We start from the raw sequence: 57671 nt of genomic DNA on the forward strand, positions 1-57671 counted from the left end.
GCTGGCGGCGCACCTGCCGGAGGCGCTGCCGGTGCTGCTGCTGGACAGCGACGCGCAGTTGCCGAACGTCCGCAGCCTGCGGATCGACAACTACGGCGCCGCCCGCACGCTGCTGCGGCACCTGCTGGATCGCGGCTACCGGCGGATCGCCTTCATCGCCGGGCGCGAATCCCATTTCAACGCCGACGAGCGCCTGCGCGGCTACCGCGACGGGCTGGCCGAATGGCTGCCGCAGGCGCAGCCGTGGGTGCTCGCCGGCGATTTCGACGTCGCCTCCGGGCATCGGGCGGGCAAGGCGCTGCTCGCCGCGCCGCAGCTGCCGGACGCGGTTTTCGCCGCCAACGACACGATGGCGCTGGGCTGCATGCTCGCCTTCGGCGCGGCGGGAGTGCGGGTCCCGGGCGACATCGCGCTGGCGGGCTTCAACGACATCCCGCTGGCGCAGTACATGCATCCGGCCCTGACCACCATGCGGGTCGACATCGCCGGTTTCGGCGCGCGCGCCCTGCACCTGCTGCTGGAGGACGCCGACGCCGCAGCCGTGCCGCAGTGCCTGCCGGCCGAACTGGTGGTGCGCGAGTCGACCGTCGGCAACGGCCCGGGACGTCGGGACGATACCCTCACGGACACCAGTGCACTTGCAGGGTCGCTCCCGGGGTGGTGAAGGCGATGCGCACCGGCAGCGGCCGCGGGTCGCTGCCGGCGAGGGCGCGCTCGAACACGCCGCGCTTGTGCTGCCCGCGCAGCAGCAATAGCCGGGTATGCGCCGGAGCCAGGCCCGTGGGCGTCAGGCTGATCCGACGCGGCCACGGGCCGGCGCCCGGGCAGCCGCCGGCATCCACGGCGACATAGGCGTTGTCGCTCGCCAGCGCGGCGTCCAGGCCGCGCATGTACGGAAACAGCGAGGCGACATGGCCGTCCTCGCCCATCCCCAGCAGGACGATCCCGGGCGCACGGCGCGCATGCAGGTTGGCGTCGGCGACGGCCGCCTCGATGCTGCGCCCGGGGCGGGTCAGGGTTTCGAAGCGCGCTGCCGCGGCGTGGCCGCGCAGCAGGTGCTCCCGCACCAGGTACGCGTTGCTGTCCATGTCGTCCGGGCGCAGCCAGCGCTCGTCGACCAGGGCGATGTCGACCCGCTCCCAGTCCAGCGGCGCCTGCGCCAGGGCGCGGAACACCGGTGCGGGAGTGCGGCCGCCGGACACCAGCAGCCGCGCGCGCCCGGGGTCTTGCAGGTCGCGGCGCAGCGCGGCCGCGACCGCGACCGCGATCGCCCAGGCCCACTGGTCGTCGTTGCGGTAGGAGTGGAACTCCACCGGCCACGGGCGTTGCTGCGGCGCGCCCATCAGCCGCTTCCCGCCGCTGCCTGGTCTGCGGCCAGCACCGCGGCGCCGAGCAGGCCCGGGTTCGGGTGCAGCACCGCCAGCGTCGGCACCCGGGCCATCGCCGGGGCGTAGCGGCCCTTGCTCTCGAAGCGCTGGCGGAAGCCCGAGCGCTGCAGCGCCGGCAGCAGCAGCGGCACCATGCCGCCGCTGAGGTAGACGCCGTCCCAGGCGCCGAGCGTGAGCACCAGGTCGCCGGCAATCGCGCCGAACACCGCGCAGAACACGTCGATCGCGCGCAGGCAGCGGCGATCGCCGGCGGCCGCGCGGGCGGTGATGTCCTCGGCTTGCAGCGGGCCCGGGTCGACCCCGGCGATCTCGCTCAGGGCGCGATGGATGTTGACCAGCCCGCCGCCGCTGACCAGGCGTTCGTTGGAGACCCGGCCGTAATAGGTCGACAGCCGCTCCAGGATCGCGATTTCCTCCGGCGTGCCGGGGGCGAAGCTGGCATGCCCGCCTTCGCTGGCCAGCGGGTAATGGCGGCCATCGCGCACGATCAGCGCGCCGATGCCCAGGCCGGTGCCGGGCCCCAGCACGGCGTACGTGCGCGCGCCGCCGCCGGATGCGGCCGGCTCGGGCGCGCCGATCGCGAGCACGTCGCCTGCGCCGAGCGAGCGCAGCGCCATCGACTGCGCCACGAAGTCGTTGACCAGGGTGACCGTCTCCAGTTCCAGGGCCTGGCGCACCCGCGTGCGCGACACCACCCAGGGATGGTTGGTCATGCGCGCGATGTCGCCGTCCACGCGCCCGGCGACCGCGAACACGCCGCTGCCGGCTTGGGTCCGGGTCGCGTTGAGATAGTGCTGCGCGGCCTCGGCCAGCGATACGAACGCCTCGACCGCGTAACTGCGGATGCTGTCGCCCAGCAGCGGCATGGGTGCGGCGGGATCGGCCAGCGCGAAGCGGGCATTGGTGCCGCCGATATCGGCGAGCAGGACGCGGTTGCCGCTCATGCGCGACTCCGGCGGCGTCGCGGCGCGTCCGGGACGGCGTTCGCTGGTGGGGACAGGCGCTGCACAGGTCCTCGCTCCCGGGTCGGCCGACGCGATTCGTCCAGGCAGCGTCCGTGCGTGGCGATCGCGATCCAGCGGGCGCCGTCCCTGGGCGGGCGCTGGGTCAGGCGCTGCAGGCGGGCCTGCATCGGCCCGCGACCATACCAGTTTCCCGGGCAGCGCCGCGTCGGCGCGGGAGAAACGTCCGGCCCGACGCGGCGGCGACGACGCGGCGGCGACGGCGTGGTGGCGATGTGGCCGTACGCGCGGGCGCTGCGCTTGCGGCCGCAGGCCTGGCGCGCGGCCCGCCCCGGCGCGGACGCTGCCGGGGCAGCCCGCTATACTCGCGAAGGGGGCCGCCGCCGGCGCCGCCATGCCGCAAGCCGGATTCGAAACGGATCAATGGCTTGCCGGTCACAACTCATCCATCTTCACTGACTGCGACGCGGGCCCGGAGCCCCGTTGCCGGGGCCCGACGACCGCCGCATGCGCCTGTCCACGATCAAGCTGTCCGGTTTCAAGTCCTTCGTCGATCCGACCACGCTGCACTTGCCGACCAACATGACCGGCATCGTCGGTCCCAACGGCTGCGGCAAGTCCAACATCATCGACGCGATCCGCTGGGTGATGGGCGAGAGCGCGGCCAGTCGCCTGCGCGGCGATTCGCTCACCGACGTGATCTTTTCCGGCTCGTCGGCGCGCAAGCCGGTGTCGCAGGCGACGGTCGAGCTGATCTTCGACAACTCCGACCACACCATCACCGGCGAGTACGGCGCCTTCGACGAGATCTCGGTCAAGCGCAGCGTCGGCCGCGACGGCCAGTCCAGCTATTCCCTCAACGGCGGCAAATGCCGCCGCCGCGACATCACCGACCTGTTCCTGGGCACCGGCCTGGGCCCGCGCAGCTACTCGATCATCGAGCAGGGCATGATCAGCCAGATCATCGAGGCCCGGCCCGAGGATCTGCGCGTGTACCTGGAGGAAGCCGCCGGCATCTCCAAGTACAAGGAGCGCCGGCGCGAGACCGAGAGCCGGATCCGGCACACCCGCGAGAACCTCGACCGCCTCACCGACCTGCGCGAGGAAGTCGGCAAGCAGCTCGAGCACCTCAAGCGCCAGGCGCGCCAGGCCGAGCAGTACCAGACGATCCAGGCCGAGCGCCGGGTCAAGGACGCGCAGTGGAAGGCGCTGGAGTTCCGCGGCCTCGACGCGCAGTTGCAGACCTTGCGCGAGGCGATGGCACAGGACGAGACCCGGCTGCAGCAACTGGTCGCCGAGCAGCGCGAGGCCGAACGCAGGATCGAGGAGGACCGCGGCCGCCGCGAGCAGGCCAGCGAAGCGCTGAACCGGGCGCAGGCCGAGGTCTACCAGGTTGGCGGCACGCTGGCGCGGATCGAGCAGCAGATCGCGCACCAGCGCGAGCTGGCGCAGCGGCTGCAGCGCGCGCGCGAGGAGGCGCAGGCGCAGCTGGCCGAGATCGGCACCCACATCAGCGGCGACGAGGCGCGGCTGGCCGCATTGCGCGAGGCGGTCGCCCAGGCCGAACCGGAACTGGCCCGACTGCAGGCGCACGACCAGGCCGCCCAGGACGCGTTGCGCGAGGCCGAGATGCGGCTGGCGGACTGGCAGCAACGCTGGGACGCACACACCCGGGCGCAGGCCGAAGCTGCGCGCGCCGGCGACGTCGAGCGCACCCGGGTCGATTATCTCGACCGCCAGGCGCTGGACGCCGAGCGCCGCCGCGAGCAGCTCGCCGGCGAACGCAGCGGCCTGGACCTGGCCGCCCTGGCCGAGGCCTTCGCCGCCATCCAGACGCAGCACGACGCGCAGAAGGCCGCGCTCGACGGCCTGGCCGCCGAGGTCGAGAGCCGCAAGCTCGCGCTGACGGCCTTGCAGGATCAGCAGCGCAGCGCGCAGTCGGAACTGGCCGAAGTGCGCAAACAGGCGCAGGAGAAACGTGGCCGCCTGGCCTCGCTGGAAACCCTGCAGCATGCCGCGCTCGGGCAGGAACAGGGCGCCGCGGTGGCATGGCTGCGCCAGCGTGGGCTGGATTCGGCCGCGCGCGTGGGCGAGACGCTGGTGGTCGAGCCGGGCTGGGAGAACGCGGTCGAGGCCGCGCTCGGACAGCTGATCGAAGGCGTGCTGGTGGAGGCGCCGGAAACGCTGGTCGACGCGCTGGGCGAACTCGGCGAAGGTCGGCTGACGCTGGTCGCGCCGCAGACCGCGGACATCGCGGCCGCTCCGACCTCGCTGGCGGCCAAGGTGCGGGGACCGGCCGCCATCCTCCGCATCCTGGCCCGACTGCACGCCGCCGAAACCCTCGCCGACGCGCGCGCGCTGCTGTCGCGGCTGGGGGAAGGCGAGTCGGTCATCACCCGCCACGGCGAGCGTCTCGGCGCGGGCTGGGTGCGGGTGCTGCGCTCCGGCGCCGCCAAGCAGGGCGCGCTGCTGCGCGAACGCGAGATCCAGGCGCTGCGCGGCGAGATCAAGGACCTGCAGCAGCGCGAGACCGAACTCGAGCGCGGCCTGGCCGCCTGGCGCGACCGCGCGCTGGTCGCCGAACAGCAGCGCGAGGACGCGCAACGTGCGCTGTACCTCGCCCACCGCGGCGTCTCGGAACTCGCCGGCCAGCTGCAGAGCCAGCAGGGCCGGCTGGATTCGGCGCGCGGCCGGATCGAGAAGATCGACGCCGATACCGCGCAACTGCTGGAAACCCTGGACGCCAGCCGCGGCCAGGCGCGCGAAGCGCGCGCCCGGCTGGAACAGGCGGTGGCCAGCATGGCCGAGCTGGAAACCGCGCGGCGCACGCTGGATACCGAACGTGCCAGCCTGCATGCGGCCCGCGATGCCGCCCGTACCGCCGCGCGCGAGGCGGCCGCCGCTACCCACGCGCTGGCGTTGACGGTACAGACCCAGCGCGCGCAACTGGCGGCCCTGACGCAGGCGCTGGAGCGCATGGGTGGCCAGCGCGGCCAGCTCGACGCCCGCCTGGGCGAGCTCGCCGCGCAGCTGGCCGACGGCGATTCGCCGGTGATGGCGCTGGAAGCCGAACGCCAGGCGGCGCTGGAAGAACGCGTCCGCGCCGAGAAGGCGCTGGCCGCCGCGCGCGCGGCGCTGGAAGGTGTCGACGACGCGCTGCGCGGGTACGAACAGACCCGGCATCAGCGCGACGAGCAGGCGCTGGCGCAGCGCGAGAAGATCGGCCAGCGCAAGCTCGACCAGCAGGCGCTGGCGATCAAGGCCGGGCAGCTGTCGGGCGCCGTGGTCGAGGCCGGCTTCGTCCTTGCCGAGGTGCTCGACACGCTGCCGGAAGGCGCCGACGTCGCCGCCTGGGAAAAAGCCGTCGCCGACTTCGACGCCAGGCTGCGACGGCTGGAGCCGGTCAACCTGGCCGCGATCGCCGAGCACGCCGAGGCCGCGCAGCGCAAGGAATACCTCGACGCGCAGGACGCCGACCTGACCGCCGCGCTGGAAACGCTGGAGGACGCGATCCGCAAGATCGACCGCGAGACCCGCGGCCGCTTCAAGGACACCTTCGACCGCGTCAACGCCGGCGTGCAGGAGCTGTACCCGCGCCTGTTCGGCGGCGGCCACGCCTACCTGGAACTCACCGGCGAGGACCTGCTGGATACCGGCGTCGCGATCATGGCGCGGCCGCCCGGCAAGCGCGTGTCCAACATCTCGCTGCTGTCCGGCGGCGAAAAGGCGATGACCGCGGTGGCGCTGGTGTTCGCGATCTTCCGCCTGAACCCGGCGCCGTTCTGCCTGCTGGACGAGGTCGACGCGCCGCTGGACGAAGCCAACGTCGGCCGCTTCACCGCGATGGTCGCCGAGATGAGCGAGCAGGTGCAGTTCCTGTTCGTCACCCACAACAAGTCGACGATGGAAGCCGCGCAGCAGCTGTCCGGCGTTACCATGCGCGAGCCCGGCGTCAGCCGCCTGGTCTCGGTCGACCTCGCCGAGGCCGCACGCCTGGCCGGCGCCGCCTGACGGACCGGACGCAGAGGAGACGTAACGATGACCGACGTGTGGATGCTGCGTACCGGGATCCTGATCGCCGGCCTGTTGCTGATCGCCGCGATCTACTTCTTCGGCCGCCCGCGCAAGGCGGGGCAGGGACGCCGCGTGGAGGGCGGCCGCGGCGACGAGGGGCGGCGGGTCGAGCCGACCCTGGGCGAACAGCTGGAACGCGGCCTCGCCGGCGATGCGGCGCAAGGCGAGGCGGTGCAGGCGGAAATGGAACTGGCGGACGCGGCGCCGGGCAGCGACCTGGGGCGCCGCACCAGCGAGGAATTCGACAAGATCGTCACCCTGTACATCGCCGCGCGCGCGGGCCAGGTGCTGCGTGGTCCCGACATCGTGGTGGCCGCGGAGAAGACCGGCCTGACCTACGGCCACATGAACGTGTTCCACCGCCTGGTCGACGGCCGTCCCGAACGCGGGCCGATCTTCAGCGTCGCCAACATCATGAAGCCGGGCAGTTTCGACATGGCCACGATCCAGGCGCTGGAGACGCCGGCGATCGCCTTCTTCCTGACCCTGCCGGCGCCGGTGCCGGCGCTGGACGCCTGGGAGATGATGCTGCCCACCGCCGAGCGCATGACCGAGTTGCTGGACGGCGTGCTGCTGGACGAGCAGCGCAACGCGATCGGCCGCCAGCGCATCCAGTACCTGCGCGACGAGCTGCGCGCCTACGACCGCCAGCACGAGGCGCCGCCGCTCACCCGCCCGCCGCGCTGGTAGCCCGCGCCTCGGCTTCATTCCCCTTCGACTTCGCTTCGCTACGCTCAGGGCGAACGGAATGTCCACACCCCGTTCGTCCTGAGCGCAGGCGCGCCGCGCCAAGTCGAAGGATGCTTGCGACATGCCGATGCCCGATCCTGCCGCCCGCGTCGCCGAACTGCGCCGCCGCCTCGACGACGCCAACTACCGCTACCACGTGCTCGACGACCCGAACATCCCGGACGTCGAGTACGACCGCCTGCTGCGCGAACTGGAGGCGCTGGAGGCCGCGCATCCGCAGCTGCGCGATCCCAACTCGCCGACCATGCGGGTGGGCGACGCGCCTTCGGGCAAGTTCGCCACGGTCGAGCACGCGGTGCCGATGCTGTCGCTGGGCAACGCCTTCAGCGACGCGGAAGTGCAGGAGTTCGTCGCCCGCATCGAGAAGGAGACCGGCGACGCGCGGCCGCTGTTTTCGGTCGAGCCCAAGCTCGACGGCCTGGCGATCAGCCTGCGCTACGAGCACGGCGCGCTGGTGCGCGCGGCCACCCGCGGCGACGGCAGCAGCGGCGAGGACGTGACCGCCAACGTGCGCACCGTCCGCAGCGTTCCGCTGCGCCTGCGCACGCCGCCCGACGCGGGCGGCCCGCCGCTGCCACGGGCGGCGCCGGAGGTGCTCGAGGTGCGCGGCGAAGTGGTCCTGCCCCGGGCCGCATTCGAGCGCTACAACGCCTGGGCCCGGGAACACGGGCAGAAAACCCTGGCCAACCCGCGCAACGGCGCCGCCGGTTCGCTGCGCCAGCTGGACCCGCGCGTCACCGCGCAGCGGCCGTTGGCCTTTTACGCCTACGCGCTCGGCCAGGTGCGCTTTGCCGCGGGCGCGGGCGGGGCCCTGCCGCCCACCCATTCGCAAACCCTGGCCTGGCTGCGCGAGCTCGGCTTTCCGGTCAGCCCGGAGGTCGACACCGCGCACGGCGTCGACGGGCTGCTCGCCTACTACGCGCGCATCGGCGCCCGCCGCGACGACCTGCCTTACGACATCGACGGCGTGGTCTACAAGCTCGACCGCTACGACCAGCAACGCGCGATGGGATTCGTCTCGCGCGCGCCGCGCTGGGCGCTGGCGCACAAGTTCCCGGCGCAGGAGGAAGCGACCACGGTCGAGTCGATCGAGGTCAACGTCGGCCGCACCGGCGCGGTTACGCCGTGGGTACTGATGGCGCCGGTGCATGTGGGCGGAGTCACCGTCACCCGCGCCACCCTGCACAACGCCGATCAGGTCGCGCGCCTGGACGTGCGCGTGGGCGACACGGTGATCGTGCGCCGCGCCGGCGACGTGATCCCGGAAGTGGTGCGGGTGATCGAGGAGCGGCGGCCGCTCGACAGGCGCGGCCAGCCGCTGCACCCGCCGTACCGGTTGCCGGACGTGTGCCCGGACTGCGGTTCGGCGATCGAGCGCGAGGAGGGCGAGGTGGTCGCGCGCTGCACCGGCGGACTGTTCTGCCCGGCGCAGCGCAAGCAGTCGCTGTTCCACTTCGCCTCGCGCCGGGCGATGGACATCGAGGGCCTGGGCGAGCGCTTCATCGAGGCGCTGGTGGACCTGGGTTACGTGCGCACGGTCGCCGACCTGTACGCGCTCGGCGTGGACGATTTCGTCGAGATGAAGCGTCGTGCGGACGAGCTGGCCGGCACCGTGCCGGAGACGGTGAAGGCCGGCAAGATCGCCACCCGCTGGGCGGAGAACCTGGTCGCGGCGATCGATGCCAGCCGCCGCTCGAGCCTGGAGCGGGTGTTGTTCGCGTTGGGCATCCGCGATGTCGGCGAGAGCACGGCAAAAACGCTGGCCAGGCACTTTGGCGCGCTGGCCCCGCTGATGGCGGCCGACGAGGAGACGCTGCGGGCGGTTCCGGACGTCGGCCCCGTGGTCGCCGCGCGCATCGCCCATTTCTTCGCCCAGCCGCACAACCGCGAAGTGATCGCCGCGTTGCGCGCGGCCGGCGTGAGCTGGCCGGAAGGCCCGCCGCAGCGCGCCAGCGATGGCCCGTTGGCCGGCACCAGCGTGGTGCTGACCGGCGGCCTGGCCTCGATGTCGCGCGAGCAGGCCGGCGCCCGCCTGGAGGCGCTGGGCGCCCGCGTCTCGGGCAGCGTGTCGAAGAAGACCGGTTTCGTGGTCGCCGGCGAGGCCGCCGGCAGCAAGCTGGCCAAGGCGCGGGAACTGGGCATCGAGATCTGGGACGAGGCGCGGCTGCTGGCGTATCTGGCCGAACACGGCGGCGCATGAACGACTGGCGGCCGACGGCGACGGTCGAGGCCCTGCGCCTGCGCGCGGCGTTGTATGCCCGCATCCGCGGCTTTTTCGCCGAGCGCGACGTGCTCGAGGTGGAAACGCCGGTGCTGTCGGTGGCGGGCAACACCGAGCCCAACATCGCCCCGTTCGCGCTGGAGTTCTCCGGCCGCACCGATGGCGCGCCGCGCACGCGCTGGCTGCGGACCTCGCCGGAATACCCGCTCAAGCGCCTGCTGGCGGCCGGGGTCGGCGATTGCTACGAACTCGGCCGCGTGTTCCGCGACGGCGAGGCCGGTGGTCGCCACAATCCGGAGTTCACCATGCTCGAGTGGTACCGGATCGGCTGGGATCACCGCCGCCTGGCGGAGGAGACCGCGGCGCTGGTGCGCATGGCGCTGGCGCTGGTCGGACGCGCCGCGCCGCTGGAGCAGGTGAGTTACCGCGACCTGTATCGCGACCGCCTCGGCCTGGACCCGTTCCTCGCCGGCGAGGACGCGCTGCGTGCCGCCCTCGGCGCAGTCGCCGTCGACCCGCGCGGCCTCACCCGCGACGACTGGCTGGACCTGCTGCTGACCCATCGCCTGCAGCCGGGCTTCGATCCGGCGAGGATGCTGGCGGTGTACGACTGGCCGGCGAGCCAGTGCGCGCTGGCGCGGCTTCGACGCGGTGCCGACGGCATCGCGGTCGCCGAGCGCTTCGAGCTCTACCTCGGCCCGCTGGAGCTGGCCAACGGCTACCACGAGCTGCGCGATCCCGACGAGCAGCGCGCACGCTTCGAGCGCGACCTGGACGTGCGCCACGGGCGCGGCGCCCCGCTGCCGCCGGTCGACGAACGCCTGCTGGCGGCGCTGGCGACCGGCCTGCCGGCGTGCGCCGGCGTGGCGCTGGGGATCGAGCGGCTGCTGATGGCGATGCTCGGCAGCGAGCGCATCGCCGACGTGCTGGCGTTCGCCTTCGAGCGCGCCTGAGCGCTCGCTCACACCGTGGCCGCGACCTCGATCCGGTTGCGCCCGTTGCGCTTGGCCTGGTACAGCGCCGCATCGGCGAGCCGCTCCAGGCCGGCGCTGTCGTGCGCGTGGTGCGGGTACATCGCCAGCCCGATCGACAGGCTGGTCCCGGCCAGCGAGCGGTTGTCGAAGGTGATCGTCATCCGCATCGCCGCGGTGCGGATTTCCTCGGCGCGCTGCAGCGCCGTGTCCTCGTCCACTTCGGGCAGGATCAGGGTGAATTCCTCGCCGCCGTAGCGGCAGGCGATGTCTTCCGGGCGGCAATGCGCCAGCAGCAGCCTGCCGAAAGCCGCGATCAGGGTGTCGCCGCCGGTGTGGCCGTGGGTGTCGTTGAACACCTTGAAATGGTCCAGGTCCAGCATCAGCAGCGCCAGCGGTTTTTCCCGGCGCTGGCAACGGGCCAGCTCCCGCGGCAGGGACTCCTCCAGGTAGCGGCGGTTGTAGAGTCCGCTGAGTGCGTCGCGGATGGATTGCAGGCGCAGTTTTTCCTGCAGCCGCAGGTTGCCCAGCGCCAGCGACAGCTGCTCGGCCACCGCGGCCGCGATCTCGATGCGCGGGATCGGCCCCGGCCCGTCGGCGAACAGCACCAGCACCCCCAGGCTGACCGCCTGCGCGCTGAGCGGCAGGCAAGCGCTGGCGATATGGGCGTCATGCGGGGGCGGCTCGAAATGCTGGCAGGCGGTCTCGCCGTGCAGGTTGTCGACGAAATGCGGTTGCGCGCGCCGCAGCGCCCAGCAGTCGGACGGCATCATCAGGCCGCGGGCTTCGGCCGGGGCCTGTCCCCAGCCGATCGCGAGTTCGGCGTGGTCCTGCGACGGACTCAGCAGGTAGACCGCGCCGGCGGCCCCGGGCAGCAGCTTGAGCAGGGTGTAGCGGGTGACGTCCAGCGCCTCGCCGAGATCCTGGCAGCCCAGCAGCAGGCTGACGTAATGCCCGAGGTCGGCGAGGTCGTTGCCGGCCTGCTCCAGGCGCGCGACGCTCTGCGCCAGTTCGTGGTTGAGCGTATCGGCCCGGGCCTGTGCCGCCTTGCGCTGGCGTACCTCGCGCCGCAGCAGCGCATAGATCGCCCATACGATCGACAGGCTCAGCGGGATGCCCAGGGTCGCCAGTGCCAGCACCACGCCGGTGTTGCGCCTGGAAACGGCGATCCGCTGCAGCAGCAGCGTCTGCTGCTCGTTCTGGATCTGCAGCTGCAGTTGCTCGATCCGCGCCATCAGCGTGCGCAGGTCGGCACTGCGCAACCGCTCCTGGACCGCCGGCAGGCCGTTGCTTTCGTACAGTCGGATGACCTCGCTGGTGGTATCCAGCCGCAATTCGATCAGCGCCGCGAGCTCGCGGATCGACGCCGCCTGGGGGGCGTCCATGGTGAGCGCGGTCAGCGTGGCCAGGTCCTGGCGGATGGCCGGGCGCACGTTGTCGTGCTGGACCCGGAAGCTGCGGTCTCCGGTCAGCAGGTAGCTGCGCTGTGCGGCGATGCCCTCGAGCAGTTCGGCGCGGACCCGGGCCAGGTGCTCGATCACCTCGCGACTGTGCGTGATCCAGCGGTTGTCGGCGCGGATCTGCCGGGTCGCCAGCAGGATCGACAGCCCCACCAGCAGCATGATCGCCGTGGCGACGGCGAACCCGAACGAATAACGCGCATGCGTGCGGATCATGGGACGCCGCCGGCAGCCGGGAGACTGGTGTAACTGGCAAACGCGGATTACGCCCGGCGGCGGACGCCCGGGCGCGCCGCTCGCGCATAATGCCGCGGTGGAACACGCCATCGACTACGCCCGCTATGACCGCATCCGCCCGATCCGCTGGACCGGGGAGGCGCTGCAACTGCTGGACCAGCGCCGGCTGCCGTTCGCGGTCGAGTACCTGGATTGCGCCGACAGCGACGCGGTCGCCGCGGCGATCCGCGCGCTCGCGGTGCGCGGCGCCCCGGCGATCGGCATCGCCGCGGCCTGGGGCGTGGTGCTGGCCGCGCGCGCCATCGAGGCCGCGACTGCGGCCGCGGCGGCCCGCCAGCTCGAGCCGGCGTTGCAGCGGCTCGAGGCGGCCCGGCCCACGGCGGTCAACCTGGCCTGGGCGCTGGCGCGGATGCGCGCGGCGCTGACGCGTGCGGCGGACGGCGACTGGCGCGGGGCGCTGCAGCGCGAGGCCGCGGCGATCGAACGCGAGGACCTGGCTGCCAACCGTCGCATGGGCATGCTCGGCGCGGCGCTGATCGCGCCGGGCAGCGGGGTGCTCACGCATTGCAATACCGGCTCGCTGGCGACCGCCGGGTTCGGCACCGCGCTGGGCGTGATCCGCGCCGGCGTCGCCCAGGGCCGGATCGCCGCGGTCTACGCCGGCGAGACCCGGCCGTGGCTGCAGGGCGCGCGACTGACCGTGTGGGAGCTGCAGCAGGACGGCATCGACGCCACCCTGATCGTCGACGCCGCCGCCGCGCACCTGATGCGGAGCGGCCGCGTGCAGTGGGTGGTGGTCGGCGCCGACCGCATCTGCGCCAACGGCGACGTCGCCAACAAGATCGGCACCTACCAGCTGGCGATCGTGGCGAAACACCATGGGGTGAAGGTCATGGTGGTGGCGCCGTCCTCCACCGTCGACATGGACACGCCCACGGGCGAGACCATCCGCATCGAGGAACGCGACCCCGGCGAACTGCACGCGGTCGGCGGCAGCCGCACCGTCGCCGAGGGCATCGGCGCCTGGAACCCGGTCTTCGACGTGACGCCGCATGCATTGATCGATGCGCTGGTGACCGAGCGCGGCGCGATCGAGCGGCCGGACGCGGACAAGCTGCGCGCGGCGTTCGGGCGCGGGTGAGCGGGCGCGCAAGCCCGGCGGCAAGGCACCCCCTTCCACCAGCGGAAATGGCGCGCGACCGGCGCGGACGGCGACCTTCGGCAGCCGTTCCGCACGAGTGCCGCGGACGCTCGCGAATCCGCAGCTAAGTGCTTGACGCGCGAAGCAAAAACCCCTGCGTAAAAACGCCCGGCGTGCTATGATTTCACGTCTTTTCCAACCGCCCCGAAGACGCCGGCGGAACGGGCTTCCGAGTCCCGCTTCCGGGCGTTCGTTGCCGGGGCCGGTCCACCGCTGAAACGGAATCCCGATGGCAGAACCCGCCAAGGAAATCATCCCCGTCAACCTCGAAGACGAGATGCGCCGCAGCTACCTGGATTACGCCATGAGCGTGATCGTGGGGCGCGCGCTTCCCGACGTCCGCGACGGCCTCAAGCCGGTGCACCGGCGCGTGCTGTACGCGATGAACGAGCTCGGCGCCCACGCCAACAAGCCCTACTACAAGTCCGCGCGCATCGTCGGCGACGTCATCGGCAAATACCACCCGCACGGCGACCAGTCGGTGTACGACACCCTGGTGCGCATGGCGCAGCCGTTCTCGCTGCGCTACCTGCTGGTGGACGGACAGGGCAACTTCGGTTCGGTGGACGGCGACTCGGCCGCGGCGATGCGCTACACCGAGGCGCGCATGGCGCGGCTCACGCACGAACTGCTGGCCGACATCGACAAGGAAACCGTCGATTTCCAGCCCAACTACGACGAGAAGGAACTCGAGCCGACGGTGATGCCGTCGCGGTTCCCGAACCTGCTGGTCAACGGCTCGGCCGGCATCGCGGTCGGCATGGCCACCAACATCCCGCCGCACAACCTGTCGGAAGTGATCGACGCCACCATCGCCCTGATCGACGATCCGGCGATCGACATCGATGGCCTCATGCGGCACATCCCGGGACCGGATTTCCCGACTGGCGGCATCATCAACGGCGTCGGCGGCATCCATCTGGCCTACCGCAGCGGCCGCGGCCGCGTGCGCATCCGCGCCAAGGCCGACATCGAGGTCGCCGACAACGGCCGCGAGGCGATCGTCGTCACCGAGATCCCCTATCAGGTGAATAAAGCCCGACTGATCGAGAAGATCGCCGAGCTGGTGAAGGAGAAAAAGCTCGACGGCATCAGCGAGCTGCGCGACGAGTCCGACAAGGACGGCATGCGCATCTACATCGAGATCAAGCGCGGCGACTCGGCCGAGGTCGTGCTCAACAACCTCTATTTGCAGACGCCGATGGAGTCGGTGTTCGGCATCAACATGGTGGCGCTGGTCGACGGCCGCCCGAAGCTGCTCGACCTCAAGCAGATGCTCGAGGCCTTCGTGCGCCATCGCCGCGAGGTGGTGACCCGGCGTACCGTGTTCGAGTTGCGCAAGGCGCGCCAGCGCGCGCACATCCTGGAAGGCCTCACCGTCGCGCTCGCCAACATCGACGAGATGATCGAGCTGATCAAGACCTCGGCCAATCCCAACGAAGCTCGCGAACGGATGCTGGCGCGGACCTGGGAACCCGGCCTGGTCGGCACCCTGCTCGCCGCCGCCGGCGCCGAGGCATCGCGCCCGGAGGACCTGCCGGCCGGCGTCGGCCTGGTGACTCGGGATGGTCCGGGTTCGCGCTACCAGCTGACCGAGGTCCAGGCGCAGCAGATCCTGGAAATGCGCCTGCATCGCCTGACCGGCCTGGAGCAGGAAAAGCTCACCGAGGAATACCGGCTGTTGCTGGAGACCATCCGCGGCCTGATCGAGATCCTGGAAAACCCCGACGTGCTGCTGGAGGTGATCCGCACCGAGCTGCGCAACCTCAGGGAAGAATTCGGCGACCCGCGCCGCAGCGAGATCCGTGCCAGCGAGGAGGATCTGGACATCCTCGACCTGATCGCGCCGGAGGACGTGGTGGTGACGCTGTCGCACGCCGGCTACGCCAAGCGCCAGCCGGTCACCGCCTACCGCGCGCAGCGCCGCGGCGGCCGCGGCCGCAATGCGGCGGCGACCAAGGACGAGGATTTCATCGAGCAGCTGTGGCTGGTCAACACCCACGACACGCTGCTGACCTTCACCAGCGCCGGTCGCGTGTTCTGGCTGCCGGTGCACCAGTTGCCGGACGCCGGCCCGCATGCGCGCGGCCGCCCGATCGTCAACTGGATCGCGCTGGAAGCGGGCGAGAAGGTGCAGGCGGTGCTGCCGGTGCGCGAGTACAGCGAGGACCTGTTCGTGTTCTTCGCCACCCGCAACGGCACGGTCAAGAAGACTCCGCTGACCGAGTACGCCTATCGCCTGCAGCGCGGCAAGATCGCGATCAACCTGGCCGAAGGCGACGCGCTGGTCAACGCGGAACTGTCCGACGGGCACCGCGACATCATGCTGTTCGCCAGCAACGGCAAGGCCGTGCGCTTCGCCGGCGAGACCGTGCGTCCGATGGGCCGCACCGCCACCGGCGTACGCGGGATGAAGCTGGCCGACGGCGAGGAAGTGCGCAGCCTGATCGTGCTCTCCGGCGAGGGCGACATCCTCACCGCCAGCGAACACGGTTACGGCAAGCGCACGCCGGTGGCAGACTACCCGCGCAAGGGCCGCGGCACCCAGGGCGTGATCGCGCTGCAGACCAGCGCCCGCAACGGCCAATTGGTCGGGGCGATCCAGCTGTCGGACAGCCACGAGGTGCTGCTGATTTCCGACGGCGGCACCCTGGTGCGTACCCGTGCTTCGGAGATCGCCCAGGTCGGCCGCAACACCCAGGGCGTCACCCTGATCCGGCTCGGCGAGGGCGAACGCCTGCAGGCGCTCGAACGCGTGGATGCTTCTCTGGACACGGAGGACACCGACACGGCAGCGGTTCTCCCCGACGCCGTCAGCGAGCCGTCGCCGCCGACCGCCTGACGCCGGTAGTGCGCACGATGCAAGGGCGGCCCCTGGCCGCCCTTGTGTCTTTGTGGCTCCAATTCCCGGTGCGGGCAAGCCTGTAGCCGTCTTTGCGGCAACGCGTGAATACACTCCTCCCGTGTGGATACCCCTGCGATGGAGCCGGCGGTCCTGCCTCTACGGGGTGCGTCGTGAACACCCCCTTCAAGCGTGGAAGCTTCTGCGGGGGAAGCCGGTGGCCCGGCCTGTGCGGGACACGCCGTGAATACGTCCCTGTAGGCTCCTCGGCGGCATCCATGCCGCCGACGGTCCCGCACAGGCCGGGCCACCGGCTTCTGGGCAGTGAGTCGGCGCTTGTAGAGAAAACCAGCCAGAAGCGATGAACTCCAAGCTCGCGCAGTCGCCGCCCGGCGGGCTGGGGGTGCGGAGAGTGGACCATGGAGGGTCCACGACCCGACTTAAAGACAGGAGGTCGTCAGGAGGGCGCAGCACCCCCAGCCCGTCGGGCGGCGACTCCGTCCGAAGCCGATCCCACCGGCGAGCATCCGATTTAAAGACAGGACATCGCCAGGGGGGCGCACCACCCCTGGCCCGCCGGGCGCGGCGACTCCGTCCGAAGCCGATCTCACAAAGTCAGGCCACGCCCCGATTTGAAGACAGGAGGTCGTCAGGAGGGCGCACCACCCCCGGCCCGCCGGGCGGCGATTCTCCCCGAAGCCGATTACGCGAGCTGTCTCGAATGGCCTGCGCCCCGACTACTTAAAGACAGGAGGTCGTCGGGAGGACGCGGCACCCCCCAGCCCGCGGCGACTCCTTCCGAAGCCGATCCGAGCGGGAGGAAGAACCGGTTGTTGGCGTGGCCAGGCCGCCTGTGCGGATCAGGGAATCTGCGACAGCACGTGCTCGGCCGAGGACACCCGGAACTCGCCGGGGGCCTCCACGAAGACCTGCCTGGCGACGCCGTCCTCGGCGTAGATCGCGAAACGCCTGGAGCGCATGCCCATGCCGTAGGCGCTGGCGTCCATCTCGAGCCCCAGTGCCCGGGTGAAGTCGCCGTTGCCGTCGGCCAGCATCAGCAACTCGTCGGGGACGTGCTGGTGCTCGCCCCACGCCCGCATCACGAACGGGTCGTTGACCGCCAGGCAGGCGACGCCGATGCCCTTGTCGCGGAACCGGTCGAAATGCTCGACGAAGCCGGGCAGGTGCTTTTCCGAGCAGGTCGGGGTGAAGGCCCCGGGGACGCCGAAAATCACCATCTTGCGGCCGTCGAACAGATTGCGGGTGTCGACCGTCTCGATGCCTTCGCGGATGCGTTGCAGCGTCGCTTCCGGCAGACGGTCGCCGGCTTGGATGGTCATGGACGGCTCTCCCTGTGGCTTGCCAGTGTAGCCGCCCGCGGCGCTAAGATCGCGTCAACGCGGTGCGCGGGGGCGCTGCGATAATGCCGGCAACGACGCGGCGTTGCGGCCGCGTGCGCAGGAAGACCCATGCAATTCAAGGATTACTACGACGTTCTCGGCGTCGAGCCCAGCGCCGGCGAAGCCGAAATCAAGACCGCCTACCGGCGGCTGGCGCGCAAGTACCATCCCGATGTCAGCAAGGAAGCCGACGCCGAGGAGCGGTTCAAGGCGATCAACGAGGCCTACGAGGCGCTGCGCGACCCGGCCAAGCGCAAGGCCTACGACCAGTTGCGCACGCACGGTTACCGGCCCGGCGACGAGGTGCGGCCGCCGCCGGGGGGCTTCGGCCAGGGCGCGCCGCAGGGAGACTTCGATTTCGATGAGATCTTCGCCGGCGGCGGCAACGGCGGCGGCTTCAGCGATTTCTTCGAGGAATTGTTCGGGCGTCGGCGTGGCGGCGCACGCGGTCCGCAGCCGCGCGGTCCGGCACCCGGCCAGGTCCGGCGCGTACGCCTGGCGGTGCCGCTGGAGGCGGTGTACCGCGGCGACAAGGTGCGCATCGGCGTCAACGGCAGGACCCTGGAGGTGCGGGTGCCCAAGGGCATCCGCCCGGGGCAGGCGATCCGGCTGGCCGGGCAGGGTGCGCAAGGCGGCGATCTGCTGCTGGAGATCGAGTACGCCGCGCATCCGCAGTTCGAGGTCGACGGCCGCAACATCATCCATCTGCTGCCGGTGGCGCCGTGGGAAGCCGCGCTCGGCGCGACGGTCAGCGTGCCGACCCTGGGCGGCCCGGTCGAATTGAAGATCCCGGCGGACTCGGAGGCCGGGCGCAAGCTGCGGTTGCGCGGACGCGGCCTGCCGGGAACGCCGGCGGGCGACCAGATCGTGGAACTGGAAGTGCTGGCGCCGCAGGCCGGGAACCAGGCGCAGCGCGACGCTTACGCGCGTCTACGGGATTCATTCGGCAATGAGTGGCGCAGGGCCTAGGCAACTGTGACACAGGTCAAGTTCTGGGGGTAATTATTCGACCTATGGTCGCGTTGCTGGACGCTGTTTCGGTCTGGCGGGCAAATTCCCCACATTGATTTGAGAAGGAGTCTCTGCAATGAAAAAGCATAATTTGAAGCATTGGGGCCTGGTTTTGGCCATCGCGTTGAGCGTGGTAACCACAGCGGCTTGGGCCGCCCGCGCGACTGGGTACACAATTCACTATTACGACGATGCGGGCAACTATGTCGGCTACTACGACAGTGGTTGCAACCAAGGGCCCGGTTACACATGGGGCACAGAGACTGACAATTACACCATCGAGACTTATCCCTGCTTCTAGGGCGATAACCAGCGAGCGCAGCCCGCATGGTCGCGGGCTGCGCTCGCTTCACGCAACCACGCGAAGGATCAGGCCGCGCTCGGTCCCGGCTCGTCGCTGCCGATGTGGTCCAGGATCACCTGCGCCAGTTCTTCCTCGCTGAAAGGCTTGGTCAGGTAGGCCCTGGCGCCCTGGCGCATGCCCCACATGCGGTCGGTTTCCTGGTCCTTGGTGGTTACCAGGATCACCGGGATGTGCCGGGTAGCCGGCTCGCGCGTGATCGAGCGCGTGGCCTGGAAACCGTTGAGGTTCGGCATCACCACGTCCATCAGGATCAGGTCCGGCAGCTCGCGCTTGGCGACCTCGACCCCGGCGGCGCCGTCTTCGGCGGTCAGCGCCTCGTGGCCGAGTTTCTCGACGATGCGGCGGATGCCCATCAGTTGCGACGGCGAATCGTCGACGATCAGGATGCGGGCCATGCGGTCATTCCCCGGGGGACGGATCGATTGTAGCGGTCGCGCCGGCCGTCGCAAACCGGCCGCTGCCGGACGTTCAGAGCCGGACCAGCGTGCGCCCCAGCGAGCCGCCCGCGAGCATGCCCGCGAACACCTCGGGCAATTGCTCCAGCGTGGCTTCGCGGGTGCAGATGCGCGCCAGGTGCGCGGGTTTCCAGTCGTCGGCCAGGTGCTGCCACACCGCTTCGCGGATGTCGCGCGCGGTGCCGGCCGAAGCCACGCCCAGCAGCGACACGCCGCGGATGATGCAGGGCATCACCGTGGTGTGCAGTTCCGCCGAGGCGGCCAGGCCGGCGCTGGCGACGTTGCCGTAGGGCGCGGTCTGCGCCAGCAGGCTGGCCAGCATCGGCCCGCCGACGTTGTCCAGGCCGCCGCCGAAACGCGCCGATTCCAGCGGCCGCGTGGTCGCCAGCGCGTCGCGGCCGTGCACCTGGCGGGCGCCGATCGCCTTGAGGTAGTCGTGCTGCGCGGTCTTGCCGCTGATGGCGTGCACCTCGAAACCGGCGCGGCTGAAGATGTCCACCGCCAGCGATCCCACGCCGCCGCTGGCGCCGGTGACGCACAGCGGTCCCATCGCCGGGGTCTGGCGGTTGTCCAGCATCCGCAGCAGCGCCAGCGCGGCGGTGAAGCCGGCGGTACCCAGGATCATGCTTTCGCGCAGGGTCAGCCCGGCGGGCAGGGCGATGGTCCAGCGCGATTCCAGGCGCACGAACTTCGAGTAGCCGCCGTCGCGGGTCTCGCTCAGGCCGCAGCCGGTGACCAGCACCGGGTCGCCTTCGCGGAACGCCGGATCGGTGGAAGCGACCACGTGTCCGGCGACATCGATCCCGCCGACCAGCGGAAAGCGGCGCAGGATCTTGCCCTGGCCGGTGCCGGCCAGCGCGTCCTTGAAGTTGACAGACGAGTACGCCGCCTCGATCACGATCTCGCCGGGCGAGAGCTGATCCAGCGCCACTGGCTCGATGCCGCTGCGGTAGCCGGCGGCGTCGTCGTGGATGCGGAAGGCGGCAAAGCTTGCAGGGATGGCGCCCATGTCAGCGCAGCTCCTCGCGGCGTTTTTCGTCCAGCCATTTGTCCGCATGCGCCGGCACGTAGCTGCGCATCCAGGCGAACAGGGCGTCGATGTCCTCGCCGTGCCACAGGTCGTGGCGCTGCTCCGCGTGCAGGAAGCGCTCGCCGACCATGCGGTCCAGCATCGCCCGCAGCGGCGCGTAGAAACCGTCGACGTCGAGGAAGGCGCAAGGCTTGTCGCCGAGACCGAGCTGGCGCCAGGTCAGCATCTCGAACATCTCGTCGAGCGTGCCGAAGCCGCCGGGCAGGGCGACGAAGGCGTCGGACAGGTCGAACATGCGCGCCTTGCGTTCGTGCATGCTGGCGACGACCTCGAGCCGGGTGATGCCGCGGTGCGCGACTTCCCAGTGGACCAGCTGCTCGGGGATCACGCCGATCACCTCGCCGCCGGCGGCGAGCGCGGCGTCGGCGAGCACGCCCATCAGGCCGACATTGCCGCCGCCGTAGACCAGCGCCAGGCCCTCGCGCGCCAGGCGCGCGCCCAGCGCCGCCGCATGTTCGGCGTACGCAGGCCGCGACCCCGCATTCGAGCCGCAATACACACAGACTGATCGCATGTGCGGTCCTCGCTTTTGCCCCAGCCCCCAGGTCAGGGGCGGTTCGCGCCGCAGGCGCGAAGGGGCGGGTGTGGCATGCAACCTTTGCAGGAGTTTGCTTCGGCAAACTCCCGATATCTATCAAGCCGGCTAGTTGGCTTTATGGATCGCGCGCTTGTGCACGGCCATGGCGGCGTCGTGCACGGCCTCCGACAGGCTCGGATGCGCGTGGCAGATCCGCGCCAGATCGTCGGCGGAACCCTTGAATTCCATCGCCAGCACGCCTTCGTGCACCAGCTCGGAGACGTTCGCGCCGACCAGGTGCATGCCCAGCACGCGGTCGCTCTCGGCGTGCGCCAGCACCTTCACGAACCCCGCCGGCTCGGCCATCGCCACCGCGCGGCCGACCGCCGCGAACGGGAAGCTGCCGGCCTTGTACGGCACGCCCTCGGCCTTGAGCTGCTCCTCGGTCTTGCCGACCCAGGCCAGCTCCGGCTCGGTGTAGATCACCCAGGGGATGGTCTCGAAGTCGACATGGCCAGGCAGGCCGGCGATCAGCTCGGCCACCGCGATGCCTTCCTCGAAGCCCTTGTGCGCCAGCATCGGCCCGCGCACGCAGTCGCCGACCGCCCACACGCCGTCGACGCCGGTATGGCAGTGCGCGTCGACCTCGATCATGCCGCGCGCGTCCAGCTTGACGCCGGTGCCCTCGGCCAGCAGGCCCTTGGTGGCGGCGCGGCGGCCGACGCAGACCAGCAGCTTGTCGACCACGATGGTCTGCTCGCCCTTGGCGTCGGTGTAGGTGACGTGCACCCCGTCCTTCTTGATCTCGGTCTTGCCGACCTTGGCGCCCAGGCGGATGTCCAGGCCCTGTTTCTTGAACTCGCGCGCAGCGACCTTGGAGACCTCGGCGTCGGCGGCGGCCAGGAAGGTCGGCAGCGCCTCCAGGATCGTCACCTGAGAACCCAAGCGGTTCCACACGCTGCCCAACTCCAGGCCGATCACGCCGGCACCGATCACGCCCAGGCGCTTGGGCACCTTGTCGAAGTCCAGCGCGCCGACGTTGTCGACGATGTGCTCGCCGAACTTCGCGAACGGCAGCTCGATCGAGTCGGAGCCGGCGGCGAGGATGACGTTGGTGCCCTTGAGCTCGACGGTGCTGCCGTCGTGCTGCTTGACCGTGACCACGTTGCCCGGCTGCAGCTGGCCGAAGCCGTAGTAGGCGGCGACCTTGTTGGCCTTGAACAGCGCCGCGATGCCGCCGGTGAACTGCTTCACGATCTTGTCCTTGCGGCCGATCATGGTGCCGACGTCGATCTTCGGCTTGTCGAAGCCGATGCCGTGCTCGCCGAAGATGTGGTGCATGTTCCAGAACTGGCGGCTGGAGTCGAGCAGCGCCTTGGACGGGATGCAGCCCACCCGCAGGCAGGTACCGCCCAGCGCCGGCTTGCCGTCCTTGCCCAGCGCGGCGTCCACGCAGGCGACCTTCATGCCCAGTTGCGCGGCGCGAATCGCGGCGTGGTAGCCGGCGGGGCCGCCGCCGATCACGACAACATCGAACTGTTCAGCCATTTCCATTTCCTGTGTCTTCCCTTCGCCCCGCGCAGCGGGGAGAAGGTGGCCCGAAGGGCCGGATGAGGGGCGCGTTTACCGGCGTCACATTCCCAGCAGCATGCGATGCGGGTTCTCGAGCTGGTTCTTGATGTCCACCAGGAACAGCACCGCGTCCTTGCCGTCGATGATGCGGTGGTCGTAGCTCAGCGCGATGTACATCATCGGCGCGGCGACGACCTGGCCGTTCTCGACGATCGGGCGCTCCTTGATCGTGTGCATGCCCAGGATCGCCGACTGCGGCGGGTTGACGATCGGGGTGGACAGCAGCGAGCCGAAGGTGCCGCCGTTGGTGATGGTGAAGGTGCCGCCCTGCAGGTCCTCGAGCTTCAGACCGCCCTCGCGCGCGGCGCGGGCGTAGGCGTCGATGCCCTTCTCGACGTCGGCGAAGGTCATCCGCTCGACGTTGCGCAGCACCGGGGTCACCAGGCCGCGGTCGGTGGAGACCGCGATCGAGATGTCGGCGTAGCCGTGGTAGATGATGTCGTTGCCGTCGACCGAGGCGTTGACCACAGGGTACTTCTGCAGCGCGTTGGCGGCGGCCTTGGCGAAGAAGCTCATGAAGCCGAGCTTGATGCCGTGGTCCTTCTGGAACTGCTCGCCCAGTTCCTTGCGCATGGCCATGACCTTGCGCAGGTTGATCTCGTTGAACGAGGTCAGCATGGCGATGGAGTTCTTGGACTGCATCAGGCGCTCGGCGATGCGGGCGCGGATGCGGGTCATCGGCACGCGCTCCTCGGGGCGGGCGCCGCCGCCGACGCCGCCGCTGCGGCCGGCGGCGTAGTTGAGGATGTCTTCCTTGGTCACCGCGCCGCGGCGGCCGGTGCCTTCGACCTGCGCGGCATCCACGCCCGCGGTCTCGGCGGCGAAGCGCGCGCCAGGCGGCAGCTGCTCGTTGGCGGCGGCGGCCCGGGCGGGCGCGGCCGCCTTGGCCGGCGCGGGAGCGGCCGCCTTGGCCGGTGCGGCGGACTTGGCCGGGGCTTCCGCCTTCGGCGTCTCGGCCTTCGGAGCCGCGGCGGCGCCTTCCTCGATCACCGCCAGCACCTGCTGGCTGGTGACCGTGGCGCCGGACTCAAAGCGGATTTCCGCCAGCACGCCATCGACCGGCGAAGGTACTTCCAGCACGACCTTGTCGGTCTCCAGATCGACCAGGTTCTCGTCGCGCGCGACGCTGTCGCCGACCTTCTTGTTCCAGGTGGCGATGGTGGCGTCGGAAACGGATTCCGGCAGCACCGGGACTTTGACTTCAATGGCCATGGCGGGCGTCCTGAGGGGTGGTGTCATTCCGGGCGGAGCGGGGAATCCGTGGCCGCGGGGTCCGGGCCGCAGGGTCCTCGTCGCATCCGGGCGACAGGGGCGACTTCATTCGGCGACATAGTCGCCATCGGGGGGGTTGACCAGCGCATCGGCGACCAGTTGCGCCTGCTCGGCCAGGTGCTCGGCGAAATGACCGACCGCGGGCGAGGGCGAGCGCGCGCGGCCGGCGTAGTCCAGCGACTGTTTCGGCTGCAGGCAGGCGCGCAGGTGGTGCTGGATCTGGTACCACGCGCCCTGGTTCTGCGGCTCTTCCTGGCACCAGACCACTTCGGTCGCGCCGGCATGGCGCTTGAGCTCGGCGGTCAGCTCCGCGCGCGGGAACGGGTACAGCTGCTCCACCCGCACCAGGGCGACGTCCTCGAGCTTCTGCTTGTGCGCTTCCTCCAGCAGGTCGTAGTAGACCTTGCCGGCGCAGACGACGACGCGCCGGACCTTCTTCGCGCTGGCGGTGGTGTCGGGGATCAGCGTGCGGAATTCGCCGGAGGCCAATTCGTCCAGGGTCGACACCGCCAGCTTGTGGCGCAGCAGCGACTTGGGCGTCATCACCACCAGCGGCTTGCGCGTGGCCATGCGCATCTGCCGACGCAGCATGTGGAAATCCTGCGCCGGAGTGGTCGGCGCGCACACGATCATGTTGTCCAGCGCGCACAGCTGCAGGAAGCGTTCCAGCCGCGCGGAACTGTGCTCCGGGCCCTGGCCTTCGTAGCCGTGCGGCAGGTACAGCACCATCCCGCACAGGCGGTTCCACTTGGCCTCGCCGGAGCTGATGAACTGGTCGATCAGCACCTGCGCGCCGTTGGCGAAGTCGCCGAACTGCGCTTCCCAGATGTCCAGCGTCATCGGGTCGGCGGTGGCGTAGCCGTACTCGAAGCCCAGCACCGCTTCCTCGCTGAGCAGCGAGTCGATGATGGTGACCGATTCCGGGTTCCGCACCAGTTGCCGCAGCGGCAGGTAGGACTCGTCGGTGGCCTGGTCGTGCAGGATCGCATGGCGGTGGAAGAAGGTGCCGCGGCCGGAATCCTGCCCCACCAGGCGCAGCTTGTAGCCATCCTCCAGCAGCGTGGCGTAGGCGAGGTTTTCGGCGAAACCCCAGTCGCCGGGCAGCTCGCCGGCGGCCATCTTGCGGCGGTCCTCGTAGATCTTGGCCACGCGCGGGTGCAGCTTGATCTGCGCGGGGATGGCGTTGATCGCGGCGGCGAGCCGGTCGAGCTGCTTGCGCTGCACCCGGGTGTCGACCGGATCGGACAGCTTGCCGTCGAGGAAACCGGACCAGTCGGTGGAGAATTCGTCCGGCTTGACCGTGGCGACTTCGGTCGTCACCTCGCCGGCGTCGAGCTTGTCGCGGTAGGCGGCCATCATCGCCTTGACCGCGCCGGCGTCGAGCACGCCTTCGGCCACGAGCTTGTCGCCGTAGAGCTCGCGTGCGGTCTTGTGCGCGCGGATCGTCTGGTACATCAGCGGCTGGGTCGCGGCCGGCTCGTCGGCCTCGTTGTGGCCGTGGCGGCGGTAGCAGACCAGGTCGATGACCACGTCGCGGCCGAAACGCTGGCGGAAGTCGAACGCCAGCTCGGCGCAGAACGCGACCGCATCGGGATCGTCGCCGTTCACGTGCAGCACCGGCGCGCCGACCATCTTGGCCACGTCGGTGCAGTACAGCGTGGAACGGGCGTCGTCGGCGGCACTGGTGGTGAAGCCGATCTGGTTGTTGACCACCACGTGCACGCTGCCGCCGACGCGGAAGCCGCGCGCCTGCGACATCTGCAGCAGCTCCATCACCACGCCTTGCCCCGCGAACGCGGCGTCGCCGTGCATCAGCACCGGCAGCACCTGGGTGCGTTGCCGGTCGTCGCGGCGGTTCTGGCGCGAGCGCACCGAGCCGGCGACCACCGGATTGACGATCTCCAAGTGCGAGGGGTTGAAGGCCAGCGCCAGGTGCACCGGGCCGCCCGGGGTGGCGATGTCGGCGGAGAAGCCCATGTGGTACTTGACGTCGCCGGTGTGGGCGCGATCGTCGCGGCCGCGGTCGAACTTGCCCTCGAACTCGTCGAACAGCTTGCGCGGCGGCTTGCCCAGGGTATTGACCAGGACGTTGAGGCGACCGCGGTGGGCCATGCCCAGCACCACTTCGCGGACGCCGTCGGCGCCGGCGCGGCGGACCATGATGTCGAGCATCGGGATCAGCGCGTCGCCGCCTTCCAGCGAGAAGCGCTTCTGGCCGACGTACTTGGTGTGCAGGTAGCGCTCCAGGCCTTCGGCCGCGGTCAGGCGCTCGAGGATGCGGATGCGGGCCTGCGGCGACTGGCCGTGGTGGCCGGCCGCGGCCTCCAGCCGCTCGTACATCCAGCGCCGCTGCTCGGCGTCGGCGATGTGCATGAATTCCGCGCCGATGCTGCCGGTGTAGGTGGCCTTGAGCAGGGTCAGCAGGTCGCGCAGCCGCATCCGTTCGCGGCCGGCGACGCCGCCGGTGAAGAATTCCCCGTCCAGGTCGCCCTCGGACAGGCGGTGGAACGCCAGGGTCAGGTCCGGCGCGTCGGCCTTGGCGGCCATGCCCAGCGGGTCCAGGTCCGCGGCCAGGTGTCCGCGCGAGCGGTAGGCGGTGATCAGCTTGCCGACGGCGCGGTCGCGGTCGTCGCCGGTGCCGGTGCCGGTGGCGACCACGCCACGGGCGGCGCGGCGGCCGGCGAGGGCGATCTCGCGCATCACCGCCGAATGCGGCACGTCTCCGGCTTCGCGGCCCTTGAAGTCGTCGAAATAGGCCTTCCACTTCGGCCCGACGCTGTCGGGCGCCACCAGGTACTGCTCGTACAGATCCTCGATGTAGCCGGCATTGGCGCCGAGTTGCGAGGACCGCGCAAACTGCTTCAGGAGACTGTCCACTATGGCGTCGGGAAGCTCGATTGGGGAGAGGTGGACGGGGTTTGCGGCCCCGGCAAGCGCCTGATCCTGCGGGAGTTCCAGCACCCCCGCGGAGACCGATACGCAAGACTTTGAATTATAGCCGCAGCGCTTGCCGCACTGCACCACTCCCGCACCGCCGCGGCGGCTTGCGGCCCGGGGTCACAGCCCGAGTGCGCGGTATTCCACGATCGGGCGCGCGCGTTCCCAGACCCGGTCGAAGGCGGCGCGCAGCTGGCGCGCGCGGCCCGGGGCGTGGAGGTCGGCCTCGCCGTCGAAACGGTGGCCCAGGCCGCGGAAATAGAAACCGCCGGCGTCGTTGGCCAGGAACGCCGAGGGGTAGGCGCGGTCGACCGGGTCGTCGACCTCGCGGAACGCGAACACGCTGGGCAGGCGTTGCGCCAGCGCCAGCAGCGGGGCGTGGGCGCGCTGCGGCGCGGCCGCGTCCTGCAGCAGGATCCGCGCCTGGCCGCCGTGGCCGGCGGTGCCGAAGCGGCGCAGCGCCTCCAGCACTGCGGGCGCATCCAGCAGCCCGGGGTCGAGTTCGCGGCTGTAGAAGCACAGGCCGCGCCGCGCCGCCAGCACCAGCGCGGCGGTGACCGCGACCGCGGCCTCGCGGTCCTCGATCGCGCTGGCGCCGGCGAGCGTGCGCCGCATCGCCTGGTGCTCGATCCCGGCCTCCATGAAACGTTCGCCGCGCGGCTCGAAACCGTGGCGCAGGTAGAACCCGAGCGCCGTCACCTGGGCATTGAGCGTGACCTGGTGCCAGCCGCGCTGCCGGGCCTGCTGCAGCAGCGCCAGCAGCAGCGCGTCGCCGACGCCCTTGCCGCGCCACTGCGGCAGCACCGCCATGCGCCCGACCTGGGCCGGCGCTCCGGGGTGCGCCGGCGGCACCAGGCGGCCGGTGCCGATCGGCTCGCCGTCCAGCGCGCGCGCGAGCACGTGCAGGCAGCGCGGATCCAGGTCGTCGTGCTCCAGCTCGACCGGAACCCGCTGCTCGTGCACGAATACCCGGTCGCGGACCGCATGCAGGTCGGCCAGCGCCGCGGCGTAGTCCACCGGCAGCACACGGAAGGGCTCCGTGGTGTCGTCGCGGTCGCTGGCAGCGTTCATGCGTCCTCGTCCCCTGGTAGCTGGTAGTGGCCCGATTCGTACAGTGCGATCACCGCGTCGCGGCCGGCCTGCGACAGCGCGGCGTAGGCGGCGCCATCGATCGCGGCCGCGGCCGCCAGGCGGCGGGCGTCGCGCAGCGGCAGCACGAACGTCTGGCCGCTGACGTACAGGCGTGCGCCGCGGCCGGCGCGGCGCCAGGCCATGCGCGCGAACGGGTGCCGCAGCAGCCGCGCCCCGTGCTGCAGCTGCCACTCGGTCTGGATCCGCGCCGGCGGCAGCTGCGCGGCGACGATCTCGCCGGGGCTGCGGTAGGTGGTGATGAAGCGGCCGAACCAGTCGCCCAGGCGCTCGGGGTCGTTCATCCGCAGCAGGTTCAGCGCCTGCACCACGCGCTGCATGGCGGCGGCGTCGATCTCGTCGGGGTCGGCCACGGGCGTCAGGTCGGGGTCGCGGTAGCGCAGGGCGTCGTCGGCGTCCGCCGCCAGGGTGTCGACGAAATCGCCCAGCAGCTCCGCCGCCGACGGCGCGCGCATGCCGATCGAGAAGGTCAGGCAGGCGTCCTCGGCGATCCCGTGGTGCGGCACGCCGGGCGGCAGGTACAGCATGTCGCCGGGCGCGAGCAGCCACTCGTGGCTGGGGTTGAAGCGCTGCAGCAGGTCCAGGTCGCTGTCCGGGCGCTGCTGCAGCGGCGGCTCGGGGCTGGCGTCGATGCGCCAGCGGCGATGCCCCTGCGCCTGCAGCAGGAACACGTCGTACTGGTCCACGTGCGCGCCGACCGAACCGCCGGGCGCGGCGAAGGACACCATGACGTCGTCGATCCGCCAGCGCGGCAGGAAGCCGAACGCCGGCAGCAGCGCGGCGACCCCGGCGTCCCACTTGTCCACGTCCTGCACCAGCAGCGTCCAGTCGTGCTGCGGCAGGGTCGGGAACAGCTCCTCCGGGAACGGGCCGTGGCGCACCAGCCAGCGGTCGGCGTCGGCGGAGGCGGGATTGCGCTCGTGGGCGACGATCCGCGCCAGTGCCGCCTCCTCGCAGGCCAGGCCGGCCAGATCCTCGGGGCTGAGCGGGGACACGAAGCCGGGAAAGGCGTTGCGCAGCAGCAGCGGGCGCTTTTGCCAGTAGTCGCGCAGGAACTCCGCTGGCGGCATCCCCAGCGGCGGTCGCACGCCGGCATCGATCTCGATCGGCGGCGCGCCCCTGCCTGCAGCTGTTGACGTGCCGGCGGTTCTTGCCTCGGCGGCTCTCGCGCCGGCCGGCCGACGCTGGCGTGGCGGGTTCATGTGCAGGTGGTCCCGTCGTCGCCGCAGCCCCGGAATTGCAGCAGGCACCGGCCATGGCCGAACGGATCGGCCAGTTGCACGATCCGGCCCCAGGCCGCCCCGCGGGCCGTACCTTCAGTCATCACGCTGGCGAGGTCGGCGACGTCGATGTTGACCGGCAATGGCATCCCGGCTCCGGGGCTCGGTGGGCGCGGCGGCACTCTAGCGGCGCCGGTCTGAAAGCGGGGTCAAGGGCGGCGGCTCAGGCGTCCCGGGCCAGGGGCTCGGCCAGCCCGGTGTAGCTGCCGGGCGTGAGGGCCAGCAAGCGTTGCTTCGCCGCGGCCGGCAGCTCGAGGCCGGCGATGAACGTGCGCATGGCATCGGCGTCGATGCCGTGGCCGCGGGTCAGCGCCTTCAGCTGCTCGTAGGGGTTGGGCAGGCCGTGGCGACGCATCACCGTCTGCACGGCTTCGGCCAGCACTTCCCACGCCGCGTCCAGGTCGGCGGCCAGGCGTTCGGGGTTCACCGACAGCTTGTCCAGCCCGCGCAGCAGCGCGTCGAAGCCGACCAGCGCATGGCCGAAGGCGACGCCCAGCGCGCGCAGCACGGTGGAGTCGGTGAGGTCGCGCTGCCAGCGGCTGACCGGCAGCTTGGCGGCGAAGTGCTCGAACAGCGCGTTGGCGATGCCGAAGTTGCCTTCGGCGTTCTCGAAATCGATCGGGTTGACCTTGTGCGGCATGGTCGAGGAGCCGACTTCGCCGGCCTTGACCGCCTGCCGGAAGTAGCCCAGCGAGATGTAGCCCCAGACGTCGCGGCACAGGTCGATGGCGATGGTGTCGATGCGCTTGCAGGCGTCGCACAGCTCGGCGATGCCGTCGTGCGGCTCGATCTGGGTGGTATAGGGCTGCCAGTCTAGGCCCAGCGACTGCACGAAGGCCTGCGCGAACCCCGGCCAGTCGACCTCCGGGTAGGCGACCACGTGGGCGTTGTAGTTGCCGACCGCACCGTTGATCTTGCCCGGCATCGGCAGTGCCGCCAGCACCGCATGCTGGCGCTGCAGGCGGGCCACCACGTTCGCCAGCTCCTTGCCCACGGTGGTCGGCGAAGCGGTCTGGCCGTGGGTACGCGCGAGCATCGGCAGCGCCGCGTGCGCGTGCGCCAGCGCGCGCAGCTTGTCGATCAGCGCGTCCAGCCGCGGCAGCACCACGGTGTCGCGCGCCTGCTTGAGCATCAGCGCGTAGCTCAGGTTGTTGATGTCCTCGCTGGTGCAGGCGAAGTGCACGAACTCCAGCGCCGGGCCCAGCTCGGCATCGTCCTTGAGCCGCTCCTTGAGCAGGTATTCGACCGCCTTGACGTCGTGGTTGGTGGTGCGCTCGATCTGCTTGACCCGGGCCGCGTCGGCGGGGGAAAACTCCGCGGCCAGCGCCCGCAGCCGGGTGCTCGCGGCGGCGGAAAACGGCGGCAGCTCGACGATTTCCGGCGCGGCCGCCAGCGCCAGCAGCCATTCCACCTCGACCCGGACCCGCGCGCGGATCAGGCCGTACTCGGAGAAGATCGGCCGCAGCGCGTCGACCTTGCCGGTGTAGCGGCCGTCGAGCGGGGACAGGGCGAGCAACTGGGCGTCGGACATGGGGCGGCCGTGCGGCGAAGGAAGCGCAATTCTAGACTGTCGAAGCGTATCCTCGTTGCGGGCCGTCGCCCCTGCGCAGGCGGGAATTCCGCGACTCGGCCGCCATGCCAGCGTGGCCGCCCGGGGCGGGCGCGGCGGGCGAGGGGCCGGCCGCGCCCGGCTGCCGCCGGAATGACGGGTCCTCCGACACCATTCCTCCATCACCATCGGGAGCTGCTGCATGGCCGCACGTCGCGACAAGACCTTCCGCATGGAGCACGACAGCATGGGCGAGCTGCGCGTGCCTGCCGCGGCGCTGTGGGGCGCGCAGACCCAGCGCGCGATCGACAATTTCCCGGTGTCCGGGCGGCCGTTGCCGCGTGGCCTGATCCGCGCGCTGGGGCTGGTGAAGGCGGCCGCGGCGGAGGTCAACGCCGCGCTCGGGCTGCTGCCGAAGACGCGCGCGGCGGCGATCCGCAAGGCGGCGCTGGAGGTGGTCGCGGGCGTGCACGACGCGCAGTTCCCGATCGACGTGTTCCAGACCGGCTCGGGCACGTCCAGCAACATGAACGCCAACGAGGTGGTCGCGACCCTGGCGGCGCGTGCGTCCGGCCGGCCGGTGCACCCCAACGACGACGTCAACCTCGGCCAGAGCTCCAACGACGTGATCCCGACCGCGCTGCGGGTGTCGGCACAGCTGGCGACGGTCGAGGACCTGTTGCCGGCGCTCACGCACCTGCGCCGCAGCATCGAGCGCCGCGCACGCGGCCTGGGCCGGGTCGCCAAGACCGGCCGCACCCACCTGATGGACGCGATGCCGCTGACCTTCGGCCAGGAGTTCGGTGCCTGGGCGGCGCAGCTGGCCTCGGCGCAGGCGCGGATCGAGGATGCGCTCAAGCGCCTGCGGCGGCTGCCGATCGGCGGCACCGCGATCGGCACCGGGATCAATGCCGATCCGCGCTTCGGTCCGGCGATGGCCAAGGCGCTGTCGGCGCTGGCCGGCACCAAGTTCGAATCGGCCGCCAACAAGTTCGAAGGCCTGGCGTCGCAGGACGACGCGGTCGAGCTGTCCGGCCAGCTCAACGCGCTGGCGGTGGCGCTGATGAAGATCGCCAACGACCTGCGCTGGATGAATTCCGGCCCGCTGGCCGGCCTCGGCGAGATCGAGCTGCCGGCGCTGCAGCCCGGCTCCTCGATCATGCCCGGCAAGGTCAACCCGGTGATTCCGGAAGCGACCTGCATGGTCTGCGCGCAGGTGATGGGCCACCACGCCGCGATCACCGTCGCCGGCGCCAGCGGCAACTTCCAGCTCAACGTGATGCTGCCGCTGATTGCCACCAATTTGCTGGATTCGATCGGCCTGCTGGCCAGCGCGATGCGGCTGCTGGCCGACAAGTCGATCGCGGGGCTGAAGGTGCGCGGCGACCATGTCGCGGTCGCGCTCGCGCGCAACCCGATCCTGGTGACCGCGCTCAACCCGATCATCGGCTACGAGAAGGCCGCCGCGATCGCCAAGCGGGCCTACAAGGAAGGCCGGCCGGTGTTCGACGTGGCGCTGGAGGACAGCGGGCTGCCGCCGGCGGAACTGAAGAAACTGCTGGACCCCGCCGCGCTCACGCAAGGCGGGATCCGCGGCTGAGCCCGCGTCACTCGCCCTTGTCGTCCTTCTCGATCTCGTCCATGCAGTCGTCGATGTCGGCCTGTTCGAGGGTCGCGTAGGGGCGGAAGGCCGGCAGCGAGGCCGCGAGCCGCTGCTGGGTGGCCAGCATCGCCGGCAGCTGCCCGCAGATCGCCCTGGCCTCCTGCTTCAACTGCTCGGCCCTGGCCTCCACGCGCCGTTCCATCTCCTTGGTGTCGCCGCTGAAGAGCGCGCCGAGCGCCTGTCCGATCGCTTCGCCGGCAAGATCGGCGCCCTTGCTGCCGATCTCCAGGCCGGTATCGGCCACCTGGATCACCTGCGCGCGGTACCCGAGCAGCAACTTGCGCTGTGCCGGCGTGACCGCCACGGCCTTGCCTTCCACCAGCAGGTCGCCTTGCGGGCTGATCTCGGCGCGGGGGCGGGTCGCATCGGCCTTGCTCGAGGTCTGGACGCTCCAGCCGTCCACCGCGACCTTGACGTCGTGGTCCCCGCTGATCACGAGGTTGCCCTCGTGCAGTTCCTTGCGCGCCTTGGCGATCTCCTTGTCGATGGCGCGGGCGATGTAGCCCCTACTGCCTTCGGTCTCGGCCTCCGCTTTCGCCTGGTCGGCGGCAGGGCGGCTGCACGCCGGAAGCAGCGCAACGGCGACGAGGGCGAGCGTGAACGTGGTGTTGCGCACGAGTCGCATGGGTGGCTCCTGTCAGCGCGAGGCGAATTCCTGGCGGACATCGGCCTCGCAATCGTCGATGTCGCGCGGGGTGAGGGTCGCGTACGGGCGGAATGCCGGCAGGCTGGCGGAAAGCCGCTGCTGGGACGCCATCACCGCCGGCAGCTCGCGGCAGATCGACAACACCATCGGCCGCACCTTCTGCTCCACCGCGCGCTCCACGCGGTGTTCGAGGCGGCCGCTCAGGGCATTGAAGAGAATGCCGATGACGTTGCTGCCGACCGCGTCGAGCGCCGCATCGGCGGCTTCCTGGCCGGCCTGGATGCCCGAGAGCGCGATGGCGACGATCTGCTGGCGATAAGCCAGCAATTGCCGGCGCTGGCTGGCGTCGATCGCCTGCATCTTGCCGTCGACCAGGAAATCGCCCGCGGGGGTGATTTCCGCCTGCGGCAGCGACATATCCGGCCTGCCGCGCCTGCCGAAGCGGAGGCTGTCGCCCAGTGCCAGGTTTTCGGTGAGCAACTCCTGGCGGGCCCTGGCCAGCTCGACGCGCACTTCCTTGCGGGCGTCGGCGAGGTCCTGGCGGACCTCGGCCGCGACGCCCTGGTCGGCGGGCCCGGCCTGCGCAGCGAGGGGCAGGGCGAGAGCGAGGAGGAGAGTGAGGGAGGTGGTGGTGGCTTTCATGCGTGGTTACCCATGGTGTCTGGTCAGGGCCGATGGCCGTCGATGGCGCGACTGCTTCGCTGCGGAGCGTCCGGCCCGGCCTTCCATGGCCGGGCGTACGGCAAATCGCGCGTCGGTGCCGCGCACACGGCCTGCCTCAGCCCTCGTCGCGCCAGCGGCGCAGGCGGATCGCGCCGAGGATCATCGCCACGCCGGCACCCGCGCCGATCCACAGTTGCGGGGTCAGCAGCACCGAATACGTGGTCCGCAGGTCGAGCAGGTTGTGGATCGCCTCGGGGCCGCTTGCCGACGGTCCGATGCGGGCGACATCGATCCAGCTGCCGGGGGCGATGCTGAGCAGGGCGCGGGCGACGATGTTCTTCCAGAACCAGCCCGATTCCAGGTCGAACACCTGCATCAGGTCGAACCAGCTGACGAAGATGCCGGCGAACACCGGGATCATGATCGCCCACAGGAACGGCTTGCTCTTCGCCCAGGCCGAGCACAGCAGCAGCCAGCCGGCGGTCGGCAGCGCCCACAGCGCGTACACGGGGATGCTGGCGGCCAGCTGTGCGGCGAGCTTCAACGGGCTGCCCGGGCCCCACAGCAGCGCGATCGGGTTGCCGCCATGGAACAGCACCACCACGCTGAGCAGCAGCAGGAAACCGAGCATCGTTGCCAGTGCCGCCGCGGTGGCGAGCACCGGCGCCACCAGCAGCGCACTGGCGGCCTTGGACAGCACGGTGTCGCGGTCCGACAGCGGCAACGACTTCCAGAACAGCACGCTGCGGTCCTTGCGGTCGTCGTACAGCGCGCCCAGGCAGTAGAAGAACACGACGAAGGCCAGCACGATGAAGGGCCAGCCGGAGGCCATCAGCAGGCTCAGGTCGATGCCGTTGGCGAGGTCGCGCATTTGTCCGGCGTCGAGCTTGCCGGTCAGCTGGCCCAGGTCCAGGCCGTTGATCATGACTTCGCCGTCGACCTGCAGCTTGCCGTCGGCCAGGGCGCGGCGGGCGGCGAACTCGCCGACTATCACCGCCATCGCCGTGAGCAGCAGCGAAATGCCGCCGGCGACCAGCGGCGCCCACAGGAAGCCGCCCTTGTGCTCCCAGAATTCGCGCCGCAGCAGCAGCCTGAACTTGTGGGTGGCGTGCGCGACCGCGACCGGCGCGCGCGATTGGGTGATTGCGTTCATGCGTAGGTTCCCTTCATCGTGGCGACGAACAGATCGGCCAGGCCGGGGGTGCGGGTTTCGCCGAAGGCGGCGAGCCGCGGCTGCGGCACGCCGTCGAACAGCATCACGGTCTTGCCGAACGGCAGCGCGCGTTCGTCGATCGGCTTCAGCGCGCGCGCGGCCTCGAGGCTGCCGGCGTCGACCAGGACCTCGACGTAGCGCTCGCCGACGGCGTCCATCGGCGCTTCCAGCACCATCCGGCCGTCGCGGATGAACATCACGTCGGTGAGGATGTGCTCGACCTCCTCGACCTGGTGGGTGGTGATCAGGATGGTCTTGTCCTCGTCGAAGTAGTCCTCCAGCAGGCGCTGGTAGAACTGCTTGCGGTAGAGGATGTCCAGGCCCAGCGTGGGCTCGTCGAGCACCAGCAGCCTGGCGTCGATCGCCATCACCAGGGCCAGGTGCAGCTGCACGATCATGCCCTTGGACAGCTCGCGCACCCGCGACTTCGGCTTGAGCTGGGTATGGGCCAGGAAGCGCTCGCAGCGGGCGCGGTCGAAGCGCGGGTGCACCCCGGCGACGAACTCGATCGCCTCGCGCACGCGGATCCAGCGCGGCAGCACGGCGACGTCGGCGATGAAGCAGACGTCGTTCATCAGCTCGTCGCGCTGGGTCCGCGGGTCGCGGCCGAGCACGCTCAGCTCGCCCTCGAACGGGATCAGGCCGAGGATCGCCTTCAGTGCCGTGGTCTTGCCGGCGCCGTTGGGACCGATCAGGCCGACGATGCGGCCGGCCGGGATCTCGAAACTGGCGCCGTCGAGCGCGAGCTTGTCCTTGTAGGCCTTGCGCAGGCCGCGCGCGCTGACGACGCGGTCGCTGTTGCTGGCGGCGTTCATCGCGAGCCTCCCTGGGCGGACTTCAGCAGTTCGTCGGCGCGCAGGCCCAGGCGCTGGATGCGCTCGATCACCTGTGGCCATTCCTCGGTCAGGAAACGCTCGCGTTCGCTGGCCAGCAGCTTCTTCGATGCTTCTTCGGTCACGTACATTCCCAGTCCCCTGCGTTTTTCCACGAGCGCCTCGTCCGCCAGTTCCTGGTAGGCGCGCGAGACGGTGATCGGATTGAGCTGGTACTCGGCCGCCACCTGCCGCACCGAGGGCAGGGCGTCGCCGGGCTTGAGCACGCCATCGAGCATCATCGCGACGACGCGCTCCTTGAGTTGGCGGTAGATCGGAGCGCCGTCGCTCCACTGGATCGCGGTCATGGCTCAGCTCCCGAGGCGGCGCAGGCCCTGCGCGAAAGAGAAGTAGGGCAGCGCCAGCGCGGCGCGGGTACGGCGCAGGTGGCGGCCGGCATCGGTCGCCTCGGCGGCGTCGGGGCGGGGGGCGTCGGTGGCGGTTTCCAGCGCGGTGGCCTCGGCCGGGGAGGCCGCCTCGGCGGTCAGCGCCAGCGACGCTGCGGACGGCGGCGGCGGTTGGGGCGTGCCGGCGAGCAGCAGCAGGGTGAACACCGTGGCCGTCGCCGACAGGGCCGTCACGGTGTGTTGGAGTTTGCGGGTCATGGCAGACGTCCTGCTCTGGGGGACTGGTGTTGTATGCAACTATAACACCTAAACACAACCCGTCAAGCCCGTGCTCCCCAACTGATGGCATAGGCGATGGGCCCTGGGTAAACGGGGCCTGGCCAGGCAGACCCGGCTGTGGGCAGGGCCCCGGCTGGATCGAGCGCACGACGACGTCCAGGCGATGGCCCCGGCCAAAACGGGTTCCGGCCGGTCAGTGCCCGGCAGTGGGCAGGGCCCCGGCTGGACTGGGCGCATGGCGATGTCCGAGCGCCGGCCGCTGGCCGGCCTTCGCCCGTACCTGGCCGGACAGTCGAACTTGTATGCCGGACGCGAATCATCCACGCGTCACGCGGCTGTCCTGTGGCATGGCCCTGCGCTGCGGGACGCATGCTGCATTCGCGTCGTCGGCATTGCCGCCGGCGCGTGCCGCCGCGACAATAGCGCGTGTCGCCGCTGCTTCCGGCGCGCATCCCCCCGCATTCCCTCTGCATCCCGGCCTTGCCCGGCCGTCAACAGGAGTCATCGGATGAAGGCTTTCGTGCGCGGCGCCGCCGTGCTGCTGTTCGCTGCCGTCGCCGTGCTGGTCGCGGCCGTGCCGGTGCTGGCGCAGGACCAGACCGTGCTGGCCAGCGATCGCGACAAGGTCAGCTACATGGTCGGCATGGACGTGGGCAAGTCGATCGCGCCAGCCGGGCCGGACCTGGACGTGGCCGCGTTCCAGCGCGCGGTGCGCAACGCCTTCGACGGCGGCAAGCCGCTGATCGCCGAGGACAAGGTGCAGCCGCTGGCGCAGGCGCTGATGCAGCGCATCGCCGTGCGCAACGGCCAGGCGCCCGCCGGCACCCAGGCGCCGGAGGTGGCGCGGGACCAGGTCGGGTACCTGGTCGGCGCCGATGTCGGGCGCTCGCTGGCGCCGATCAAGGACGAACTCGACGTGGCGGTGCTGGTGCAGGGCGTGCGCAGCGTGCTCGAGGACCGCAAGCCGTTGCTGGAGCAGGCCGAGGCCGACGCCCTGCGCACGGCGTTCTCGCAGCGCGTCCAGGACCAGCTGCAGGCGCAGGCCGCGGCGCTGGCGCAGAAGAACGCCGCCGAGGGCGCCGCGTTCCTGGCGAAGAACAAGACGGTCAAGGGCGTGTACGTCACGCCGTCGGGCCTGCAATACATGGTGTTGCGCCAGGGCAACGGCCCGCGCCCGGCGCGCAGCGACCGGGTCCGGGTCAACTACCACGGCACCCTGCTCGACGGCAGCGTGTTCGACAGCTCCTACGAGCGCGGCCAGCCGGCCGAGTTCGCGCTCGACCAGGTCATCCCCGGCTGGACCGAGGGCGTGAGCCTGATGCCGGTCGGCGGCAAGTATCGGTTCTGGATTCCGGCCGCACTGGCGTACGGCGCCCAGGGCACGCCCGGCGGCCCGATCGGACCCGAGGCCACCCTGGTGTTCGATGTCGAGTTGATGGCCGTCCTGCGTTAGGCCGTCGGGGGCAGCCGTGGGCATAGGCCTGCGGTTCAGCGCTTTTCCCCCATCGTGCCGATTCCTTCCCCCCCGCGGGCCGGCAGCGCCGGCGCGCTTCCTGGAGTGCCGCGAAATGCGATCTTCCCTGCGTTTCCCCCTGACCGCGCTGGCGCTGGCCGCGCTGGCGCTGGCCGCCACGGGCTGCAACAAGCCCGGCGACAAGACCGCCAAGCCCGAAACCGCCGCCGCAACCGGCGACCAGGCCACGGCAGCGATCCCCGGCCTGGCCACCGAAAAGGACCAGGTCAGCTACATGATCGGCATGGCGATGGCCAAGCAGTGGGAGCCGATCAAGGACGAGATCGACGTCGACGTCCTCGCCCGGGCGATCAAGAGCGCCTTCGCCGGCGACAAGCTGCTGCTGACCGACGAGCAGGCGGCGAAGATCAGCGAAAGCTTCGGTGAGCGGATGCAGGCCAAGCAGATCGCCAAGCTGCAGACCGAGGCCCGGCAGAACGCCGAGGCCGGCGCCGCGTTCCTGGCCGACAACGGCAAGAAGCCGGGCGTCCAGACCACCGCGTCGGGCCTGCAGTACCAGGTGCTCAGCGCCGGCGACGGCGCCAAGCCGAAGCCGACCGACAGCGTGCGCGTCAACTACAAGGGCTCGCTGCTGGACGGCACCGTGTTCGACGATTCCACCCGCCATGGCGGCCCGGCGACGATCCCGCTGCAGCAGGTCGTGCCCGGCTGGCAGGAAGGCATCGCGCTGATGCCGGTCGGCAGCAAGTACAGGTTCTGGATCCCGGCCGCGCTCGGCTACGGCGAACAGGGCACGCCGGGCGGCCCGATCCCGCCCAATGCCACGTTGGTGTTCGAGGTCGAGCTGCTCGACATCGCCAAGCCCGAGGCGAAGTAAACTCGCGCAGGCCGCGACGCCGGTGGCGTGTCTGCCGCCGGCGTCGCCGTTTCACGGAGCGGGACGCTTCGACGAGGAATCAGGATGCAAGTCGCGATCTTCGGCACCGGCTACGTCGGCCTGGTCACCGGAACCTGCCTGGCGGAAGTCGGGCACCACGTGGTCTGCGTGGACATCGACGCGGCCAAGGTCGATGGCCTGAACCGCGGCGTGGTGCCGATCTACGAGCCGGGCCTGGAACCGATGGTGAAGGCCAACCACGCCGCCGGGCGGCTGCGGTTCACCACCGACGCCGCCGCCGCGATCGCGCACGGCGAGGTGCTGTTCATCGCCGTGGGCACGCCGCCGGACCAGGACGGCAGCGCCGACCTGCAGTACGTACTGGCGGTGGCGCGCACCATCGGCGAGCACCTGGCGCGCCCGGCGGTGGTGGTGGACAAGTCGACCGTGCCGGTCGGCACCGCCGACAAGGTCCGCACCGCGATCGCCACCACCCTGGCCGCCCGCGGCGCCAAGGTCGCTTTCGACGTGGTCTCCAATCCGGAGTTCCTCAAGGAGGGCGCCGCGGTCGAGGACTGCATGCGCCCGGACCGGATCGTCATCGGCACCGGCAGCGTGCAGGCGCTGGAGAAGCTCAAGCGCCTGTACGCGCCGTTCAACCGCAATCACGACCGCATCGTGGCGATGGACGTGCGTTCGGCGGAGCTGACCAAGTACGCCGCCAACGCGATGCTGGCGACCAAGATCAGCTTCATGAACGAGATCGCCAACATCGCCGAGCAGGTCGGCGCCGACGTGGAGATGGTGCGCCACGGCATCGGCTCGGACCCGCGCATCGGCTGGCATTTCATCTATCCCGGCGCCGGCTACGGCGGCTCCTGCTTCCCCAAGGACGTGCAGGCGCTGACGCGCACCGCCGCCCAGCACGGCTACGAGGCACGGCTGCTGGGCGCGGTCGAGGCGGTCAACGAGGCGCAGAAGGGACACCTGTTCGAGCTCATCCAGCGCCACTACGACGAGGGCGAGGACGAAGGCGTGCGCGGTCGCACCTTCGCGGTCTGGGGGCTGGCGTTCAAGCCCGACACCGACGACATGCGCGAGGCCTCCAGCCGCAAGTTGCTGGCGCAGCTCTGGGAGGCGGGGGCGAAGGTGCGCGCGTACGACCCGGAGGCGCGGCAGGAGGCGGCGCGGATCTTCGGCCCGCGCGCCGACCTGGTGCTGTGCGACAGCGCAGCCGCCGCGCTGGAAGGCGCGGACGCGCTGGTGGTGGTCACCGAATGGAAGCAGTTCCGCAGCCCGGATTTCGCCGCGCTGCGCGCCGCGCTGGGCGACGCGGTGGTGTTCGACGGACGCAACCTGTACGACCCGGCCGAGGTCGAGGCCGCGGGCCTGGCCTACTACGGCATCGGCCGCGGCCGCTCGATCGTGGTGGAATGAGCCGATGACGCCGACGCCCCTGGAGCAGCGGTTGACCGAACTGGAAACGCGGCTCGCGTTTCAGGAGCACGCGCTGGGCGAACTCAGCGACGCGCTCGCCGCCGCACGCGCCGAAATCGCAAGCCATGCCGAACTGCTGCGCCGTACGATGGACGACCTGAAACAGGCGCGCGGCGACTTCTTCGCCGACCCGGCCAGCGAGCCGCCGCCGCCGCATTATTGAGGTTCCACAGCACTGCGCCGCGTGCGCGCCCGCCAGCCATGAGCGACTCCCTCCGCGACCAACTCCTCGGCCTCGGTTTCAAGCCGCCTGCGGCGTCCGAGCGCAAATCCCCGCGTCCGCCGGCGCGCAAGCCCGAGCGCCCGGCACCGGCGCGCACGGGGCAGGGCGCGCGTGCGCCCGCGTCCGCCGCCCCGCACCCGCCGGGCAAGGCGCGGCCGCAGCGGCACGGCAAACCCGGCGCGCGCGCGGAGATCGACCTCGCCAAGGCCTATGCGATCCGCGCGCAGAAGGAAAAGGACGAACGCATCGCCGCCGAGCGCCTGAAGCAGGAGCAGGCGCGGCAGCGGCGCGAGGCCCGGGCGCGGCTCGCGGCCCTGCTCGAGGGCCAGGCGCGCAACGACCCGGCCGCCGACATCGCGCGCCACTTCGACTACGGCGGCAAGATCAAGCGCGTCTACGTGACCCAGGCGCAACTCCAGGCGCTCAATGCCGGCGAGCTGGGCGTGGTGCAGCTCGACGGCCGCTATCTGCTGGTCGACGCCGCGATGCTGGCGCAGGCCGAGGCGGTCTTCGCGCCGGCGGTCGCGCTCAAGGTCGATCCCGCGGCGCCGGCGCCGGAGGATCCCTACGCCGATCCGCGCTACCAGGTGCCCGACGACCTGGTCTGGTAAGCGCCTGGCCGCCGCCGCGCGGCGCCCGCGTTGGTTCCGGCGGTGCGATTGGCGCCGTCGCGACGGCCGGCGATGCAGGGCGACGGGAGCAGCATCGGACGCAACGATTCCCGGCAGGCCCTGGCGGCCACGGCGCTGGTGGTCGGCGTCACCAGCCATCGCGACCTCGCCCCGGAACAACTGCCGGCGCTGCGGCGGCAGCTGCGGGAGGCCTTCGCCGGCCTGCGCGCGCAATTCCCGGAACTGCAGCCGGTGGTGCTGTCGCCGCTGGCCGAGGGCGGCGATCGCCTGGTGGCTGAAGCGGGGCTGGAGCAAGGCGCGCGCCTGATCGTGCCGCTGCCGCTGCCGGCGGCGACGTATGCGCGGGATTTTTCCGGCGCGCAGTCGCGCGCGCAGTTCGAGCGGCTGCTCGCGCAGGCCGAGACCGTGGCCCTGCCGCTGCCTGCCGGCGAGCAGGCGCGCGAGGCCCTGCGCGGGCCGGGCGCGGCGCGCGACCGCCAGTACCTGCTGGCCGGCCTGTACGTCGCCAGCCACTGCCACGTACTGTTCGCGTTGTGGGACGGTTCCGACGGCGGCGGCGTCGGTGGCACCGCGCAGATCGTGCGCTACTACCTCGGCGGGCCGCTGCCGGGCGCGCGCCGGGCCAGCGACAACCTGCGGCAGATGCTGTCCGGCGACGACGACAGCCTGGTGCTGCACCTGCCGGTGCTGCGCACCTCGGCGCCGGCGCCGGCCGCGTTCGACCCGCGGCCGTGCTGGCTCACCAGCGCAGGCCAGCGGCCGCTGGCCTCGGGCATGCCGCCGGATTACCGCCGCATTTTCGAGCGCATGCAGGCGTTCGAGCGCGATCGCCTGCGCTACGCGGTTGCGGCCGCGGATGCGGCGCCGGCGTCGGACCCGGCGCAGGCGGCGGCGCACGTGGTCGACGCGATGGCGATCGGCTTCCAGCGCCGCACCACCGCCGCGATGCGCGCGATCCATGTCCTGGCGGTGCTGATGGGGCTGGCGTTCCTGCTGTACTCCGACCTCGGCGCGCCGGACTGGATGCTGTGGCTGTTCCTGGCATTCTTCCTCGTCGGCCTGGCGGTCGCGGTGGCGGCGCGGCGCCGCGACTGGCACCGCAAGTACATCGACTACCGCGCGCTGGCCGAAGGCCTGCGGGTGCAGGCGTTCTGGCGCCGCGCCGGGCTGTCGATGACCGGCGACCCCGAATTCGCGCACGACAACTTCATGCAGAAGCAGGACGTCGAACTGGGCTGGATCCGCAACGTGATGCGCCAGATCGGGTTGCTGCCGCTGCCGCGTAGCGGCGACCCGGCGGGCGCCCTGGATGCGGTGATCGAGGACTGGGTCGGGCGCCCCGGGCACTCCGGGCAACTGGCCTATTACGAGCGCAAGGCGGAATTGCGCGCGCGCCATCACCTACGCACCCAGGCGCTGGGCGCGGCCTGCCTGTGGAGCGGCATCGGCATCAGCCTGTTCCTGGCGCTGTTCCATCGCGGCCTCGACGATGCCGCGCGCAACCTGCTGGTGACCGCGATGGGCGCGCTGTCGCTGATCGCCGCGGTGCGCGAGGCCTATGCCTACCGCAAGGCCGACAAGGAGCTGGTCAAGCAGTACCGCTTCATGCACCGCATCTACCGCAATGCGCGCGCGGCGCTGGACGCCACCGCGGACCTGCACCGGCGCCGCGAAATCCTGCGCGCACTCGGCGAGGCGGCGCTGGAAGAACACGCCGAGTGGGCGCTGATGCATCGCGACCGCCCGATCGAGCACGGGCGGCCGTAGCGCATGAGGCTCCGGCTGCGATTGTTGTGGCTCATCCTCTCGTCGTTGTGGCGCAGGCCGCTCGGGGTGCTCGACGACTCGATCCTGTCGTTCCTGGTATTGCCGAACGACATCGACGTTACCAAGCTTACCGACGACCGCTACGCGGCAATCATGGACCTGGGCCGGCTCGACCTCGCGCTGCGGACGGGCCTTGCAGGGGCCATGATCCGGCGCAAATGGGCGCCGCTGGCCAGTTTTGCCACGATCAGGTTCCGTTACCCGCTCAGGGCATTCCAGCGCTATGCGCTGCGGACCCGGATCATCTACTGGGATGACGGCGCGTTCTGCTTCAGGCAGACGTTCGAGCGCAATGGCAGGACGCTGGCCACGGGATACGTGAACGCGACCCTGCTTGGCCCGACCGGCCCGGTCTCCCCGGACGAGATCCTTGCTGCGGGTCGTGGACCGGTGGCGCGACCGGACAAGCCGGAGATCGTGTCCCGCCTGCAGGAACTAGACGCGCTGATCCACGCCGGGCAAAGACAGGTGCGTGCACCGGACCGGCGCACGGCGGACAACGCTGCGTCGCACCGGGGTAGCGTCGCCGGCACGGGGCATGATCGTTCCCGCGGCTGATCCTGACTATTCCGGGTCGTAGTCCAGGTTGGACGCCAGCAGCCGCTCGGCCTGCTGCAGCGACACGCCCTTGCGCCGGGCGTAGTCGGCCACCTGCTCCCGCGATACCCGCCCGACCACGAAGTACTGGCTGCGCGGATGGCTGAAGTAATAGCCCGACACGCTCGCGGCCGGGTACATCGCGAAGTGGTCGGTCAGGGTGATGCCGGCGTTGGCGGTGGCGTCCAGCAGGCGGAACAGGGTCGCCTTCTCGCTGTGCTCGGGGCAGGCGGGATAGCCCGGCGCCGGGCGGATGCCGCGGTAGGCTTCGGCGATCAGCGCCGCCGCGTCCAGGTCCTCGTCGGCGGCGAAGCCCCAGATGTCCTTGCGCACGCGCTGGTGGATGCGCTCGGCCAGGGTCTCGGCGAGGCGGTCGGCCAATGCCTTGAGCAGGATCGCGTTGTAGTCGTCGTGGTCGGCCTGGAAACGGGCGATGTGCGGCTCGATGCCGAGGCCGGCGGTGACCGCGAACGCACCGATCCAGTCGCGGCGGCCGCTGTCGCGCGGGGCGATGAAGTCGGCCAGGCAGAAGTCCGGGCGCTCGGCCGGCTTGTCGACCTGCTGGCGCAGGAAATGCAGCACGACCGTGCCGGCGGGGTCGCCGGGCGCGCCGCCGGCCGCCGCGTCGACCACCACGTCGTCGCCGACGCTGTGGGCCGGCCACAGCCCGACCACGGCGCGCGCCGTCAGCCACTTTTCCGCGACGATGCGTCCGAGCATCGCCTGCGCGTCGGCGAACAGCTCGCGCGCCTGCGTGCCGACCACGGCGTCGTCGAGGATCGCCGGAAACTTGCCGGCCAGCTCCCAGGCGTTGAAGAACGGGCCCCAGTCGATCAGCCCGACCAGGTCGTCGAGCGGGTAGTCGTCGAAAACGGTGATGCCGGGGCGGTTGGGTTGCGGCGGTACGTACTCGGCCCAGCCGCCGTCGCAGCGCTGGCCGCGGGCGTGTTCCAGCGACACCAGCCGCTTGCCGCCTTCCTTCCTGCGGTGGCGCTCGCGGATCTCGGCGTAGTCGGCCTCGTTGGCGGCGATGAACGGGCCGCGCTGTTCCGGCGAGATCAGCGACTGGGCGACGTTGACCGCGCGCGAGGCGTCCTTGACCCAGATCGTGCCCGCCTTGTAGTGCGGGTCGATCTTCAGCGCGGTGTGCGCGCGCGAGGTGGTGGCGCCGCCGATCAGCAGCGGGATGGTGAAACCCTGGCGCTGCATCTCGCGGGCGACGTGGCCCATCTCCTCCAGCGACGGGGTGATCAACCCGGAGACGCCGATCAGGTCGGCGTTCTCGGCGCGGGCGCGGTCCAGCAGCACCTGCGCCGGCACCATCACCCCCAGGTCGACGACCTCGAAGTTGTTGCACGCCAGCACCACGCCGACGATGTTCTTGCCGATGTCGTGCACGTCGCCCTTGACCGTGGCCATCACGATCTTGCCGTTGGACTTGCCGGTGTCGCCGGTGCGCGCCTTTTCGGCCTCGATGTACGGCAGCAGGTGGGCGACCGCCTTCTTCATCACCCGCGCCGACTTGACCACCTGCGGCAGGAACATCTTGCCGGCGCCGAACAGATCGCCGACCACGTTCATGCCGTCCATCAGCGGGCCTTCGATCACGTCCAGCGGGCGCGCCGCCTGCAGCCGCGCCTCCTCGGTGTCCGCGACCACGTACTGGTCGATGCCGTGCACCAGCGAATGGGTCAGGCGCGCGCGGACGTCGCCCTCGCGCCAGGCCAGGTCCTCGGCTTTCTTCTCGCCTTTTTTGCCCTTGTAGCGCTCGGCGATCTGCAGCAGGCGTTCGGTGCCGTCGGCGCGGCGGTTGAGCACCACGTCCTCGACCCGTTCGCGCAGCTCCGGGTCCAGGTCGTCGTACAGCGGCAGCGCGCCGGCGTTGACGATGCCCATGTCCATGCCGGCGCGGATCGCGTGGTACAGGAACACCACGTGGATGGCCTGGCGCACCGGCTCGTTGCCGCGGAACGAGAACGACACGTTGGAGACGCCGCCGGAAATGTGGCACAGCGGAAAGCGCCGGCGCAGCTCGCGCGCGGCCTCGATGAAGGCGACCGCGTAGTCGTCGTGCTCCTCGATGCCGGTGGCGATGGCGAACACGTTGGGGTCGAAGACGATGTCCTCGGGCGGGAAGCCGGCCTGGCGGGTGAGCAGCTCGTAGGCGCGGGCGCAGATCGCCACCTTGCGCGCCGCGGTGCCGGCCTGGCCTTCCTCGTCGAAGGCCATCACCACCACCGCCGCGCCGTAGCGTCGCACCAGCCGCGCCTGGCGCAGGAACTCGGCCTCGCCTTCCTTCATCGAGATCGAGTTGACGATGCCCTTGCCCTGCAGGCACTTGAGCCCGGCCTCGATCACGTCCCATTTGGAGGAGTCGACCATCACCGGGACCTTGGCGATGTCGGGTTCGGCGGCGATCAGGTTGAGGAAGCGCACCATCGCCTGCGCCGAATCGAGCATGCCCTCGTCCATGTTGACGTCGAGCACCTGGGCGCCGTTTTCCACCTGCTGCCGCGCCACCGCCACCGCCTCGTCGTAGCGGTCCTCCAGGATCAGCTTCTTGAATTTCGCCGAGCCGGTGACGTTGGTGCGCTCGCCGACGTTGACGAAATTGGACTCGGGCGTGATCAGCAGCGGTTCCAGGCCGCTGAGCCGGGTATAGCGGGGGAGGGTGCTCATGCGGCCGCCTCCAGTTGCGGCAGCGCCCGCGGCGGCAGCCCGCGCACGGCCTCGGCGATCGCGGCGATGTGCGCGGGCGTGGTGCCGCAGCAGCCGCCGACCAGGTTCAGCAGCCCGGCCGCGGCGAACACGTGCAGCACGCCGGCCATGTCCTCCGGGGTTTCGTCGTAGCCGCCGAAGGCATTGGGCAGGCCGGCGTTGGGATGGGTGCTGACGGCCACGTCCGCGATCCGGGCGAGGACGTCGATGTGCGGGCGCAGGTCGCGGGCGCCGAGTGCGCAGTTGAGCCCGATCGACAGCGGCCGCGCGTGCCGCAGCGAGTACCAGAACGCCTCCGCGGTCTGTCCCGACAGGGTGCGGCCGGAGGCATCGGTGATGGTGCCGGAAATCATCACCGGCAGCCGCCCGCCGGCGGCGGCGAAAGCGTCGTCGATGGCGAACAGCGCAGCCTTGGCGTTGAGCGTGTCGAAGACCGTCTCCACCATCAGCACGTCGGCGCCGCCCTCGATCAGTCCGCCGGCGGCCTCGCGGTAGGCGTCGGCCAGCTGGTCGAACGACGTCGCGCGAAAGCCGGGACGGTTGACGTCCGGGCTCAGCGACGCGGTGCGGCTGGTCGGCCCGAGCACGCCGATTACGAAGTGCGGCTTGTCCGGCGTCCGCGCCCCGGCGGCGTCGCAGGCCGCGCGCGCGAGCTTCGCGCCTTCGCGGTTCAGTTCGCGCACCAGATGCGTCAGGTGGTAATCCGCCAGCGAGATCGCGGTGGAGTTGAAGGTGTTGGTCTCGACCAGATCGGCGCCGGCGGCCAGGTAGGCGTCGTGGATGCCGCGGATCAGGTCGGGGCGGGTCAGGGTCAGCAGGTCGTTGTTGCCGCGCTGGTCGTGCGCCTGGCAGCCGCAGCCCGGGCCGTGGGTGTGGCTCGCCTCGGGCGCGAACAGCGCGTCGTAGCCCTGGGCGAAGCGTTCGCCGCGGTAATCGGCTTCCTGCAACTCGTGGCGCTGGATCATGGTGCCCATGGCGCCGTCGATGACCAGGATGCGCTGCGCCAGCGCCGACTGCAGCGCGGCGACGCGTCCCGGGTGCAGCCAGGGCAGGGCGTCGGCGGCGGTCACGGCTTCACCCCGATCAGCGAGATGACCTCGAAATGCGGCGGGCGTTTTTCGCGGGTGACGGTTTCGCAGCTGGTCACCTGCAACCCGGCCCGGGCCGCGAACCGGCGCAGTTCCTTGGCGCCGAAGCCGAGGTTGCTATGGCCGTAGGCCTCCACCGCCGCGCGGTGCTCGTGCCGGGCCAGGCTCGACAGCAGCAGGCGGCCGCCGGGCCGCAGCGTGCGCGCGGCTTCGGCCACCGCCTGCGCCGGCTTGGCGGCGTAGGTCAGCGCGTGCATCAGCACCACCAGGTCGAAGCTGGCGTCGGCGAAGGGCAGGGCATGCATGTCGCCCTCGTGCACTTCCACGTTGGCGAAGCGGCGCAGGCGCTCGGTGGCCGCCGCGACCACGCGCGCGCTGGCGTCCACGCAGACGTAGCGGTGCGCGTGCGGCGCCAGCAGCTCGGCCAGCACGCCGTCGCCGGAAGCGATGTCGAGCACGTCGCCGGGTTCCAGCAGCGGCAGCGCCGAGCGCGCCAGCGCCTCCCAGGTGCGGCCGGGCGAGTAGTGGCGCTCCATGTCGCCGGCGACCGAGTCGGCCCAGTTCTGGTCGGCGGCACGGGTGGCCAGCACCGCGGGCACGCGCTCGGCGTCCTGGCGCAGCAGCGGGTCGTCGCTGCCGGCGCTGATGGATTGCCACAGCGCACGCTGCGCCGGGTCCAGCGCCGCGTCGTCGAAGCGGTAGTAGGCCGAGACCCCGGCGCGGCGATCGCGCACCAGCCCGGCCTCCTTGAGCCTGGCCAGGTGGGTGGACACCCGCGGCTGGGCCAGCCGGGTGATCGCGGACAGTTCGGCGACGGTGAGTTCCTCGCCTTCCAGCAGCGCCAGCAGGCGCACGCGGGTGGCGTCGGCGAATACCTTGAGCCGGTTCGACCAGCCTTCCAGATCCATCATATCTTTCCATCGCGATTCAAGGATATGAGTCTCTGCCGATGCCGCGCCGCGGTCAAGCGCGGCGCGGCGGGCGCCGCGGACGGGTTCGGTTCTTGCGCGCACGCCGGTACAATTGCGCTTCCCGTTCCGTCCGAGGTGCGCCGCGTGGATTTCCGCTTCACCGAAGAGCAGTTGCTGATCCAGGACGTGGCCCGGCGCATCGCCCGGGACAAGATCGCGCCCAGTGCCGAGCACCACGACCGGACCGGCGAGTTCCCGCTGGACAACATCCGCCTGCTCGGCGAGAACGGGCTGATGGGGATCGAGGTGCCGGCCGAATACGGCGGCGCCGGGATGGATTCGATCGCCTACGTGCTGGCGATGGTCGAGATCGCCGCGGCCGATGCCGCCCACTCCACCATCATGTCGGTCAACAACTCGCTGTTCTGCAACGGCATCCTGACCCACGGCAGCGAGGCGCAGAAGCAGAAGTACGTGCGCGAGATCGCCGAAGGCAAGGAGATCGGCGCCTTCGCCCTGACCGAGCCGCAGTCCGGCTCCGACGCCACCGCCATGCGCTGCCGCGCCGTCAAGCAGGCCGATGGCAGCTTCGTGGTCAACGGCAAGAAGAGCTGGATCACTTCCGGCCCGGTGGCCAAATACATCGTGCTGTTCGCGATGACCGATCCCGACCAGGGCGCGCGCGGCATCACCGCGTTCCTGATCGACACCGCCCGCGACGGGTTCCACCGCGGCAAGACCGAGCCCAAGCTCGGCATCCGCGCCTCGGCCACCTGCGAGATCGAATTCGCCGATTACGTGGTCCGGCCCGACGAGGTGCTGGGCGCGGAAGGCCAGGGCTTCAAGATCGCGATGGGCGTGCTCGACGCCGGCCGCATCGGCATCGCCAGCCAGGCGATCGGCATTGCCCGCGCCGCCTACGAGGCGACCCTGGCCTACGTGCGCGAGCGCAAGGCCTTCGGCCAGCCGATCGGCGCGTTCCAGATGACCCAGGCCAAGATCGCCGACATGAAGTGCAAGCTCGACGCGGCGACGCTGCTGACCCTGCGCGCGGCCTGGCTCAAGGGCCAGGGGCAGAAGTTCAGCACCGAGGCCGCGGTCGCCAAGCTGACCGCCTCCGAGGCGGCGATGTGGATCGCCCACCAGGCGCTGCAGATCCACGGCGGCATGGGTTACTCCAAGGAAATGCCGATCGAGCGCTACTTCCGCGACGCCAAGATCACCGAGATCTACGAGGGCACCAGCGAGATCCAGCGCATGGTCATCGCCCGCAACGAGACCGGGCTGCGCTGAGATGCGCCAGTCCGTCGCCGCCCCCGCCTGCGATGCCCTGCGCGACGGCCGCCGTGCCGCGCGCCGTCGCGACGACATTCCGATTTCCGACCGTGGCGCCCGCGTGCGCCGCGCCGACACCCGTTCCCTCTGACCCTCGACCCTTCCGGCCCGTGCGCAAGCGCGGGCCTCTCTCTATCCGGACATCACGTTCCCCATGAATACTCCACGCAAGGCCGCCGTCGCCAAGGCTTCCCGCAACCCGCGCGCCGCCGCCGACACCGTCTCCCTGGATCCGATTCTCGCCGCGCTGCGCAAGCGCGTGCCCAAGGCGCAGCAGGCGCTGGCCGAGGCGTTCGCCCGCGCCTTCTATCGCCGGTTGTCGGCCGAGGAAGCGACCCAGCACGGCGCCGAGGGCTGGGCGCAGCTGGCCCTGGATTTCCTGGAGCTGGCGCGCAAGCGCAAGCGCGGCGCCGCCGCGGTGCGTGTGTTCAACGCCAGCATGCAGCAGCACGGCTGGGAATCGCCGCACACGGTGCTGCAGGTCGTCAACGACGACATGCCGTTCCTGGTCGACTCGGTAACCATGGCGCTGGCCGACCAGGGCATCGGCGTGCACGTGCTCGGGCATCCGGTGGTGGCGATCGAGCGCGACCGCGCCGGCAAGCTGCTGGCGGCGGGTGCGGACGCGCGCGGCAAGGGCCGCGACGAGTCCTTCATGCACCTGGAAATCGACCGCCAGACCACGGCGGAAATGGCCGCCATCGAGCGTACGGTCCACACCGTGCTCGAGGACGTGCGCGCGATCGTCGACGACTGGGCGAAGATGCGCGACAAGATGCTGGCGATCGCCGACGAGCTGCCCGCACGCCGGATGCCGGTGTCCGAGGCCGGCCGCACCGAAGCGCAGGAATTCCTGCGCTGGGCCGCCGACAACCACTTCACCTTCCTCGGCTACCGCGAATACGACGTGGTCAAGAAGGGCGGCAGCGAGCTGCTGTATCCGGTCGAATCCTCGGGCCTGGGCCTGCTGCGCGGCAAGGACGCCGGCAAGCCGCGCGACCTCAAGACCCTGGCGGCGCACTACATGCCGCAGTCCGGGTCGGTGGACGCGCTGATCCTGACCAAGACCAACGCCCGCGCCACCGTGCATCGGCCCGGCTACATGGACTACATCGGCGTGCTCAAGTTCGACGCCAAGGGCATGCCGGTGGCCGAGCAGCGCTTCCTCGGCCTGTACACCTCCAGCGCCTACAGCCGTCGCCCGTGGGAGATCCCGCTGGTGCGCGAGCGCCACGAGTACGTGATGCGCCAGTCCGGACTGGCCCCGACCGGGCATAGCGGCAAGGCGCTGCGCCATATCCTGGAGACCCTGCCGCGCGACGAGCTGTTCCAGTCCACCGAAGAGGAATTGCTGCGCACCGCCACCGGCATCCTCGGCCTGCAGGAACGGGTGCACAGCAAGCTGTTCCTGCGCCGCGACCGTTACGGCCGCTTCTGGTCGGCGCTGGTCTACATCCCGCGCGACCGCTTCAACACCGAGGTGCGCCGCCGCATCGAGCGGATGCTCAAGCGCGCGCTCCACGGCGAGAGCATCGACACCACGGTGCAGGTGGGCGAGTCGCCGCTGGCGCAGTTGCACCTGATCGTGCGGCCCAGGGCCGGCGAGGCGGTCTCGGTCGACGCCCCGGCGCTGGAAGACAAGCTCGCGCAGATCGTGCGCAACTGGCAGGACGACCTGCGCGAGGAACTGGTCGCCCGGCACGGCGAGGAGCGCGGCCTCAAGCTCGCCCACCGCTACGGCCGCGCGCTGCCGGCCGGTTACATCGAGCAGGCCACCCCGGCGATCGCCGCCGCCGACGTGCAGTGCCTGGCTTCGCTCAGCGGGCCCGACGACCTGCGCGTGAGCCTGTACCGCCCGCAGCACGCCGAAGGCGGCCTGCGGCTCAAGTTCTACCGCCCCGGCCACGACATCCCGCTGTCGGAGGCGCTGCCGATGATGGAGAACATGGGCCTGCGGGTGATCACCGAGCACCCCTACCGGATCGAGATCCCCGGCAAGGATGGCGACAGCGTCGCCTGGATCCAGGATTTCGAGGTCGAGGCCGCGCGCGCGGACCTGGACGTGGACAGCCTCGACGAGTCCTTCGAGGAGGCGTTCCGGCAACTGTGGCGCGGGCAGGCCGAGAACGACGGCTTCAACCGCCTGATCCTCGGCGCCGGCCTGACCTGGCGCCAGGTGGCGGTGCTGCGCGCCTACGGCAAGTACCTGCAGCAGGTCGGGGTGCCGTTCTCGCAGAGCTACGTCGAGGAAACCTTCAACCGCTATCCGCTGCTGGCGCGGTTGCTGGTGGAACTGTTCGAGGCGCGCTTCGACCCGGCCACGGGCAGCGAGCCCAAGGCCGAGATCAAGCGCGGCAAGCAGGCGCTGGAGCGGCAGTTCCAGGCGCTGGTGGGCGGCGAGCCGGCCACCCTGGCGATCCTGCAGGCGGTGCTCGACGCCCGCGACGGCGACCGCGAGCGCCAGATCGAAGCCACCCGCGCGGCCCTGCTCGGGTTGATGGACCGCGTCGCCAGCCTCGACCAGGACCGCATCATGCGCAGCTTCATCGGCGTGATCGACGCGACCCTGCGCACCAGCTACTACATCGACTACCGCGACGGCCTGCGCAAGGACGGCGGCCCGGCCGACTACATCGCCTTCAAGCTCGATTCGGGCAAGGTGCCCGACCTGCCCAAGCCGCGGCCGTACCGCGAGATCTGGGTCTGCGGGCCGCGCGTGGAAGGCGTGCACCTGCGCTTCGGCCCGGTCGCGCGCGGCGGCCTGCGCTGGTCGGATCGCCGCGAGGACTTCCGCACCGAGGTGCTGGGCCTGGTCAAGGCGCAGATGGTGAAAAACACCGTGATCGTGCCGGTCGGCTCCAAGGGCGGCTTCTTCTGCAAGCAGCTGCCGAGCCCGGCGACCGACCGCGACGCCTGGCTGGCCGAAGGCAAGGAATGCTACCGCCGCTTCATCAACGGCCTGCTCGACGTCACCGACAACCTGGTCGACGGCAAGGTCGTGCACCCGGCCAACGTGGTGCGCCACGACGGCGACGATCCGTACCTGGTGGTCGCCGCCGACAAGGGCACGGCGAGCTTCTCCGATATCGCCAACGGCATCGCCCAGGCGCACGGTTACTGGCTCGACGACGCGTTCGCCTCCGGTGGTTCGGTCGGCTACGACCACAAGGGCATGGGCATCACCGCGCGCGGCGCCTGGGAGTCGGTCAAGCGCCACTTCCGCGCGCTGGGGCGAGACTGCCAGAAGCAGGATTTCACCGCGGTCGGCATCGGCGACATGTCCGGCGACGTGTTCGGCAACGGCATGCAGCTGTCGCGGCACCTGCGGTTGCTGGCCGCGTTCGACCACCGCCACATCTTCCTGGACCCGGATCCGGACGCGGCGCGGTCGCTGAAGGAGCGCCAGCGCCTGTTCAAGCTGCCGCGTTCCTCGTGGGCGGACTACGATGCCAAGCTGATCAGCAAGGGCGGCGGCGTGTATCCGCGCAGCGCCAAGTCGATCGCGTTGACGCCGCAGGTCAAGGCCGCGCTCGGCATCGACGCCGGGGCGGCCGCGATGACCCCGGCCGAGCTGATGAGCGCGATCCTCAAGGCGCCGGTCGACCTGCTCTGGAACGGCGGCATCGGCACCTACGTCAAGAGCTCGGCCGAGAGCAACCTCGCCGTCGGCGACCGCGCCAACAACGCCCTGCGCGTGGACGGCCGCGACCTGCGCTGCAGGATCGTCGGCGAGGGCGGCAACCTCGGCATGACCCAGCTCGGCCGCATCGAGGCCGCGCAGCAGGGCGTGCTGCTCAACACCGACTTCATCGACAACTCCGCCGGCGTGGACACCTCCGACCACGAGGTCAACATCAAGATCCTGCTCAACGGCGAGGTCCAGCGCGGCAAGCTCAAGCTGGCCGACCGCAACAAGCTGCTGGCGTCGATGACCGACGAGGTCGCCGCGCTGGTGCTCAACGACAACTACCGCCAGAACCAGGCGATCAGCCTGATGCAGCGGATGAGCGTCGCCCGGCTGGGGTCCAAGCAGCATTTCATCCGCACGCTGGAATCGCAGGGCCTGCTCGACCGCCAGATCGAGTATCTGCCGTCCGACGCCGAGTTCGCCGAGCGCAAGGCGCGCGGCCAGGGCCTGACCCGGCCGGAGCTGGCGGTGCTGCTGTCGTACTCCAAGCTGGTCGCGTTCCAGCAGCTGCTGGAGTCGGACGTGCCGGAAGACCCGTACCTGTCCAAGGAGCTGGTGCGCTACTTCCCCGAGCCGCTGCAGAAGAAATACGCCGCGGCGATGCAGGGCCACCGCCTGAAGCGCGAGATCATCGCCACCGCGGTCACCAACTCCACCATCAACCGCATGGGCGCCACCTTCCTGCTGCGCATGCAGGAGGACAGCGGCCGCACCCCGGGCGAAGTCGCCAAGGCCTTCACCATCACCCGCGAGACGCTCGACGCGCGTGCGCTGTGGGCGCGGATCGACGCCCTCGACGGCAAGGTGCACGAGTCGGCGCAGGTCGACGCCCTGCAGGTGATCTGGACGCTGCAGCGCTCCTTCACCCGCTGGCTGCTGTCGCGTCCGGGCGCGATTCCCGACATCACCTCGGCGGTGGAGCGCTACCGCGGCGGCTTCGAGGACATCCGCGCCGGCGAGGCGATCCTGCCGGTGTCGATGCGTCCGGCCTACGAGGCCAGCATCGGCGACTGGAAGGCCAAGAGCATGCCGGCCGACCTCGGCGAACAGCTCGCCGCGCTGCCGTACCTGGAGCCGTGCTGCGACATCATCGAGCTGGCGCGCGAGCGCAAGCTGCGCCCGATCGAGGTCGCCAAGGTGCACTTCCGCCTCGGCGACGCGCTCAACCTGCCGTGGCTGCAGGCGCAGATCGACGCGCTCGCGGTGGACGGCCGCTGGCACGCGGTCGCCCGCGGCGTGCTGCGCGACGAGCTGGCCGCGCAGCAGCGCGCGCTGGTGGCGCAGGTGCTGGCGATGCCCGGGGCCAGCGCGGACGCCCGGGTCGCGCGCTGGCTGCAGCGCGACGACGCCTCGCTGCGCTTCACCCTGGCGATGCTCAACGAGCTGGCGGCGCAGAAGGCGATGGATTACCCGACCGCGTCGGTCGCGGTGCAGCGCCTGTCGCAGCTGGCCTCGCGCGGCTGACGTACTGCGGCGACCCGCACGTCGCAAGTGCTGGATCGACGCCGCTCCGCCGGCCCCTCATCCGCCTTCGGCACCTTCTCCCCGCTTGCGGGGAGAAGGCCAAGGTGTGACGACGCCATCGCCCGCGGGGAATGGCCATGGAGCGAGTGTTCCCTCTCCCCGCTTGCGGGGAGAGGGACAGGTTCGCGGAGCGAACCGGGGTGAGGGGTGCCGCTTTTGCGCGCGGCCGGTGCGTCGCACCTGTCGGGCAGTCGCTCCGCTGACCCCTCATCCGCCTGCGGCACTACTCCCCGCGAGCGGGGAGTAGGGAACGGCGGTTCGCGGGCCTCGGCGTCTGGGGGCGGGCCATTCCCTCTCCCTGCTTGCGGAGGGGGCCGCTGCGCGCGGCGAAGCAGGGTGAGGGATGCGTGGCGGTCCGCGGTATCCTCGTCCCGACCCGTGCCAAGGAGCGTCCCGCGTCCATGAGCCAGCCCGCGCACCAGATTCCGGCGCAGCCGCGCATCGCGTTCCTCGCCAGCGCCGTCGACGGCGCCCGGACGGCGCTGGACACGCTGCAGCGCGCGCACGGCCAGGCCGCACCGGAAGACGCCGACGTGCTGGTCGCCCTCGGCGGCGACGGCTTCATGCTGCAGACCCTGCACCGCCACGGCGCGCTCGGCAAACCCGTGTACGGCATGAAGCTCGGCAGCGTCGGCTTCCTGATGAACCACTACCGCGACGACGCATTGCTCGAGCGCCTGCACGCTGCCGAGCCGGCGGTGCTGCGGCCGCTGGAGATGCTGGCCCTGACCGAATCGGGCACCAGCACCGGTTCGCTGGCCTACAACGAGGTCTCGCTGCTGCGGCAGACGCGGCAGGCCGCGCACGTGGCCATCGACCTCAACGGCAAGCCGCGGCTGGACGAGCTGATCTGCGACGGGGTGATGGTCGCGACCGCCGCCGGCAGTACCGCCTACAACTATTCCGCGCACGGCCCGATCCTGCCGCTGGGCTCCAGCGTGATCGCGCTGACGCCGATCGCCGCGTTCCGGCCGCGGCGCTGGCGCGGCGCGCTGCTCAAGGCCGACACCGAAGTGCGCTTCCGCGTGCTCGATCCCTACAAGCGCCCGGTCAGTGCCACCGCCGACTCGCACGAGGTGCGCGACGTGGTCGAGGTCACCATCCGCGAGTCCCGCGACCGCACCGTGACCCTGCTGTTCGATCCCGAGCACAACCTCGAGGAGCGGATCCTGGCCGAGCAGTTCGTGGCCTGACGTCGCGGTCGGACCGGCGGCCTCGGCACGCCGCGATCGCGGTCCCGGCAACGGAAACCGTGCGGGTTGCCGCGGCGGCGCGGCGGCCGCGCGCGGCTCCGGCCCTGCCGCGGCAGGGCGCACTGCCGGCGGATGCGGTTCACGCTGAATGCGGCGGGTGCGCCCGTGTGCCGGCCTGGATCCGCGACTGCCGCCTTCGATGCCGATGCGCACCCGTCGACCGGGAACCGGCCCGTTTCCTGCTCGGGGTGTTGCCGGCCTCGAGGCCGCGCGTCTCACGCCGTGGGACCGGCAGGCGCCATACTCGGCTCATGCCGACGCCCGTCGCCCCACCCAGTCCGCTGACCGTCGCGATTTCCTCGCGGGCGCTGTTCGATCTCGAGGACAGCCACGAGCTGTTCGAGCGCGAAGGCATCGCCGCCTACCAGGCCTATCAGCGCGAGCGCGAGGACCAGGTGCTGGCGCCGGGGATCGCCTTCGCGCTGGTGCGCAAGCTGCTGGCGTTGAACGCCGCCGCGCCGGTCGGCGCGGACGGCCTGGCGACGCCGCGGGTGGAAGTGATCCTGCTGTCGCGCAATTCCTCCGACACCGGATTGCGGATCTTCAACTCGATCCAGCACCACGGCCTGGACATCCGCCGCGCCACCTTCACCTCCGGCGCGCCGACCTGGCCCTACATCAAGCCGTTCGGCGCCGACCTGTTCCTGTCCGCCAATCCCGAATCGGTGCGCCGCGCACTGGAGCACGGGGTTGCCGCCGCCACCATCCTCCCCGCCGCCGCGGCCACGGACGCCGCGCGGGCGGCGCAACGCGACCAGCTGCGGATCGCCTTCGACGGCGACGCGGTGATCTTCGGCGACGAGAGCGAGCGGGTCTCGCGCGAGCAGGGCGTGGAAGCGTTCGGCCGGCACGAGCGCGAGCGCGCCCGCGAGCCGTTGTCGGGCGGGCCGTTCCGCGGTTTCCTCGACGCGCTGCACCGGTTGCAGGCGGCGTTCCCGCCGGGCGAGGACGCGCCGATCCGCACCGCGCTGGTCACCGCGCGCTCGGCGCCGGCGCACGAGCGGGTGATCCGCACCCTGCGCGAGTGGGGCGTGCGCCTGGACGAGGCGCTGTTCCTGGGGGGGCGCGACAAGGGGCCGTTCCTGGAGGCGTTCGGCGCCGACATCTTCTTCGACGATTCCGAGCACAACATCGCCTCGGCGCGCGATCACGTCGCCGCCGGACACGTGCCGCACGGGGTCGCCAACGCCTGAGGCGCGGCGGGACCCGCGTCAGCCGCCGCGCAGGCGCACCGGCACCCGCGCGGCATCCGCGCCTTCGGTGAAGGCGAGCACGTGCCGGCCGCTGCGCTGGAACAGCAGGTCGACGCTGTACCCGCCCACCGCCAGGCCGCGCAACGCGACCTGATCCACGCCCAGCGGCAACCGCGGGCGATCGATGCGGATCTCGCCGCTGCCGCCGTCGATCTCCACCCCCAGGCAGGCCTGCAGCAGCATGAACGCGGCGCCCGCCGCCCAGGCCTGCGGCAGGCACGCGACCGGGTAGGACACCGGCATCGCCCCGTGCTTGCGCGGGAAACCGCAGAACAGCTCCGGCAGCCGCATCTCGAAGTGGATCGCGGCTTCGGACATCGCCCGCAGCA

45 protein-coding genes (2 of these 45 only partly in view) are annotated in these 57671 nt (G+C 70.9%); 21 read left to right on the forward strand and 24 right to left on the reverse strand.

The window, feature by feature from the left end; genetic code table 11:
* Positions 1 to 664: the 3' portion of a LacI family DNA-binding transcriptional regulator gene (locus D0Y53_RS08805; protein WP_386724501.1), read on the forward strand. 407 nt of this gene lie to the left of the window's left edge; 664 of the gene's 1071 nt are visible here — the last part of the coding sequence; its start codon lies beyond the left edge, outside the window; it ends in the stop codon at positions 662 to 664.
* On the opposite strand, the gene pgl is transcribed toward D0Y53_RS08805, so the two are convergent.
* Positions 621 to 1343: a 6-phosphogluconolactonase gene (gene pgl, locus D0Y53_RS08810; RefSeq protein ID WP_117202861.1), complete on the reverse strand. Its 723-nt coding sequence runs from the start codon at positions 1341 to 1343 to the stop codon at positions 621 to 623. The two genes, D0Y53_RS08805 and pgl, sit on opposite strands and share 44 nt — an antisense overlap.
* Positions 1343 to 2332 carry a glucokinase gene (gene glk, locus D0Y53_RS08815; protein ID WP_117202862.1) on the reverse strand — a complete coding sequence of 330 codons (990 nt, stop codon included), beginning with the start codon at positions 2330 to 2332 and terminating at the stop codon, positions 1343 to 1345. The genes pgl and glk overlap by 1 nt, the downstream gene beginning before the upstream one ends.
* A 525-nt stretch (positions 2333 to 2857) precedes the next feature.
* Here glk and smc point away from each other — a divergent pair.
* The 4 genes from smc to epmA all read left to right on the forward strand — a co-directional run bounded on the left by smc (position 2858) and on the right by epmA (position 10348).
* Positions 2858 to 6361 (forward strand): chromosome segregation protein SMC, encoded by a 3504-nt coding sequence (smc, locus tag D0Y53_RS08820; RefSeq protein ID WP_117202863.1) that lies wholly within the window; start codon positions 2858 to 2860, stop codon positions 6359 to 6361.
* 27 nt (positions 6362 to 6388) lie between these two features.
* The gene (zipA, locus tag D0Y53_RS08825; protein WP_117202864.1) at positions 6389 to 7114 is read left to right on the forward strand and encodes a cell division protein ZipA; all 726 of its coding nucleotides are present in this window, start codon (positions 6389 to 6391) and stop codon (positions 7112 to 7114) included.
* 121 nt (positions 7115 to 7235) lie between these two features.
* Positions 7236 to 9374: an NAD-dependent DNA ligase LigA gene (gene ligA, locus D0Y53_RS08830; RefSeq protein ID WP_117202865.1), complete on the forward strand. Its 2139-nt coding sequence runs from the start codon at positions 7236 to 7238 to the stop codon at positions 9372 to 9374.
* The gene (gene epmA / locus D0Y53_RS08835) at positions 9371 to 10348 is read left to right on the forward strand and encodes an EF-P lysine aminoacylase EpmA (protein WP_117202866.1); all 978 of its coding nucleotides are present in this window, start codon (positions 9371 to 9373) and stop codon (positions 10346 to 10348) included. The genes ligA and epmA overlap by 4 nt, the downstream gene beginning before the upstream one ends.
* Positions 10349 to 10356: 8 nt before the next feature.
* Here the strand turns inward: epmA and D0Y53_RS08840 are convergent, their stop codons facing one another.
* Complete coding sequence (locus D0Y53_RS08840; RefSeq protein WP_158550629.1) at positions 10357 to 12042, reverse strand: sensor domain-containing diguanylate cyclase; 1686 nt, start codon at positions 12040 to 12042, stop codon at positions 10357 to 10359.
* A 97-nt stretch (positions 12043 to 12139) separates the two neighbouring features.
* Between D0Y53_RS08840 and mtnA the strand changes: the two genes are divergently transcribed.
* On the forward strand, positions 12140 to 13204 hold the full coding sequence (mtnA, locus tag D0Y53_RS08845) for an S-methyl-5-thioribose-1-phosphate isomerase (protein WP_233511725.1): 1065 nt from the start codon (positions 12140 to 12142) through the stop codon (positions 13202 to 13204).
* Between the two features lie 289 nt (positions 13205 to 13493).
* Positions 13494 to 16106 carry a DNA gyrase subunit A gene (gene gyrA / locus D0Y53_RS08850; protein WP_117202868.1) on the forward strand — a complete coding sequence of 871 codons (2613 nt, stop codon included), beginning with the start codon at positions 13494 to 13496 and terminating at the stop codon, positions 16104 to 16106.
* A gap of 860 nt (positions 16107 to 16966) precedes the next feature.
* On the opposite strand, the gene D0Y53_RS08860 is transcribed toward gyrA, so the two are convergent.
* On the reverse strand, positions 16967 to 17446 hold the full coding sequence (locus tag D0Y53_RS08860; RefSeq protein ID WP_117202870.1) for a peroxiredoxin: 480 nt from the start codon (positions 17444 to 17446) through the stop codon (positions 16967 to 16969).
* A gap of 129 nt (positions 17447 to 17575) precedes the next feature.
* On the opposite strand from D0Y53_RS08860, the gene D0Y53_RS08865 reads away from it, so the two are divergent.
* Positions 17576 to 18475 carry a DnaJ C-terminal domain-containing protein gene (locus tag D0Y53_RS08865; RefSeq protein ID WP_117202871.1) on the forward strand — a complete coding sequence of 300 codons (900 nt, stop codon included), beginning with the start codon at positions 17576 to 17578 and terminating at the stop codon, positions 18473 to 18475.
* A gap of 118 nt (positions 18476 to 18593) precedes the next feature.
* Positions 18594 to 18818 carry a DUF6289 family protein gene (locus D0Y53_RS13110; RefSeq protein ID WP_147319047.1) on the forward strand — a complete coding sequence of 75 codons (225 nt, stop codon included), beginning with the start codon at positions 18594 to 18596 and terminating at the stop codon, positions 18816 to 18818.
* Positions 18819 to 18886: 68 nt separating this feature from the next.
* Here the strand turns inward: D0Y53_RS13110 and pilH are convergent, their stop codons facing one another.
* The 10 genes from pilH to purB all read right to left on the reverse strand — a co-directional run bounded on the left by pilH (position 18887) and on the right by purB (position 30744).
* Positions 18887 to 19276 (reverse strand): twitching motility response regulator PilH, encoded by a 390-nt coding sequence (pilH, locus tag D0Y53_RS08870; protein ID WP_117202872.1) that lies wholly within the window; start codon positions 19274 to 19276, stop codon positions 18887 to 18889.
* Positions 19277 to 19349: 73 nt separating this feature from the next.
* Entirely contained in the window at positions 19350 to 20345 is a 996-nt protein-coding gene (locus D0Y53_RS08875) for a YhdH/YhfP family quinone oxidoreductase (RefSeq protein ID WP_117202873.1), read from the reverse strand.
* 1 nt (position 20346) lies between these two features.
* Positions 20347 to 20940 (reverse strand): LOG family protein, encoded by a 594-nt coding sequence (locus tag D0Y53_RS08880; RefSeq protein ID WP_117202874.1) that lies wholly within the window; start codon positions 20938 to 20940, stop codon positions 20347 to 20349.
* 129 nt (positions 20941 to 21069) lie between these two features.
* Complete coding sequence (gene lpdA / locus D0Y53_RS08885) at positions 21070 to 22491, reverse strand: dihydrolipoyl dehydrogenase (protein ID WP_117202875.1); 1422 nt, start codon at positions 22489 to 22491, stop codon at positions 21070 to 21072.
* A gap of 84 nt (positions 22492 to 22575) precedes the next feature.
* Positions 22576 to 23787: a dihydrolipoyllysine-residue succinyltransferase gene (gene sucB, locus D0Y53_RS08890; RefSeq protein ID WP_117202876.1), complete on the reverse strand. Its 1212-nt coding sequence runs from the start codon at positions 23785 to 23787 to the stop codon at positions 22576 to 22578.
* Between the two features lie 105 nt (positions 23788 to 23892).
* A complete protein-coding gene (locus D0Y53_RS08895; protein ID WP_117202877.1) occupies positions 23893 to 26724 on the reverse strand; it encodes a 2-oxoglutarate dehydrogenase E1 component in 2832 nt (943 codons plus the stop codon).
* Positions 26725 to 26904: 180 nt separating this feature from the next.
* Positions 26905 to 27855: a GNAT family N-acetyltransferase gene (locus D0Y53_RS08900; RefSeq protein WP_117202878.1), complete on the reverse strand. Its 951-nt coding sequence runs from the start codon at positions 27853 to 27855 to the stop codon at positions 26905 to 26907.
* Positions 27852 to 29135, reverse strand: a complete 1284-nt coding sequence (locus tag D0Y53_RS08905; protein WP_117202879.1) for a cupin domain-containing protein — start codon at positions 29133 to 29135, stop codon at positions 27852 to 27854. Before D0Y53_RS08905 ends, D0Y53_RS08900 begins: the two co-directional genes overlap by 4 nt.
* Entirely contained in the window at positions 29132 to 29302 is a 171-nt protein-coding gene (locus tag D0Y53_RS12895; protein WP_158550630.1) for a hypothetical protein, read from the reverse strand. Before D0Y53_RS12895 ends, D0Y53_RS08905 begins: the two co-directional genes overlap by 4 nt.
* 74 nt (positions 29303 to 29376) lie before the next feature.
* Positions 29377 to 30744: an adenylosuccinate lyase gene (purB, locus tag D0Y53_RS08910; protein ID WP_117202880.1), complete on the reverse strand. Its 1368-nt coding sequence runs from the start codon at positions 30742 to 30744 to the stop codon at positions 29377 to 29379.
* A gap of 220 nt (positions 30745 to 30964) precedes the next feature.
* On the opposite strand from purB, the gene D0Y53_RS08915 reads away from it, so the two are divergent.
* Positions 30965 to 32362 carry a class II fumarate hydratase gene (locus D0Y53_RS08915; RefSeq protein ID WP_117202881.1) on the forward strand — a complete coding sequence of 466 codons (1398 nt, stop codon included), beginning with the start codon at positions 30965 to 30967 and terminating at the stop codon, positions 32360 to 32362.
* Positions 32363 to 32369: 7 nt separating this feature from the next.
* Here the strand turns inward: D0Y53_RS08915 and D0Y53_RS08920 are convergent, their stop codons facing one another.
* The 6 genes from D0Y53_RS08920 to D0Y53_RS08945 all read right to left on the reverse strand — a co-directional run bounded on the left by D0Y53_RS08920 (position 32370) and on the right by D0Y53_RS08945 (position 36424).
* Positions 32370 to 33050, reverse strand: coding sequence for a YggN family protein (locus tag D0Y53_RS08920; RefSeq protein WP_117202882.1), 681 nt, complete (start codon positions 33048 to 33050; stop codon positions 32370 to 32372).
* A 12-nt stretch (positions 33051 to 33062) separates the two neighbouring features.
* Entirely contained in the window at positions 33063 to 33713 is a 651-nt protein-coding gene (locus tag D0Y53_RS08925; protein WP_117202883.1) for a YggN family protein, read from the reverse strand.
* Between the two features lie 136 nt (positions 33714 to 33849).
* Positions 33850 to 34887, reverse strand: a complete 1038-nt coding sequence (locus tag D0Y53_RS08930; RefSeq protein WP_117202884.1) for a hypothetical protein — start codon at positions 34885 to 34887, stop codon at positions 33850 to 33852.
* Positions 34884 to 35762: an ABC transporter ATP-binding protein gene (locus D0Y53_RS08935; RefSeq protein ID WP_117202885.1), complete on the reverse strand. Its 879-nt coding sequence runs from the start codon at positions 35760 to 35762 to the stop codon at positions 34884 to 34886. Before D0Y53_RS08935 ends, D0Y53_RS08930 begins: the two co-directional genes overlap by 4 nt.
* Entirely contained in the window at positions 35759 to 36127 is a 369-nt protein-coding gene (locus D0Y53_RS08940; protein ID WP_117202886.1) for a GntR family transcriptional regulator, read from the reverse strand. The genes D0Y53_RS08935 and D0Y53_RS08940 overlap by 4 nt, the downstream gene beginning before the upstream one ends.
* A 3-nt stretch (positions 36128 to 36130) precedes the next feature.
* Positions 36131 to 36424: a hypothetical protein gene (locus D0Y53_RS08945; RefSeq protein ID WP_117202887.1), complete on the reverse strand. Its 294-nt coding sequence runs from the start codon at positions 36422 to 36424 to the stop codon at positions 36131 to 36133.
* A 529-nt stretch (positions 36425 to 36953) separates the two neighbouring features.
* On the opposite strand from D0Y53_RS08945, the gene D0Y53_RS08950 reads away from it, so the two are divergent.
* The 7 genes from D0Y53_RS08950 (at position 36954) to D0Y53_RS08980 (ending at position 43533) form a co-directional block, all read left to right on the forward strand.
* Positions 36954 to 37898 carry an FKBP-type peptidyl-prolyl cis-trans isomerase N-terminal domain-containing protein gene (locus D0Y53_RS08950; RefSeq protein WP_117202888.1) on the forward strand — a complete coding sequence of 315 codons (945 nt, stop codon included), beginning with the start codon at positions 36954 to 36956 and terminating at the stop codon, positions 37896 to 37898.
* A gap of 115 nt (positions 37899 to 38013) precedes the next feature.
* Positions 38014 to 38796 (forward strand): FKBP-type peptidyl-prolyl cis-trans isomerase, encoded by a 783-nt coding sequence (locus D0Y53_RS08955; protein ID WP_117202889.1) that lies wholly within the window; start codon positions 38014 to 38016, stop codon positions 38794 to 38796.
* 84 nt (positions 38797 to 38880) lie between these two features.
* Positions 38881 to 40233: a UDP-glucose dehydrogenase family protein gene (locus D0Y53_RS08960; protein ID WP_117202890.1), complete on the forward strand. Its 1353-nt coding sequence runs from the start codon at positions 38881 to 38883 to the stop codon at positions 40231 to 40233.
* 4 nt (positions 40234 to 40237) lie between these two features.
* Entirely contained in the window at positions 40238 to 40456 is a 219-nt protein-coding gene (locus D0Y53_RS08965; RefSeq protein ID WP_117202891.1) for a SlyX family protein, read from the forward strand.
* Between the two features lie 38 nt (positions 40457 to 40494).
* Positions 40495 to 41127 carry a DUF2058 family protein gene (locus D0Y53_RS08970; RefSeq protein ID WP_117202892.1) on the forward strand — a complete coding sequence of 211 codons (633 nt, stop codon included), beginning with the start codon at positions 40495 to 40497 and terminating at the stop codon, positions 41125 to 41127.
* 72 nt (positions 41128 to 41199) lie between these two features.
* On the forward strand, positions 41200 to 42915 hold the full coding sequence (locus tag D0Y53_RS08975; RefSeq protein ID WP_117202893.1) for a hypothetical protein: 1716 nt from the start codon (positions 41200 to 41202) through the stop codon (positions 42913 to 42915).
* 3 nt (positions 42916 to 42918) lie between these two features.
* Complete coding sequence (locus tag D0Y53_RS08980; protein ID WP_117202894.1) at positions 42919 to 43533, forward strand: thioesterase family protein; 615 nt, start codon at positions 42919 to 42921, stop codon at positions 43531 to 43533.
* A gap of 6 nt (positions 43534 to 43539) precedes the next feature.
* Here the strand turns inward: D0Y53_RS08980 and metH are convergent, their stop codons facing one another.
* From metH to D0Y53_RS08995, 3 genes are read right to left on the reverse strand one after another with little or no spacing between them, the layout of a single operon-like run.
* A complete protein-coding gene (gene metH / locus D0Y53_RS08985) occupies positions 43540 to 46251 on the reverse strand; it encodes a methionine synthase (protein WP_117202895.1) in 2712 nt (903 codons plus the stop codon).
* Entirely contained in the window at positions 46248 to 47360 is a 1113-nt protein-coding gene (locus D0Y53_RS08990) for a homocysteine S-methyltransferase family protein (RefSeq protein WP_233511726.1), read from the reverse strand. The genes metH and D0Y53_RS08990 overlap by 4 nt, the downstream gene beginning before the upstream one ends.
* A complete protein-coding gene (locus tag D0Y53_RS08995; RefSeq protein WP_117202905.1) occupies positions 47357 to 48286 on the reverse strand; it encodes an ArsR/SmtB family transcription factor in 930 nt (309 codons plus the stop codon). The genes D0Y53_RS08990 and D0Y53_RS08995 overlap by 4 nt, the downstream gene beginning before the upstream one ends.
* Before the next feature lie 114 nt (positions 48287 to 48400).
* Here D0Y53_RS08995 and D0Y53_RS09000 point away from each other — a divergent pair, with 114 nt between their 5' ends.
* From D0Y53_RS09000 to D0Y53_RS09015, 4 genes are all read left to right on the forward strand, one after another.
* Positions 48401 to 49582, forward strand: coding sequence for an acyl-CoA dehydrogenase family protein (locus D0Y53_RS09000; protein WP_386724837.1), 1182 nt, complete (start codon positions 48401 to 48403; stop codon positions 49580 to 49582).
* Between the two features lie 196 nt (positions 49583 to 49778).
* Positions 49779 to 54776 carry an NAD-glutamate dehydrogenase gene (locus tag D0Y53_RS09005; protein WP_117202896.1) on the forward strand — a complete coding sequence of 1666 codons (4998 nt, stop codon included), beginning with the start codon at positions 49779 to 49781 and terminating at the stop codon, positions 54774 to 54776.
* Positions 54777 to 55237: 461 nt separating this feature from the next.
* A complete protein-coding gene (locus D0Y53_RS09010; protein ID WP_386724825.1) occupies positions 55238 to 56029 on the forward strand; it encodes an NAD kinase in 792 nt (263 codons plus the stop codon).
* Between the two features lie 311 nt (positions 56030 to 56340).
* A complete protein-coding gene (locus tag D0Y53_RS09015) occupies positions 56341 to 57282 on the forward strand; it encodes a 5'-nucleotidase (RefSeq protein WP_117202897.1) in 942 nt (313 codons plus the stop codon).
* A gap of 18 nt (positions 57283 to 57300) precedes the next feature.
* On the opposite strand, the gene D0Y53_RS09020 is transcribed toward D0Y53_RS09015, so the two are convergent.
* Positions 57301 to 57671, reverse strand: partial view of an amylo-alpha-1,6-glucosidase gene (locus D0Y53_RS09020; protein WP_117202908.1) — the 3' end only. It continues 1756 nt past the right edge of the window; only the last 371 of its 2127 coding nucleotides appear in the window; its start codon lies off the right edge, out of view; its stop codon occupies positions 57301 to 57303.

The organism is Cognatiluteimonas weifangensis (assembly GCF_003416885.1).
GTDB lineage: Bacteria > Pseudomonadota > Gammaproteobacteria > Xanthomonadales > Xanthomonadaceae > Cognatiluteimonas > Cognatiluteimonas weifangensis.

Excerpts from the sequence above, each read along its gene's own strand:
- pgl (WP_117202861.1), bottom strand. The coding sequence starts at position 1,343 with ATGGGCGCGCCGCAGCAACGCCCGTGGCCGGTGGAGTTCCACTCCTAC.
- glk (WP_117202862.1), bottom strand. The coding sequence starts at position 2,332 with ATGAGCGGCAACCGCGTCCTGCTCGCCGATATCGGCGGCACCAATGCC.
- smc (WP_117202863.1), top strand. The coding sequence starts at position 2,858 with ATGCGCCTGTCCACGATCAAGCTGTCCGGTTTCAAGTCCTTCGTCGAT.
- zipA (WP_117202864.1), top strand. The coding sequence starts at position 6,389 with ATGACCGACGTGTGGATGCTGCGTACCGGGATCCTGATCGCCGGCCTG.
- ligA (WP_117202865.1), top strand. The coding sequence starts at position 7,236 with ATGCCGATGCCCGATCCTGCCGCCCGCGTCGCCGAACTGCGCCGCCGC.
- epmA (WP_117202866.1), top strand. The coding sequence starts at position 9,371 with ATGAACGACTGGCGGCCGACGGCGACGGTCGAGGCCCTGCGCCTGCGC.
- D0Y53_RS08840 (WP_158550629.1), bottom strand. The coding sequence starts at position 12,042 with ATGATCCGCACGCATGCGCGTTATTCGTTCGGGTTCGCCGTCGCCACG.
- gyrA (WP_117202868.1), top strand. The coding sequence starts at position 13,494 with ATGGCAGAACCCGCCAAGGAAATCATCCCCGTCAACCTCGAAGACGAG.
- D0Y53_RS08860 (WP_117202870.1), bottom strand. The coding sequence starts at position 17,446 with ATGACCATCCAAGCCGGCGACCGTCTGCCGGAAGCGACGCTGCAACGC.
- D0Y53_RS08865 (WP_117202871.1), top strand. The coding sequence starts at position 17,576 with ATGCAATTCAAGGATTACTACGACGTTCTCGGCGTCGAGCCCAGCGCC.
- D0Y53_RS13110 (WP_147319047.1), top strand. The coding sequence starts at position 18,594 with ATGAAAAAGCATAATTTGAAGCATTGGGGCCTGGTTTTGGCCATCGCG.
- pilH (WP_117202872.1), bottom strand. The coding sequence starts at position 19,276 with ATGGCCCGCATCCTGATCGTCGACGATTCGCCGTCGCAACTGATGGGC.
- D0Y53_RS08875 (WP_117202873.1), bottom strand. The coding sequence starts at position 20,345 with ATGGGCGCCATCCCTGCAAGCTTTGCCGCCTTCCGCATCCACGACGAC.
- D0Y53_RS08880 (WP_117202874.1), bottom strand. The coding sequence starts at position 20,940 with ATGCGATCAGTCTGTGTGTATTGCGGCTCGAATGCGGGGTCGCGGCCT.
- lpdA (WP_117202875.1), bottom strand. The coding sequence starts at position 22,491 with ATGGCTGAACAGTTCGATGTTGTCGTGATCGGCGGCGGCCCCGCCGGC.
- sucB (WP_117202876.1), bottom strand. The coding sequence starts at position 23,787 with ATGGCCATTGAAGTCAAAGTCCCGGTGCTGCCGGAATCCGTTTCCGAC.
- D0Y53_RS08900 (WP_117202878.1), bottom strand. The coding sequence starts at position 27,855 with ATGAACGCTGCCAGCGACCGCGACGACACCACGGAGCCCTTCCGTGTG.
- D0Y53_RS08905 (WP_117202879.1), bottom strand. The coding sequence starts at position 29,135 with ATGAACCCGCCACGCCAGCGTCGGCCGGCCGGCGCGAGAGCCGCCGAG.
- D0Y53_RS12895 (WP_158550630.1), bottom strand. The coding sequence starts at position 29,302 with ATGCCATTGCCGGTCAACATCGACGTCGCCGACCTCGCCAGCGTGATG.
- purB (WP_117202880.1), bottom strand. The coding sequence starts at position 30,744 with ATGTCCGACGCCCAGTTGCTCGCCCTGTCCCCGCTCGACGGCCGCTAC.
- D0Y53_RS08915 (WP_117202881.1), top strand. The coding sequence starts at position 30,965 with ATGGCCGCACGTCGCGACAAGACCTTCCGCATGGAGCACGACAGCATG.
- D0Y53_RS08920 (WP_117202882.1), bottom strand. The coding sequence starts at position 33,050 with ATGCGACTCGTGCGCAACACCACGTTCACGCTCGCCCTCGTCGCCGTT.
- D0Y53_RS08925 (WP_117202883.1), bottom strand. The coding sequence starts at position 33,713 with ATGAAAGCCACCACCACCTCCCTCACTCTCCTCCTCGCTCTCGCCCTG.
- D0Y53_RS08930 (WP_117202884.1), bottom strand. The coding sequence starts at position 34,887 with ATGAACGCAATCACCCAATCGCGCGCGCCGGTCGCGGTCGCGCACGCC.
- D0Y53_RS08935 (WP_117202885.1), bottom strand. The coding sequence starts at position 35,762 with ATGAACGCCGCCAGCAACAGCGACCGCGTCGTCAGCGCGCGCGGCCTG.
- D0Y53_RS08940 (WP_117202886.1), bottom strand. The coding sequence starts at position 36,127 with ATGACCGCGATCCAGTGGAGCGACGGCGCTCCGATCTACCGCCAACTC.
- D0Y53_RS08945 (WP_117202887.1), bottom strand. The coding sequence starts at position 36,424 with ATGACCCGCAAACTCCAACACACCGTGACGGCCCTGTCGGCGACGGCC.
- D0Y53_RS08950 (WP_117202888.1), top strand. The coding sequence starts at position 36,954 with ATGAAGGCTTTCGTGCGCGGCGCCGCCGTGCTGCTGTTCGCTGCCGTC.
- D0Y53_RS08955 (WP_117202889.1), top strand. The coding sequence starts at position 38,014 with ATGCGATCTTCCCTGCGTTTCCCCCTGACCGCGCTGGCGCTGGCCGCG.
- D0Y53_RS08960 (WP_117202890.1), top strand. The coding sequence starts at position 38,881 with ATGCAAGTCGCGATCTTCGGCACCGGCTACGTCGGCCTGGTCACCGGA.
- D0Y53_RS08965 (WP_117202891.1), top strand. The coding sequence starts at position 40,238 with ATGACGCCGACGCCCCTGGAGCAGCGGTTGACCGAACTGGAAACGCGG.
- D0Y53_RS08970 (WP_117202892.1), top strand. The coding sequence starts at position 40,495 with ATGAGCGACTCCCTCCGCGACCAACTCCTCGGCCTCGGTTTCAAGCCG.
- D0Y53_RS08975 (WP_117202893.1), top strand. The coding sequence starts at position 41,200 with ATGCAGGGCGACGGGAGCAGCATCGGACGCAACGATTCCCGGCAGGCC.
- D0Y53_RS08980 (WP_117202894.1), top strand. The coding sequence starts at position 42,919 with ATGAGGCTCCGGCTGCGATTGTTGTGGCTCATCCTCTCGTCGTTGTGG.
- metH (WP_117202895.1), bottom strand. The coding sequence starts at position 46,251 with ATGAGCACCCTCCCCCGCTATACCCGGCTCAGCGGCCTGGAACCGCTG.
- D0Y53_RS08995 (WP_117202905.1), bottom strand. The coding sequence starts at position 48,286 with ATGGATCTGGAAGGCTGGTCGAACCGGCTCAAGGTATTCGCCGACGCC.
- D0Y53_RS09005 (WP_117202896.1), top strand. The coding sequence starts at position 49,779 with ATGAATACTCCACGCAAGGCCGCCGTCGCCAAGGCTTCCCGCAACCCG.
- D0Y53_RS09010 (WP_386724825.1), top strand. The coding sequence starts at position 55,238 with ATGAGCCAGCCCGCGCACCAGATTCCGGCGCAGCCGCGCATCGCGTTC.
- D0Y53_RS09015 (WP_117202897.1), top strand. The coding sequence starts at position 56,341 with ATGCCGACGCCCGTCGCCCCACCCAGTCCGCTGACCGTCGCGATTTCC.